A 43,978-nucleotide genomic window follows, 5' to 3' on the forward strand; every position below is an offset into this window, starting at 1 on the left:
CGCCGCAGGGCGCCCATCGAGGCCATCATGCCGCTGCGGCTCGCCAAGTACGGCATACCGCTGTCGGAGACCGCGGACGCGGGCCTCCAGGCCGCTGGCATCGAGGCGCCGGCCACCTTGTGGTCGCGGGCAGCGCCTGTTCCAGCAGGGTTGGAACAGGCGCTGGCCGTGCTGGAACCGGGGGCCGCGGAGTCGGCAGCTGGGGAAGTCCGGCTGGAACGGGCGCCTTCCGATGGCCTGGTCGCGGCGGCCACGGCCGGCCAGGTCGGCGAGCCAGAGGCCACATCGGCACTGTCCGAAAGGGAAGCCCGCGAGTTCGCGCAGTACCAGGCGTTCGTCCGGCAGTACGGTGGCTTCCCCGCCGCCGAGGAGTTGCAGGCGTTCACGAGTTCCACGCCTGCCGACCCGCTGACTGACGCGTTCCACCGGGAAGAGGGCCCTGAGCTGCCATTGGAACGCCAGGCCGGGTGGAACGAGCTGCAGGACGACACTGCAGCGCTGGAATTCCAGCCGCCGTTCCAAGCCGAGGACGGCCCCGTCGCCGGGGCTGCCCCGTACGCCGGCGTCCCGGTCGCCCGACAGGGTGCTCCTGCTGGAACACGAGTCGTCCACGCCCGGGTGACACAACAACCACAGCAGCGGGCTCTCCTGGAGCCGTTCCAGGAGGAAGCCACGGAGGAGAGCGGGGACCAGTTGGAATCGCTGCCGGCCGGCAAGGCCGGTCTCCGGATGCTGTTCCAACGCCTCACCCCGGCCGAGCGGGACCAGCCCGACAACCGGCTCGCCCCCGCGTTGGCAGAGCAGGTCGGGCTGTCCGTGGGAACCGCTCGCAAGTACCTGGGCGCGATCCGGCGAGAGGAATCCGCGTAGGCCCGCCGCGGCGCACAGCCCCGTTCCAACCTCTGCACCAAACAGGCTTGGAATGGCTTGGAACGGGGCGACTCGGGCGCTTCGGCGTGGTCTGAGACCGGGCACGCCACTCAGCACTCTCCGAGTTCAGCCCTCGCTGCCCGGGCCCCTCCCGTAGCCGGGTTGCGCCGTCCGACCGCCATGGCAGGCGGTTGCTCAGATGCTTGCACCGCCCGGTTGCACCGCAGGCCAGAGCGGAGAAGGCGCATCCACGAACCACAGCCGGACACGCTTGGGGACGCGGTGGTGCAACCGGCTCGGTGACCGGTTGCACCACGACCACGGTCACTCCTGAGGCACCATCGGCCCATGGACGACACGCGCTGGACGGACGTCACGCTCCACGGCGGCCCGCTGGACGGCATGACCACGGTGGTAGATGCCGACGATCCAGAGCCCGGTGTTGGAATCCTGGCCGACGGGTGTTCCCACCCCGGCGGCCGTAGCTGGTACGAGCCCGACGCCGATGGGGTGTGGCGGTGGACCCACGACATCCCCTGGGACGCGATGTAGCCCCGCATAGGAACTGTTGGAATCGAGGTGCGCTCCTGGATTCCGCCCTCGTGGCGCCATGTCTCCAGGCTGCACAGACAGCCCCAGCCGACCCGTCCCGCCGTGGTGAGAATCAGGAGCGCGGCGCGCTGGCCGGCAGCAGGCTCCGCAGGACGTCCACGGTCGCGTCTTCCATGTCCGAGCCCAGCTCGTCACACAGCAGCCCCAGCTGCTGTGCGGCGCGCTCCAGGCCGTCATGGTCCCCGAGTGCGTGCCGCGCCTGGAAGACCAGCCGGTACAGCCGCTCGGACTCCGGTGACGCGTCCAAGCCGCGGGTTGCCGCCCACAGCGCGCCTCGAGGATCGCCGACGTCCAGTCGCCGTTGCGCCAACTGCGCCGCGGTGTCGGTGATCGCCGAGATCATGTCCTGCGCGAGGTTCTCCGCCCACACGTAGCGGCGGGCTGGCGCCCCGGCGAAGGGCCGGCCGCGGACCAGTTCCAAGGCCAGGCGCAGGAGCCGGTCGCCGGTCTCGCCCGGTGTGGCGAGCCCCGTCGCGGTCATGTCCTGGAACTGGTCCCAGTCGCTGGTGACCGTGTTGGCCATGCGGTACAGAGCGTCTTCGGTGGAAGCCACCAGCGGCAGGAACTTGTCGCCGGCGTTGTCTGCGCCCAGCCAGCTCCGCAGCCTGGTGATCCAGGGGTTGCGGGTCTTGCGGGACACGTTCCGCCCGGGCCAGATCGCCTCGTCTAGGGCGTGGTGGTCTTGGCCCGGGTGGAGGATCATCCACGCGGCGATCTCGGTGACGGTGCGGCGGTTCTTGCTGTCCACGGTGCCGCGTGCGCCGATCACGTCGACCGGCCCGAGAACGCGGATCACCGGCGCCTCCAGCACCGGCGCTTCCGGGCTGGTCGCCACCACGGCGACGTCCTCGTGGAGGGGAGCCGCGGGTCCGGCGTCAGGCGCGTCCTCCAGATCCGGACCATCGGTGGGGGAGGGGAGGTCGCGCTCCAGGGACTCATCCGTGGCCGTCGCCTGTTCGGTGTCGTCCAGGTCGAAAGACGCGAACTTGGCCATCAACCCGCCGGGGCCCGACGGTCGCCCACTGCCCTGCGAGGCCGTGTCCGACGGCGGCGGGAACGGCGCTGCAGTCAGCGGCGCGTCGGTCGGGCCGGGTGACAGCACAGGGGCCGGCAGCTCCGCGGCCGCAGACGCGATCCGTTCCTCGAGTACTTCCGCGTCCGTCGCGACTGGAGCCGGAACGTTGGCCGGCTGCGGGGGAGCGTCGGGGGTGGTGTCGTCGCTGAGCGCCACCAGGTCGACCAGGTCGGCATAGTCGGCGTCCGGGAGCAGCTGCAGATCGGCGGTTACGGCAGCGCCCGGCACGCTCACCTGCCCGGCGGCCGTGTCCAACCAGAAGGCATCGTCGGGGAGGTCTCCGGGGCCGTCTGCGGTGGTGATGACGACCGTTGCGGTGCGCGGCGCCAGCGCGGCCAGGTCGACGAGCGGCTCCTGGCCGTCGTCGCCGGCGTCGCTGAGGTCGGCGAGGACGATGTGCGGTGTCCATGCGGCGCCCTGGTCCTCGCCGATGAGCCGCGCCTGCCGAACTGTGGGCTTCCCGACGGCGGCAAGGGCCCGCGTCTGGTCGCTGTGATGGGCTGTCGCCGCACGTGCCGCGGCACGCACCGAGGGTGCGGCGGTGAAGCGTTCCGGCAGCAACTCCGGCAGCCGAGGGCAGGCCTGATCCCCGAACACGGTCACGTCCAGGTGATCGGCGTAGCGGCTGGTCGCCAGTTCGATCGCGATCGCGCGCAGGACCTGGAGCCGGTCCGGGCCGGTGATGTGGAGCAGCGGGTACTGCTCCAAGTCGACTAGCACCGTCCAGCCGTTGCCGTCACCGCCGAGAGTGATGAGCGCCGGGTAGGGGGCGTCGACCGTGTCAGTGGCGTCCGGACCGAGGAGTTCGCTGCTGCCGGTCGGGCAGTGCCACCGGGCCAGATCGCCGTTGACGGCAGCGAACGGCGGCACGGCGGCCGCGGGCGCCTGCAGGTGGAGGTCGAGCCCGCTGGGGGTGAGGACCGCGGCCGCGATCGCCGGCAGTTCCTGGCCGGCGGCAGCCAGGTGCACCGCTGCGGTGCGCAGCGCTGCGTCGACCATCACCGCCGCGTCCGGGTGCTCGGTCGCACGCAGCGCCCGCTCGGTCGCCGCGGCACTGCCGGCCGGCATAGCGATGCGGCGACCGGGCTGTCGCCGGCGCTGCTGGAAGACGCGGCGTGCGGCGAGCATCGTCAGTACGGCGGCCGCCAGGAGGCCGCCGCCGAGGGCGTACAGCGGCATGCGGCTGCCGGTTGCGGTGGCGTGCGCGGCGGTCGACGACGGGGCCGCGGCGTCCGGGGCCGACGGCGCCGCGGTGGGGGAGTCGCTGGTGTGCGGATCCGCTGTGGTGCCAGGCGTGCTGGCCCCCACAGAGGGCGTAGTGCTCGGCTGGTCCTGCGGAGTTGTCGCCGGGGGCGTGGCCGGTGCGGGTGCAACCAGCGCGGGTCCCGTCGCGGCAGGCGGCGCCGACGGCTGGGCGTGGTGGTGCTGTTCCGTGGCGGGCGGGGCGCTGTGAGCGGTGGAGTTCTGCTCGGGGAGCAGCAGGATCTCGCGTGGGTAGATCAGGTCAGGATCGGTCAGGCGGTGGCCCTCGGGTTGCGGCTGACCCTGGTTGAGGTGGTAGATCTCCGGCCACTCATCGGGGGCGCCGAGCTCGCTTTGTGCGATGCCGGACAGAGATTCCCCAGCCCGAACTGTGTGGGTGCGCGAAGGCCCTGTGCCGTCGCTCGCGGCTGCGTGGTGCGGGGCGTGGGACGGCAGGTGCAGGATCCACCCGGGCTGGATGGGCCCGTCGGCGCGGAAGTGGGTGCCGTCGACCATGGTCCGGCCGGTGTTCAGGTCGGCGATCTCCTGCCACCGGTTGCCGTCGCCGAGTTGCTGCTTGGCGATCGACCACAAGCTCTCCGCGGGGCGTACTTGCTGGACCGTGTACGTGACGATCCCGTCCCGATGACCGGCCCGGTGCTCCTGACCCATGGCAGGGGGCCTGGCGGTGCTCCCGGGCGTGGTGGTGCCCGCCTGGACCGGCGCGCTGGCCACCGGCGTGGCGGCCTGCGCCGGTGTCGAGGTGGAGGCCAGCGCGGTGCCGGCCGGCAGCACGAGGAAGATCGCGCCGACCAGGGTGGCCGCGGTGCGTTGCCCCAGCAGGCCCTTGAGTTGCGGGGCGGTGCGGCCGGCGAGTTGGGCAGGGATCTCCATCAGCACGGAGGCGGCGAACATGCCCCAGCCGATCCAGCCGACGACGGCGAGCGCGAGCAGGAAGACCTGCCCGCTGTCCTGGGTTGACAGCAGATGCCCCATCGCCCGGACCCCGTCGGGCCCGACGACGGCTGTGGCCCACCACAGCAGCGCCGGGATGCCGACCAGCAGCACCAGCAGCAGCCCGAGGCTGACCAGGGCCCGTAGGACGGCGCCGGCTGCCGAGCCGGGCCGCCGCCGTGTGCCGGAGGTGGGGGAGGGCTGAGGCATCGCAACGATCCTTGTCAGTCGGGGTTCTGTACGCCGTGCAGCAGCTTCGCGCTGCCGTGTCCGGTCACGGGGAGGGAGCCTATGCCGACCACCGGCAGGAACTTGGTGGCGTAGGAGCCGGTGACCGTCACCGTGATGCTGGTGCGATCGGGCGAGATGTTGACGTGACCACGCGCGCCTGCCTGGTGCAGGAACGCGTAGGCGGCGGCCCGTGCGGCTTGCGGGTCGACGCGGTAGGCGGTTCCGGTGATCGCGGCGGCGGGGTCGAGAGCTTGGCCGCCGGCGCGGGCGGCCTCCATCGCCACGGTGTCTGCGCGCTCGGTTTCGCGTAGTTTTCCGCCGCCGTCGACGACCAGGCCGATGATGCCCAGCAGCATCACGGTCACGATCGCGGTGTACACCGCGATCCCGCCACGGTCGTCGGCGGCCCGCGGCTTGAGGGCCTTCCACTGGCGGATCATCCGTCGGCCTGCCGGGACCGGTAGGCGTCCACTGTGGATGTGGCGCTGCTGGTGAGGGTCTTGTGGCCGGGAGCTCCGGGCAGCAGCAGGTCCGACAGGTCGACGGTGCACCTCACGGTCACGTGGACGTATCCGACTTGGCCGACGGGCACAGCGAGCCCGCCGACGTCGACCTGTACGTCTGTGCTGGTGCAGTGGATCCCCTGGTCGTCCAGGGACTTGGCAGCCGCGGTGTCGGCGGCGGCTTGCGCCGCGGCGGGGGTGCGTTGGATGGACGCGGCCCGGGCGGCGTCCTCTGCCGCTGTGTCAATCTTCCCGCCGGAGATGACCAGGCGGCCGGCGGCGATGGCCATGCACACGAAGGCGATCAGCAGTGGAGTGACGATCGCGGCCTGGATCGCCTCGCTGCCGCGATCCTCACGCAGCCGTCCGCGCAAGCAGGCCAGGTGGCGGTTCACGGCGCCGTCCACTGCTCGCGGGTCGCGGACGCGGATTGCGAGACGTGCAGGTCCGGGATGCCCGGCAGCATGCTGATCGCGGATCCGGACACGGTGATCGTCACCGTGTCGTTGGTGCTTCCGTCGGTCGACACCGCGCTGTCGCGCAGGCTGTCACCGCCGATCCGATCCAGCGTGGCCCGGGCGCGCGCTGCCCCGTCGCCGGGGGTGGACTGGTAGCCACGGCCAGCGTTGACGCCTTCGCGGGCAGCCGTCAGCGCGATGTCCCGGGCGTGAAACCACATGGCTGTCTGCACGACTGCGATGGTCAGCGCGATGACGAACGGGAACACGATCGCCATCTGAATGCTGGCGTCACCGTCGTCGCGCCGCATGCGCGTCCGCACCGAGGTCGCCCACGCGCCCACCATCGTCCCTCCCCACATCGTCGATGCCCGTCAGATCCCGGACAGCTTGCCGTTGTACTTGGAGATGACCACGGCGATGGTGCCGGCGATGACCAGGGCGCCGGCGACCGCGGCGACCCAGATGATGACGGTGGTGATCGAGATGTCGCCGCGGTCGCTTCCACGGGCCCGACCGGCTTCGAGCCGGTCCTGGACCCACTGGGAGACCCCGGCGAGACGGACAGCCAACGTGCGCATGATGCGTACTCCTTCAGGTACTTAGGTGGTCAGGATGCGGATGACGGCAGGAAAAGCGATCAACAGCATGACCAAGACGGCGAGGAACGCGCCGGGCGCGGTCATCTTCTCGGAGTCGGCGTTGGCCTCAGTGGCCTGGTCCGACAACAGCTCGGTGCGCAAGTTCCTGGCGCGGGACCGGAGCGTGGCGTAGACGGAAGCGCCGTCGTCGGACGACTGCCGCATGATCGCGGCCAGGTCGTCCAGGACCGGCAGATCCAGCTCGGCAGTCAGCCGTCCCAGCGACTCCCAGTGCGGGACCTTGTCCACTCGCGAGCGGGCCAGCGCCTGCTGGATCCGGACGAACGCCCAACCGCTGCCGACCTCCGCGGCCTGCTCCATGGCCTGCTCCGCCGACACATTCCCGGCGCGCTTGAGGGCGACCAGGTCCAGGTAGGCGGCCATGGCGTGCGCGAACTCCTCACGAGCCCGCTTGGCCTGGTCGCGCAGGGACAGGTCCGGGGCGATCCACAACACCGCGCCGGCTAGCAGCCCGACGACCGCGGGCAGGTAGATCGGCATGCCCAACAGCAGAAACGGGACCGTGGCCAGCGGCGGCAGCAGCAGGCCCGCGCCGGCCAGCGCCACCTTGGTCAGCATGAACTTCCCCGCGGACTGGCCGACCAGGGCGAGGTTCTGGTGCGGGATACTCACCCCGGGCAGGTGCCCGAGGTGGTCCACCAGCCAGGCACCCCACCGCTCGTCACGGTCGTCCCCGACGGTCTCCGGCCGGATCGCAGCGGGCTGGTTCAGGCGCTGCAGCGCCGGTCCCAGCGCGGGCGCCGGCAACGCCAACTCCTTGATGAGCAGGGCCACCCCGGCACCGACCGTGCAGCCAGCAATGACCGCTCCGACGGGAATCACGACACCTCCTGGAACGTCGCATCCGAAGCCGCCGGCGCTGCGGTGGCGACGCGGGATCGCGGGTCGGCGATCAGGAACCGCGGGATCGGCTTGTGGTCGGCGAGCTGCCGCATCCACGCCAGCACCCCGATGAACCCCGCAACCAGCAGCGACAGCACCAACTGTCCGAGCAGCGTGCTGTAAGGGCGGGTGTAGCCCGGCACCAGGAACCCGACAACAGCCACCGTCAAAGTGATGATCGTCATCCACCGCACCGTGGTGCGGGGCTTGGCGCGGTCGCTTTCGATCGCCCGGCGCTTGGCGACCTCCTCGTGGACCGACTCCGCCAGGTCCTCCAGCGCCTGGGCCAGGCCCGGGCCGCGGTCGGACGCGGACAGGATCAGCGCGGCCACGATCTTGTCAGCGGTCACGTCGTCCAGCGCGTCACCGAACAGCCGCAGCGCATCGGAGGCCCGCCAGCCGACCTGCAGCCGGTCGACCAGGTCACCGACCTCCGTCGCGATCGCGTCGGGCACACCCTTGCGGGAAATCTGCAGCGCCTCGTCCAAGCCGCGACCCAACCGCAAGACGTTGCTCAGCCGCAGCGTCCAGTCACCCAACGCCTCCAACTTCGCGATCCGCACGGCAGCGCCCCGGGTCGGGGCCAGCAGCCACGGCACGCCCGCGACCGCGAGCATCACCAGCACCCCAGCGACGAACACACCGGTGACCAGCCACACGATGGCGCCTGCCACGGCGCCGATGACCAGCCGGGTACGGCGCCGCATCCGCGCGTCCAGGTCGGCCTGCCCGGTGCGGGCCCTCAGCCGCAACAACAGCGACGGCCCTTGGGGGGCGTCAGTGCCGACGATCCCGGCGACCAGCCCCACCAAGCCGGCGGACAAGACAAGGCCGGCCACCACCCACAACAGCAAGCCCGTCATCAGGACGCCTCCTGGATCTTCAAGGGCAGCTCGCCCGGCCAGGTCCCGCGGGGATGGTTGAGCAGGTCGGAGTCGAAGCCGGCCCGGCGCAGGTCGTTGATGCACCGCGGGTGCATCAACGGGACCGCCCGCTGCTCGCCCCACTCCGGGCGCGGCCCGAAGATCTGATTGGTCTCGGGTCGGCCGCCCTCGCCGATGCCCGTCACCTCCAGGACATGGGAGATGAACCGGTGCCGATGCCCACCGATCTTCGTCTCATCCACGGAGTTGACGAACACGATGAAGTGAAGGCCGTTCGCGGCCTGCCGGTACGCCAACTGCTCGGACATGTTGGCCTGTGCCAGCAGGTACAGCTCCGCGATCCGGTCGAACACGACGCTGGGATGGATGGCGTGCAGCGTGCAAAGGTTCCCTCCCTGCCCGTTCGTCATCGCCTGCAGCATCGCGACGATCTCCGGACCACGGACCTCACCGACCACGATCCGCGCCAACGACATGCGCAGCGCCCGGTACATCAGGTCCATCAGCGAGATCTCGCCCGCCCGCGCGCCGTCGACCCGCTCGCCGTTGGACTCCCGCGCCTCCATCGGCACGACCTGGGTGTGCCAGTCGTTCTCGTGCGCGAACAGCTCGAACTCCGTCTCCAAAGTCGCGAAGCGTTCGTCGCGCGGGATCTCCTTGAGCAGCGCACGCAGCAGCGTGGTTTTCCCGGCCGCCTGCCCGCCGACGATCATGATGTTCTTCTCCGCGGCGATCGCCGCCCGCAGGAAGTAGCCCAGGGTGCTGTCGAGCATCCCGAGCTTCACCAGGTGCGACAGGTCCGCGTGACGCATGCTGTGTCGGCGGATCGTCACGTAGGTGCCCGGCGTGACGTCGATGACCGCCTGCAACCGACTGCCGTCGGCCAGCCGGAGCGCCAGGAACGGGTCCGCCGTCGACAGCGACCTCTCGTTCTGGCCGGTGGTGCGCCGCGCGAGGTCGCGCAGCAGCTCCCGCAGCTCCTCATCGCTGTCGGCGACTGGCGGCACCTGCACCCGCTGCCCGTCGGTGAAGTCCAGCCACACATCGCGGTAGCCGTTGATGAAGATGTTCTCCACCGCCGGATTGTCCAGATGCTGCTGTAGCCGGCCGGCGCGGAACTGCAGATCGAAAACGGCCTGGGCGATCGCAGCATCCTCAGCCGCGGTCGTCGACTCCTCGCGTTTGACCGCCTCAGCATCCGCCCAGATCGCCACCTGCTCGTTGATCAGAGCACGGCCCTGCTGCTCCTGCGCCGCCAAGCTCATCCCCGGCTGCGCACGCAGCAGGTCCGTCAGCCGTTCCCCGACTTCCCGCTTGATCAGGCGGACCGCTCCGTAGTCGACGACGACCTGGGGAACAGCCGAGTCGCCGACCATGCCCGGGGTGTGCGCCCGCCCTGCGGCCTGCGCGCCGATGGTCGTGCCCTGCCAGCCTGCAGGCAGCTGCGTGACGCCGGGGTTGGCGTGGAGCGGGTTAGCGCGCACCAGAAGCCTCCCTGCCACCGGCCGCCGGCTGACCCAGCCGGGAGCGACGGGTGGCGATCATCTGTCGCAGCCGGGTCGTCGACGTGCGCGCCGCCCGCATCAACTCGCCCTGCTCGAAACGGCGGGGCTGCTCCGCGCCGTCGGACAGCACAGCCGCCTGCTCCGGCTGCCACGGCAGCACCGCCACCACCTCGGCCTGCAAAGTCCGCTGGATCTCATCGCGCCCGAAGGGGCCGCCTTCCACCAGGACCAGGCCGATCTGCGCGGCCCCGCCCAGCTGGTCACGAAGTGCAGCCAGCCGCACCTGAGCGCTCTGCAGGCCGCGCAAGCTGTTGCGGGTGACCATCAGCACCACGTCGGCGCGCTGCGCCAAGACCGACGAAGGCCCGACCGCGCCACGGCGGCCGAGGTCGACGATCACATCGTGCTGGTACTGCTCGATTCCCGTGAACAGGTTGGCCAGCTGCTCCCACACCGGCCCCAGCGAGGACGCGTGCGCCGGGTCGTACAAGCCGGGCAGGACCAAGCGGTCCCTGCTGCCGGCGTCGGTGACATCGACCAGCTGCCGCCAGAACGCCTCACCGAGCTGCCCCTGGCGGCCCGCCAGTGCGAGGTTGCGCAGGCCGTGGGAGTTGGCCATGGTGCCCTGCAGAGCGCCTGGCAGGATCGCGCCGCCGTCCGGGTCGCACTCGGCCAGCACGATCTTGTGACCTGCCTCGAGCGGCCACGTCAGCAGCAGCGCCATCGCGGTGGTCGTCACACCCGGTGCGCCCAGGCCGCCGGCCAAAGCGACGACGGCCATCAGTTGCCGTCCCGGGACGCGACGATCAGCGCCACGTTGCCGGTCGCGACCCGAGCGGCCAACGCGGGGCCGTCGCCGGCCGGCACGGCCACGTCGACGGTCACCGTGCCGGTGCCGGTCTGCGGGTCTCCGACCTTAACCACGGTCGCCGACAGCGTTGCAGGCGGCACGTCAGCGCCGCTGCTCGACTTGCTGCCCGCCGCCGCGTTCGGGTCCGGCGTCGACACGATCAGCACCTTCTGGCCCGCCGACAACGGCGACGCCGGCAGCTGCGAGGGCTTCAAGCTCACCCCGACCAGCGTCTCGGTCGGCCCCACCAGCGTCTGGCGCGTCACCTCCGACGGCGAAAGCAAGCTGCCGGCCTTCAGATCCACCGCGGCGCGCTGGCCGATCAGCGTCTTCTCGCCAGACGCCTTCACCGCCTTGACCGCCGGATCCAGCGCGATGGAGGCCTCGGTCAGGTCAGTCTGGGTAATCTGCGCGCCGATCGGCACGTCGCGGGCGACCACCACTACGGACGTGCGATGCCCAGAGGAGGTGTACAGGACGGCACCGGACAGGCCGCCGACGGCAATCAGCGCGACCGACAGGGCGATCAGGCCCGGGCGGCGTCGTCGCTGGCGCACCATGCGCGGCGCCGCGACGGGCGGGGCTGACGGCGGCCCGGCAGGTCCGGGGAAGTGCTGCCCGGCGGCGGGCCCGGGCACGGGGCTGGTGGTCTGGCTCACGATCTGTTGCCTCCTGGACGTCACCGGCCTACTGGCCGACGACCTGCACTTCGCCGATGCGGATCTGGACCTGGGAGGTCCTGGTGGTGGTCAAGTCGCCCTGCTGGCCGCCGCCGACCCAATGCACAGCCCAGGTCGACGTCGCGGTCACCGTGTAGGTGCCGGTCCGGGCGTAGCCGGCGAATCCGCACTGCCCACTGTCGGCGGCCGGCACCGAAGTGCCGTAGGCCGCCGCGTACGGGACGCCGGGGAAGGCACAGGCGACGCTGGTGCCGTTCCCGAAGTTCCACGCCACCGACTGCACGTGTGCGGTCGCGGTGACGGTGACCCCGAGCGCGGTTGCCGACGCGGACGTCGGACCGGTCGTACGCGCGCCCTTCCCGTTCCAGACCCAGACCGGCAGACCCACGCTGCCGCCCTTGCTGTCGGGCTTCGGCGCGATCCCGACGTTCGCGCCCTCCAGGCGCATCTTCGTCACGGCCTGCTGCGCGAGTGCTGCGACGTCGGGGCCGCCGCCGAACCCGGGCGGGGGACTGGCCCGCCAGAAGTCACCGCCTAACAGGACGCGATTCTGGCCGGGAATGTCAGGGCATGTGACCCTGTAGAACTTCCCCTTGCTGGTGTCGCTGCCGTCGGTCGGGTAGCCGTTGGCCAGCTTGTTCATCGGATCGTCCGCGGACGGCTGGGGCTCCATGAGGCGCCAATAGCACTCGTTGAGGGAGCTGAACCACCCCAAGTCGTCTCGATAGCACGGAACTTCGGAGCCCCCCATCAGGCATTTAGCCTGGGTTCCGGTCTGAGTCGGCTTGCCGCCGCCTGTGTCGCCCGGGGATCGGCTGGGCGGTTCGGTGCCACCGGTATGCACGTTGCAGTCAGGTTGTAGTGGCGGGCAGTCCACGCCGCTCCCCGGCGGCGTGGTCGGCGTCGCCCACGCGACGGTCGGGCAGGCCGCTAACACGACAGTGAAGCTCAGCGCGGCAGCGGCGATGGACCTCAGCACGTCCGGTCCCGCTGAATGGTGAGTTCGCTGATCAACCAGTTCTTGCCGTTGAATCGAGCAACCGCAGTCGTCACGTGCCGATACGGTCCCTCGCCACGGGGCACCGCCTTGCCGGTCTTCCTCTCGACCTCCACGTAGTGGGTGGAATCGAGGCAGTCGGTGATCTTTGCCGTGTAGGGCGTGGCCGAGAAGTCGACCGATGTTACGACAGGCATGGAGGACGGCTGGCCGTTCATGACGAATCCGTGGTCCTGGTAGTACAGACCAGTCTGCGAAATGGCGGCGAGGGCCTTGTCGGTCGCGTACAGCTCCAGTTGTGGACTGGTCACCTTGCCCGCATGGTAGGCCGCGGCCGCGGCGCTCCACATGTGGACGTACGCTGCTGCGGCCCCGATCTTGGCCAGCGCGGTGCGATCTGGGCTCGGGGCGGTGCTGGTGCTCACCGTGCTCGTCGGCGGAGCCTTCTCGGCCTTGTCACTGGACTTGCTGCAGCCGGCCGCGGCGGCCATGGCGACAACCACGGCACAGGCCAAGAGCATGTGCCTGGAGACAAGGCGAGTGCGTGTGGGTGTCACGGAACCTCCCCCGCGGGACGCCGGCGCTGTTGTGGGGATCGCGCCAGCCCCGCACCATGTGTGTGATCGCGTGATTGCAGGGTGTTGCTTCCGGCACCCTACGGTGTAATCCCGCCAGGGGGATACGTGATTCCTGGTGCTCATGTGGTGAATTGGGCGTTGCTGGGTTGTAAGTCGCTGGCGGAAATTGACCGAGTGGGGTAATAACCGTGCCACTTCGGGCGTCGCCGGCTTGCGTCGGCGGATCACTTCCCACCCCCTGACGGAGCTGTCGTTGATCGCGGTTCATCCCATGAGGCGCTGTGCAGGGGGCGTTCGGTTCCGGCTGGCTCGCACAGCAGGTCGTCGAGCGTGCCGCCGGGGTGTTGTTGCTGCCATCCGTTCAGCAGCATCTGCAACACGTCGGCGGTGAACTCCCGGTATGCGACCGGCTGCTGCTCACGGGAAGCGAGCCATCCCAGTCGGGCGGCGTGGTCGATTAGCGACTGCAGCTCGGTCAGCAGCGGTGAGGCCGCGATTTGCTGGGGGGACACGCACCGGCTAGCGGCCGGACCGCGCAGGCGCTGACGGAACAGGGTCGCTATGGCCTTGGTGAGTCCGGTCATCAGGCTGCGGCCTTCCCGTCGGTGGTCATCAGGGCATTGGTGGTGGGATCGCCGAAGATGGGGGTCACGATCGGTTCCCACGGCCCGTGGTCCTGCAGCAGTTGCAGGGTGGTGGCGCCGGCGATGAGCCGGGCGGACGAGCGCCGCAGCCGCGGGTCGGCGGCAGCCAGGGACCGCAGGTCGTCGATGCGCCGGCGAAGGCCGACGTCGGTTGCTCCGGTGAGGACGAACAGCAGCCGCGGGAAGACCGGGTAGCGCTCCCGCCACGCCTCTGTGCCAGGGGAGGACGGTGCGGTGCCTCGGCTGCGGCCCGCCGCGGGCGCCGGCACGTACGTGAGGTAGCGGGCGTAGGCGCGGACCTTGTCGGCGAGGCGAGCCGGCCCCATGGTCGCCCTGTCCACCTCGAGGAAGTAGGTGAGCAGCATTCGCCGGTCGGCTTCGTCGTGGACGTACCGCAGGACGGCGTCCGGGACGAACCAGGCGTCGTCGCCGACGCGGGAGTCACCGTCGCGCAGCCGGTGGGCCAGTTCCGGCTCCCAGTCCAGGGGCCCGCACTGGTGTCCGCTGGCCCGCGCGGCGTCCATGAACGCGATGCCGGTGTCGTTGACAGCGAAGGTGTGCTCCTGGAGTTGGCCGGCCGCCGCCGCCTCGCTCATCCGGTACGTCCGTCGCGTCACCTCGCCTGCCGCTTCGACGACGTCGGCGCCCAGCGCAGTGCAGTACCAGGCCATCTCGGTGCCCGAGCCGTGCCGGCGCAGCGTCGCGGCGACCATCTGGCGTTCCCGGAGCCGGTGCAGCTGCTTGCGCACGTAGTCCGCGTTCGCCGCGTGCGGGGTGAGCATCTGCTTGAGCTGCGTGCTGGTCACAAGCCGGTGCTGGTACAGCACGGGTAGCAGGGCCTGCTCGCTCGGGCGCGGGCCGCGGGTGCGCCGCGGGGCCAGGACCTCGGGCATCCTCACGCCACCTCCTTCTTGGTCAGGTGGATCGTGGGTGCGGTGGAAGGAAGGTCGAGGACCAGGTCGCCGCCATCGGCTGGCGGCCGGGCTGTCGGTCCTGCCGGAATTCCGGCGGCGCCGCCCTCCCCGCCCTTGCCGTCGACGCCGGCCAGGTGGGCGAGGATGCGGTCATCGAGTCTCTGCAGGTCGGTGACGATCTCGCCGACGGTGCGGCGGGCCATGTTCTGGTCGACAGCGGCCTCAAGGGCGTCCAGGCCGGCCGGGTTGTAGTAGTCGGCGTACAGGTCGTGAACCGGCACGCCGCGGACCTTGAAGGGCGTGGACCGCTGGTGGCCCACCATCACCGACATCACGTACTCGAAGCGGTTCAAGGACTCCACTGTCTGGTGGCTGACGTGCGGAAAGCGTGCGGTGACGAACCGGGCCTCGTCGGTGTCGGCTGCCGTCGCGGACAGCAAGGACTGGTTCTGCATGAGCGCCTGGCGGGTCGTGTCGCTCAACCGCATGGCCATCTGCGTCGCGACCATGAACCGGATCTCGTACTTCCGGAGCTGCTCCAGGATTTTCGCGATGAAGCCGCGCGACGCGCCGTCGACAGCCTTGAGCTCATCCACCCAGGCCCAGAACTGCCGCAGCTTGTCCGGGTCGGTGTCCTGCCGGGACAGGCCGGCCTGGAACAGGTCGAAGATCAGCAGGCTGGTGATGAGTTCGTCGGCCTCGCCAGTCCCGGACGGTGAGATGAGCACGATCCGCCCGTCGTCCATGGCCTGCCGCACGTTGTAGGTGCTGCGCGGACTGCCCAGGAACGCCCTCAGGCTCAGCGACGCGTACATGCGGTCCAGGATGTTCGTGACGACCGGCACCGCATCGGCGGTGAAGCCCGGGAAGATGTTGCGCCAGAACGCCTGCATGTCGGGCGGTAGTTCCGCGACGACCTCCTGGCGCCACGCCTCGTTCGTCAGCAGCGTCCTGAGCTGGAAGATCGTGGGCTGAAGGTCGGGGCGACCGTCGCGGACCATCCGCAGCGACAGCTCCGCCAGCGCCCACACGCTCTGCGTGAGGATCGTGCGGGCCCGAGGTGCCCCGTCGCCCCAGCCCTGCGCCGAGGCGATCGCGCCGACCACGGAGCCGATGACGTCCTGGATGTCCTCGGGGCGTCGGCCCTCCATTGACAGCAGGTTCCACGACGCGATCGTGTCGGTCATCGCCGGCTTGCCCAGGTTGATCTCCCACAGCCGCGGCAGGATCGCCGGATGGGTCAGGTAGGGCTTGGCCCGAGTGACGGCCGCGCCGTGGGGATCGAGGAACCACACCCCACGGCCGGCGTAGGCGCGGGCGATCGCCTGCACCAGCGACAGCTCCGTCTTACCGAAACCGGACTTGCCGAAGAACGCGCCGAACAGGATGCCGCCCTCGGGCACACCGGCCAAGGCGGTCCGGCCGTCGGACCGCAGGACCATGCCGAGCGGCACCACGCCCTGCTGCCCGCTGTAGACGGGCAGGGTGTCCGGGGCGGCCGGCACCACACCGCCGCACCGCGCCACGTTCGTCGCTGCGCAGGCCTGCGTCGGCGGCTTCAACAGCCCCGCCAGCTCCGCCACGGTCAGCCACTGCCTCTTGGCCGGCGCGAACGCTCCCGAGGCCAGGCGCCGGTCGAATCCCGGCCGTCGCCACCACACGTTGCTGTACGGGCGCCACGCGGTGCGGTGCGGTCCTGCCGGCACCCAGCGGTTTTCACCCGTCCACGCTTCCATAGCGGCCAACAGCTGGTTCAACCGTGCGCGCGCCCGACCCGGATGAGTCGCGGTCACCTGCAGCAGCAGCTGTACCGCGAAGACCGGCTCACCAGGGCGGAACTTGCCCACGCCGTCCGTCAGGTCTGCCTGCCGCGGCACCGGTGCCGGCCTGGTCGGCCGCCCCGACGGTGTGCCGACCACGTCCACGATCGCCGACCACAGCCCACCCAGGGCACCACCCGCACCGGGAACGCTCTCGCCGAACGCGGTGCGGCCGCGCTGCTTGGCGCGCGCCAGCAACTGCCGGCGCCGTCGCGACACCTGCCCGTCCGGGACCGGTACCAGGTCGACCACGACCTCGGCCCCCTCGCTGTTGCCGAGCCCGGCCATCGCCGCGGCGACGCGCTGCAGCGGGTCGGGGCGCGCCCCGGGGGTGGCCAGCGGCCGGTGGTCCTGGCGTGCCAGTACCAGCTCAGCCCGGGCCGCATACACCTTGCGGTCGGACTCGGGAACCGACCGCGCAGCGGGCTCCTTGCGCATCACCACCGCCGCATTCCCAGCGGTCGTCGGAGCCGCTCCCTCGAAGCGAACTCGCGGGATCCGCCAGTCTCCGCTCTGGACGACGTCGACGTCGGAGTACCCCGGCATCCGTAGCACGCTCGCCGCCCGCTCCGGGCCCTCCAGCAGGTACCGCATCGTCCCGCCGCGACTGGTCAGCCGCACCCGTGCACCGGCAGCGCGCCGGGGGATCGACCCTGCGGCCGTCCGGACCGACGCCAGCTGCCCGGCAAACCATGCCATCTCGGCCGGCTCGGGATCGAATGTCCCTGCCGGCAGGAGCTCCACCACCACGCGGCGCGACAGCGCAGCTGCCGCCTGACGGCGCCACCACCACGCCGCGCACCCAGCCGCGGCCAGCGCCACGAGCCCGACGGCCCCAATCCACCAGCCGTAGCCGCTCACGAACCTGGCCACCGCGCTCACCGTCAACCAGCGAGGCCACCAACCGAACAACGGACCTGACATGCCGCCCTCCCGCACATGCTGGGGCGACCTGGCGCCGCCCTCCATCGATGTGCTTCAAGCAGCCGAAACGGGCCCGTTGTGACAGCAGCCGCAAAAAACTTTTGAAAAGTTCGCATCCATCGCGGCGGCTGGCCACGGAGTAGTGCACACGCCCGGCCGTCCCTCCCTCCTGTGACCGGGCAGCCTGATACCCACCGACCTCTGACCGGCGCGCACGGCTCCGCCCGCGTGCGTGGCATTCCATCAATCAGGGCTGCACCTTCAGCAGCAGGAGGTCGAAGGTCGGACCGTCGGGGCCGTTCCGATAGGGGCCGGCGTACCGATATCCAAGGCGGTGGTAGAGGTCCTGTCCGCGGCTGTTGGACGGCAGAGCCAGGAGCGATGACCAGTTCGGCGCGATGGCCTTGATCAGTTGAGCGTGTAGGCGTGAGCCGATGCCTTGTGACTGCCAAGGGGGCCGGACGGCCAACTCGCACAGGCCCATTAGCGGCTGGGTGCGGGCGTCTTCGGGGACCTGGTCGACGAGGTCGGGCCCGAACCAGTACTCGGCGGAGCAGGGGAAGCCGTAGGTGAAGCCGACCGCGGTCCCGCCGGCGTAGGCGACTGCCATCGTCAGGCCCTGATGCCGGGTCACGTGTCCACTGATCTGGCGGTGCAGCGCGGCCACGGACAGACCGGCGCTGGCTGCACCGGGGTTGTCGACGATCTCCGGGTGGGCGTCTGCCCAGATGTCTGCGGCCGCATCAACCAGAGCGGGTACTTGGCCCGGCCCGTAGATGCGGATCACCACGTCGGCGCGGGTGCTCGGAGCGCTCATCGTTGTCTCCTCAGCTGCCGATGGCGTGGCGGTATGCCTCCCTCCAGTCGGCGACCGCCGGGATGGCGGCGTGCCGCTGGAGCGCGGTGTCGACGTTGTGTAGCTGCTGCAGCAGCCGGTCGGAGCGCACGGCGGGGAGGTAGGTCAGTACCTGGCCTGCGGCGGCCGCAGCCGCCTCCGGTTCCGGCCGGTCCCTGAGCGCATGCTGGATGGCGACGTCGGCCTGGTACAAGGCCCTGTTGCGGGTGAAGTGTTCGCCGTGCAGCAGCACCGCTTGTTCGGCGCCGGCGGCCGCCCGGTCGTGCTGGGCGAGGTCCGCCCGCGCGAGAGCCTCCAGCCCGGCCAGTTCGGCTGGGGTGAAGAAGTCGAGCCACTCCGGGTCTGCGCCTTTCGGGCCCTGGGCGTACAGACGGTGGCTGCGCACGATGGCCTGGTCGGTTGCGCTGCGATCGCCCAAGAGCGCCCAGCCGCCTGCCTCCCGCAACGCCATCAGCGATAACAGGCGGGGGGAGCCGTAGGTGCGTGCCACGCTCTGGGCGCCCTGGGCGGCCGAGATGGCTTCGCGAGGTCTGCCACTGGCCCGCGCGAGCAGGGACATGCACCCGAAGGTGTGTGCCTCGAGCTGCACGTGGCCGGCGATGCGGGCAGCGGCCTGCGCCTCGCTGTACAGACTCCGGGCATCTGCCGGCCGCCCGGAGTCGTAGGACAGCCAACCGACGGCGATCGACAAGAACCCGGTCGCTGCCCGCAGCTGGCGACCGGTGCGATCGGAGTACGTGCCGTCCTGGAGCCACCGGTAGGCGGTGTGCAGAGCCTCGGTGGCTGCCCGCCGCAGCGGGGCCGAGCCGTGATCGTGGTCGTGGGCGTAGATCATCGCGACGGCCTTGGTCACCGCGCGGACGTCGCTGGCGCCGACACGGCCAGGGGCTTGCTGCCGGGCGGCAACCGGAAGGGCAAGGGCCACGCCGGCCCCGTCCAGCAGGAACGCCCGCCGCGGGCTGCTCACCAGGCTAGGACGCGACTGCACGCCAGGCACCGGGGGTTGGAATCCCAGTTCGACCATCGAGCGCCCGGTCATCTGAGTGAGGACCCTTCGGTACGCCGTTCGCGGGCACGCGACGTCACCGTCCTCCCAGGCCGCGATCAGTCGAGCCGTGCAGCCGAGGTTCTCGCCGAGCTGCCGGGCCGCCGAGCAGACCGCGGCCGCGAACTCGACGCGGCTCATCTGGAACTCCAGATCACGCATCGCACGGAAGGTTCGGTTCGGGGCGCCCACAGCGGCTCCCAGCACGTCAGGCTCGATCACAGGGTGACGCGACAGTACCGCGCCCTGTCACCGTCATGCCCTGGAGAGTGCCGCAAAGCACCCTGGCGCGGACCAACTTGCATCGTTCTTACATCACGACAGCGTCGCTCCGACCGAGGTGTGGGTGCTTGCGTGGTGGTGGCATCACCACAGCTCAGGGAGACCCCGTGTCGAATCCCACCGCCACACCCAACACCGCTCCGGGCAGAATCGCACGAGCCCGGCAGCCTGGCGCAGCCTCCACGGGCACCCTGATCCCGCGATGCGATTCCGCTCCCCGCCAGGCTCGCCAGTTCACCACCGGCCAGCTGGCCGACTGGCTGTTGTCGGGCGCGGCCGTTGAGGCGGCCGTCTTGGTGGTGTCGGAGCTGGTGACCAACGCCGTTGTGCACGGCACTCGCGGTCCCATCCGGCTTCGCCTGGACATGAGGCTGGGCGAGCTGCGTGTCACCGTTGCCGACGACACCCCTTATCGACCCCTGCCGGACGCTGCACTCGCGGACGTAGGCGAGTTCAGCGGCCGCGGCCTCGCCCTGGTTGCCGCGTACTCCACTCAGTGGGGGCACCGCCACGTCGCAGATCGACCGGAATGCGGAACCGCGGTGTGGGCGCAAATTCCAGCAGGCACGCCGTGATCGCCCTCCAGCACGACGTGGTGCCTGCCGGCAACCGCCACATCGCGCCGGCCACCCAACACGCCACGACCCCGACCGCTGTGCGGGTGGCCGCACGTCCACCCGCACACGCTCCCGCCCGACTGCCCTCAGCACGAATGATGTCCGGCCCACCACGCCAAGTACCGCCACCGCGGCAGGGACTCGACGTCGACGGCAGCGGGCGCTCTGCATCACAGTCCACGGAGGTTGAGATGAGTGACCACGTCCTGATCACGGGAGGTGCCGGGTTCATCGGCACCCACTTAAGCGCGGCGCTACTGGAGCGAGGCGCCCATGTCACCGCGGTCGACAACCTGTCAGCCGGTCGACTTCCCACGCTCCCGGCGCTCCTGCAGTACGAGCGTTTCCGACTGGTCGAGCACGACATCACCGTCCCGCTGGACTGGAGCGAGCCAGTCACCGCGGTCATGCACCTGGCCAGTCCGATCGGCCCTGCGCACGTGCGCGAGCACCCGGTGAGCACGCTGATGGCGGGCTCGGCCGGGACGGTCAACGCATTGGAGATCGCCCGCCGGCACCAGGCCCGGATCGTGCTGGTCTCCTCGGCCGAGGTCTACGGGGATCCGAACGTCCAGCCCCAGCCGGAGAGCTACCGGGGATCGGTGGACCCCGTGGGACCGATGTCGGGCTACCAGGAGGCCAAGCGGTTCCTGGAGGCGATGGCGGCGGCCTACCGCCGCGAGCACGGCGTGAAGACCGGCATCGTCCGCCCGTTCAACGTCTACGGCCCCGGCATGCTCAACACGGACACCCGTGTCGTGGCCGCGTTCGTGACACGAGCCCTGGCCGGGCAGGAACTGATCGTCAACGGACCGGACGCGGTCCGCAGCCTGTGCTACATCGACGACTTCGTAGCCGGGCTGCTCGCCATGATGGACTGCAACATCCCGGGACCGGTCAACCTCGGCGCGGCCGAGGGCACCGCGATCGGCGACCTGGCCGCGTTGGTGGTCTCCACCGTCGGCTCCGGGACCGTCACCACCGGCCCGAGCAAGGCTGCCGACGGCACCGCGCGCTGCCCCGACATCACCCTCGCCCGCCAGCTCCTGGACTGGGAGCCCACCACCCTCCTGCGGGACGGCATCGCCGCGACCGTGGAGGCGATGCGCGCAGCCGCAGCGCCGCCGGCGACCGTGCGGTTCGACGTGCCCAGCGCGTGGTTGTCCCTGATCCCTGAGAGCACACCGCGGCCCCTGCGGTGCCGGGCGGGCTGCGTGCGTGATGCGCTGCGCTGGCTGACCTCGACCTACCCGGTGCTGGCCGCGCGACTGCTCTCCCCGAGCGGGGAGTTGGTCCCCTGGACCAACCTGTTCCTCGACCAGGACAACGTCCGTGACCTTGAGGGGATGGACACCGTCCTCAGCGGCGATGTCGTGCTGGTCGCACTGCCCGCGATGGCGGGCGGCTGATATGCCCCACCCCACAGCGCCCGACGTGCACGGCATGGTCGACATCCCGGCCGGAACGGTAGTCATCGGCTCGCCCGAGGACCACTTGGACGACGTGACCAACGGGCAGCAGTACGGCCGGTCATGGTTCGAGGACGAGTCCCCGCAGCACCCGGTCGACGTCGGCGGGTTCTGGCTGGACCGGCACCCGGTCACCAACGCCGCCTACGCACGCTTCACCGAGGCCACCGGCTATCGCACGGCCGCCGAGGAGCGCGGCGCCGGTGCGGTCTACGCCGACAGCTACTGGCAGATGCTCCCCGGCGCCAGCTGGCGCCACCCCGGCGGCCCGCACGACAGCGTCACCGAACGGACGGACCATCCGGTCGTGCACGTCGACCACGCCGACGCCACCGCCTACGCGCGGTGGGCGGGCAAACGACTGCCCACCGAAGCCGAGTGGGAGTACGCCGCCCACGGCCCGCAGTGGCGGCCCTGGCCCTGGGGCAGCACCTGGGATCCCGCACGCGCCGTCTGCGCCGGGTACCAGGGCAGCCCCATCGACGACCTCGCGGGTTGGGGGGACTGGTGGAAGGGCCATTTCGCCGAGCACGGCACCGTGCCCGGCACCGCGCCGATCGGCGCGCGCTCTCCCGCCGGTGACTCGCCCTTCGGGGTGGGCGAGATGGCGGGCAACGTCTCTGAATGGACGGCCGCCCCCTACCGGCTCTACGACCCCGCACGCAGCTACGACCCGATGTATCACGCCGCGGTCGGCCGCTACATCACGGTGCGCGGCGGCGGCTGGATGCACCTGCGCCACCAGTGCCGCACCACGGAGCGGTTCGCCGCAGCCCCCGGCTACTCCAACCACACGCTCGGCTTCCGCTGCGCCCTCGACACCCCCTAGGAGATCCGTGTGTCCCCGCCGCCCAGCACCCGCGAGCACACCCCGCAACCCGAGAACGGGCGCCCCGTCCCCAACTACGCTCGGCGCATGAAGGTACTCATCACCGGCGGCGCCGGATACATCGGCAGCACCATCGCAAGCGCCTGCCTGGACTCCGGGATCACGCCGGTGATCCTCGACAACCTCTCCACCGGGCGCGCCGAGTTCACCACCGGACGCGCCTTCTACCAGGGCGACATCGCCGACGGACATCTCATCGACCGCGTCTTCGACGAGCACCCCGACATCGCCGCGGTCGTCCACTGCGCGGCGCACATCGTCGTCCCGGACTCGGTTGCTGACCCCATCGGCTACTACCGCAACAACGTCACAGCCAGCCTCGACCTGGTTGCGCACCTGCTCCGCAACGGCTGCGACCGCCTGATTTTCAGTTCCTCGGCGTCGATCTACCAGGCCGGCGACGACTTCACCGTCGACGAGGGCTCCCCGCACGCTCCGCAGAGCCCCTACGCGCGAACCAAGGCGGTGTGCGAAGCGATGTTCAGTGACATCGCCGCCACCGGCCGGATCCGCGTCCTGTCGCTGCGGTACTTCAACCCGATCGGCGCGGACCCGCAGATGCGGACCGGACTGCAGCTACGCAAGCCCAGCCACGCCCTGGGCGTGCTGATCACCGCCCACGAACAAGGCATCCCGTTCACCGTCACCGGAACCGACTGGCCCACCCGCGACGGATCCGGCATCCGCGACTACGTCCACGTCTGGGACCTGGCAGCCGCCCACGTTGCCGCACTCACTCGCTTCGACGGCCTGTTCACCGCCGGCGAGACCTCCACCGCCATCAACCTCGGTACCGGCACCGGCACGACCGTCAGGGAACTGGTGGAGGCGTTCAACACGGTCGTGGACAACCCCGTCAAGACCACGGACGTGGCGGCGCGACCCGGCGATGTCGCGGGGGCCTACACCCGCAGCTCCCGAGCCGCCCGCCTTCTGGAGTGGCAGCCTCAGCACTCAGTCGCGGACGGCATCCGCCACTCCCTGCAATGGGCCGCCGTACGCGACGATCGCCTGCCCGACTGACACAGACACCGGCAGGCAGCAGCTCCAGAGGGCGACCGGCGCCCTGCGCCGCACCTGGGTCTCGCGGCACGTGCGCTCGCGGTGGCCGAGTCTTTCGCCATCGCACTCGTTATCCCAGATAGCAGTGCTCGCAGGTCACTCACCCCCCTGTCCTGTGCGCCTGCGATCCTGGGATGGCGCTGGCTGGCGTGGGGATGCAGCAGCAGCGTACGAACCCCAACCGCGGCGGACGCCGGGCCTTTGCCGGCGTCCGTCCGCACCACGCTGCCACTCGATCTGACGCTCGCCGGTCAGTCAGGCCACCCGTCGGATGTCCCAGGGGAACTTGGCCCAGTATCCGGCGAGTTCCTCGACGTCGATGGGGCGGCCGGGCTTGGGCGCGTTGACCATGCGGCCGCTGCCGGCGTAGATGCCGACGTGTCCCCAGTTCCCGTCGTTGTTGATGACGATCAGATCGCCGGGCTGCATCTGGGCGCGGGGAATGGGCACGCCGGCGGTGCGTTGCTGCTGGGAGGTGCGCGGCAAGGTGATCCGGCCGTGGGTGGCGGCGTAGACGGCGTACTGGGTCAGTCCGGAGCAGTCGAAGCCACCGGCGGTGGGGCCGTGAACTCCGCCGCCGCCCCATACGTAGGGCAGACCTTGTTCGGCCAGGGCCGCGTTCACGATCGCCGCGCCGATGCCCGTGGCGGGGATCTGGTCGGGGCTGAGGGTCATCTGCTGAGCCCAGGTGAGGATCTTGGCGACGTAGGCGCGGGTCTCGGGGATGGCCGGGATGCCGTGGGCGGCCTGGACGCGGCCCCAGCCGGCGTTGTAGCCGGCCAGCGCGAGCGCGCGGACATCCCCGAGGATCCCGGAGGCCTTCGCCTTGCCGATCAAGGCGCACATGTAGCGGCCCTGGGACATCACTGCGTCTCCGACGTCGTAGGGGTCGGCGCGGCCGTTGTGGTCGTCGTCGCGGCCCCATGTCGCCCACGCGGACGGCATGAACTGCGCCGACCCCATGGCGCCGGCCGGACTGACCAGGGTCCGGCTGGTGTTGAAGTTCGACTCCGCCCGCACCTGCGCGGCCAGCAACACCGGTGTGAGCTCGGGGTTGCGGCAGGCCGCGGCCGCGGCGGTCAGCCACGGAGCGAACGTTGCGGGGACTTGCCCGTCGGCGATCTGCCCGGTGTAGGCGCCGGGCGCGGTCGCAGTCTGCCCTTGGTCGTGGCCGCCGGCTCCGGCGGCCACTGCGGCGATGAACAGGATCAGGAACGCGAGCGGCACCAGCACCGGCGCCAGGGCGACCCCGGCCAGGAGCCCGACGGTGCGGGCCCGCGGCCCGGCACCGGCGCCTGCGACGGCGGGGGCGGTCACCGCAGCCTGCGGCGGGGCGAGGGAGCACGGCGGGGGGCGGGCCGGGCCGGGCGAGGCCGCGGCGCGGGCGGTGTGGGTGCGGGCGGGGGTTGTTGTGCCGGCGGCACCGGAGGCGCTGGGGCCGGAGCGGGGGCAGGGCGGCTGCGAATGCGGTGCAGCCGCAGCCGCAGTTCGTCCTGGCGAGCTGAGACCGGCGGGACCGGCAGCCGTGGCGGAACCGGGCGGCGACGCCTCGGCATCTGCGGCGGCAAGGGCGAAGGCGACGGGAACACCGCGCCGGGGGCAGGCGCAGTAGCTGGGCGACGGCGAGCTCGCGGTGTGCGTACGGGAACGGGCGGCAGGCCTCGTTGCGAGCGGACCTGGTTGATCAGCCAGCGGCCGCCGATGCCGCGCCAGTACTCATCGAGGAAGTCCCCGGCCGGCGCGGCCACGTGTCGCTGCAGACGGGTCCGCAGCGCGTCGGCGGCGCTCACGGCCTGGCCGGGCATGGCGCGGATGGCTGCATCGGCGGCCTGGTAGGCGCGTGGCCCGTATACCGGCAGGCCGACTGTCGCCTTCAGCCCGAACTTGCCAGCGCCCAGGCCTGCTTTGACCGTGCCGGTGGCGGCACTGGCCAGGCCGCGGCCGCTGGCGGCCAGTCGGCCGGTGAGGGCCCGCGCGGCACCTGCCCTGCCGATCCCGCTGGTCATGGCAGCTGAGGTGCCGCCGGTCGCGGCGAGCGCGCCGACCATCAGCGAGGTCCTCAGAAGACGGCCGCCCAGGCTGCCCCGTGTCCCCTGCTCGATCCGAGCTGGGGAGCCGCCGAGCTTGCTGGACGACAGGCGGGCCCGCACGCGGGACGTGGCTGACTTCGACGCGCGCAGCAGCCGGCGCCGGTAGACGAACGCGGCGATGCACAGCAGGTCGATCACGACGAACCGGATCGTCAACCCGCCAGGGATCGAGGCCGCGTCGGCGTCCATGATGGCGGTGATGGTGACGAGGAAGACCGCCAGGCCCGCGACGGTCAGCACCATCAGAGCCAGGGACCGGATGATCGCGGTCGCCCGGTCCCACAGGTAGGAACGGCCGGAGCCCGGCAGGATCCCGATGACCAGAGCGCACCGGGCGATGATCGCCTCCAGTGCCACCCACACCTGCGCCATCAGGAACGTGAAGTCGATGGTGACGACCAGCATCACCACCATGAGCGCGGCGATCATCATGAAGAACGCCCCGCCGACCTTGTCGAAACTGGCCTTCCGCAGTTGCCCGGCGTCGCCTTGCACGCAGCTGGCTTCGAAGCTCTCAGTGGGCGTCTTGGGCCCGAACTGGTTCAGCGCCCACTTGGTCGCCTGGTCCTTGATCGCGTCGTCGATGGTGTCCCCGACGACCGGGATCAGGTCGAGGCTGGACGGCATGTCATGGATGATCTTCGTCTGGCGGGCGACGGCCGCGTCGAAGCTGGCCTGCCGGACCTGGAGCAGACTGAACTGCGTGGCGCAGTCACCGGTGAACGTCTGCCCGTAGGTGAGCAGCATGTCGGGCTGCACGATGAACGCGTCGACCATGCGGTCGGTGATCGGCTGCGCCAGAGAACTGGCGTCGGCTGCGGCGTTGTCGGCTGATGTCTGGTCCTGCCCCAGGACCAGGACGGCGGTGGCAACCGCCAGCTGCCTGGCCTTGCCGACCGCACCGTTGTCAGGGCCGAGAAGCAACTGCGGGGGAGCGGCCAGAACGGTCACGGCGAGCGCGGAGATGACGATCGACGCGCCGGCCTCGCCCCAGCCGCGAGACCGGTCGCCGAACATCAGATGCCAGCAGGCGGTGACCGCGGAGAACGTCAGGAACAGGCCGGGCAGCCCCATCTGCACCATGACGTTCGTGTACAGGGAGTCCGAGACCCGGATCACCGGGCCGAGCAGGATGTTCGCCAGGGAGAAGCTCAGGGACCAGGCGACAAGCCAGCACGCGAACGCGATCATGACTTTGGTGACGGTGAACATCAGGTCGACCAGGAACGCTTCGACCTTCAGGTCCCAGCTCTTCCAGTCCCCGGTGTCTGCCGCGACGTCGTAGCCGGCCAGCGGGATGCCCTGGCTGTCGCTGACGTTGAACGCGGACATGATGCCGCTGTGCGCGAGCTGCTTGCGGTAGGCGAACACCTCCCCGTTGAAGACCTTGACCTGCCGCGGTGAGGCCACCGTCGACGGCGGGGACGGCACCGGTTCGGCGGCCGCCCCGGCGCCGGGTGCCGCCGTTGGGCCGGCGGCACTGCTCTGAGGCGTGGGGGTGGTGGTCGGCGCCGGTGTGGAGGTGGCCGGCCGCGGCGTCGGGGCGGTGGGGTCCGCGTGCGCGGGGCCGGCCAGTAGCAGCGCGCCGAGGGTGGAGGCGGCCAGGAGCACCAGTCCCCACAGCAGCGCCCGCCGCGGCCGACGGGCTCCCGCTGGACTGAACGTGACGCTTGTGGCGCGGCGGCTGTTCATGCTGCGGTCGTGGTCGGGTCGGAGTGGATGGCGGCCGCGGCCTGGTCGTCGTTGGGGATGAGGACCTGCATGCCGCCGACGCGTCCGAGTAGGTCGCGGTGTAGGCATTCGCCGGCCCGCAGGGCTTGGGCGGCTTCGGAGTCCATCAGCGGGGACAGGCCGGTGGTCACCAGGGTGTGGAGGTCGGCGTCGTTCGGGTCCAGGTCCAGGAAGGCCAATCCGCGGCGGGCGAGCTCGCCGTCGGACTGCCGGAAGAGGAACCGGCGGCGGAACAACCCGCGCACCACGGCGCCGAGCTCGGTGTCGGCCGGCCCGATGTCGTTTGCGTCGTGGGAGCCGACCAGGACGGCCGCGTTGTGCTTGCGGCCGTCGCGGACCAACTCCAGGAGCAGCTTCAAGCCCTCCGTGGAGGCGGTCAGCCACCAGCACTCATCCCACACGACCGCGCAGAACTCGCCCGGGTGATCGGGGTCGAAGGCGACCTGCCGGCAGATCGCCGCGATCAGGTACATCGCGGCGCGGCCGAAGATCTTCTCGTACTCGATCGCGCCGTGCTCGAGCCAGGCCGACTCGCCCGCGCTGGGCAATGACAGGTTCGGCACCGAGAACACCACGGCGTCGGCACGCGCGACGTCGACGACCGGCAGCGAGGGGTCGAAGACCGCGCGCGCTAGGTCCTTGCGCTGATGCGAGGTCAGTTTCCGCAGCACCGCGAGGCTGTCGGGGTCGGCGGCGCCGCGGTGCTGCAGCTCGCTCATCAGGGCGGCCATCGACGGGGCCGGCCTTGCCAGGACGGCTTCGATTGCCTCTGACAGTGCCATGCCCATCTCGGACATCGGGCCGATGCCGAGCAGCAGCGTCAGGAAGCTCTCGGTGAATCGCTGCGCCTCGGCGCGGTGGCGGGCGAAGATCCGCAGCGGGTCCAGCGAGACTTCGGCACGCTGGTCCACGGTGATGACCTGGGTGGTCCCCGGGCACGCGTTCGCGAAGCGCACCCATTCCTGCTGCGGGGTGCGGTCCACGATCACCGCCCGGCCGCGCGAACCGCGGTGGCTGCGGCGGCGGCCGGCGGCCAGGACCGCGTAGACCGCGGCTTTCATCGCGGTGCTCTTGCCCGACCCCAGCTCGCCGATGAACGCGGCCGACGCGGACGCTTTCGCCCGCGGCCCACGGGTCCAGTCGGTGAGGACCGGTCGGATGCCACCGCCGGACAACTGCAGCCCGTACAGCTGGCCGGTGTCGTCTCCGAGCGCGCTGCCCCCGAAGGGGCCGCCCATCGCGAAGTCGCGCGCGAGCAGGACCTGCGCGTACTTGAGCATGACCCGCGGCGTGCGGGCGCCGGGCAGCATCCCGTACCACAGGGCCTCCTGCGCCCCGAGCGGCTGAGCGAAGGTGTAGTCGTTGCCGCCGAAGAACTGGATCAGCGCGTCGGCCCGGGCCTGCGCCTCGGCGGGGGTGGCACCCCACACGCTCAGCACCGGCATGGCCTGGACCTCGACCTCGGTCTGCGAGGCCGTCAGCCGCTCGCGGTACTCATCCAGCCGGCTTGCGCTCTTGTCCACCGAGGCCGGCACCCCCGCCGGATCGTTGCCGTACTCCTCGGGTTGCCCGGCCAACTCGCGTGCCTGGCGGCGAGATTGGGCCTCTGCCTTGTTGCCGGGGGTCACCTTCAACCGGACGACCCAGTCGACGGGGAAATGAAAGGAGTCCAAGGCGGCCAGGTACTCCGAGCCGGGGAAGACGAACTCCTCCGGCATCTGCGACAGCGCCAGCATGACCTGGTAGCTGGTGCCGAACGGCGTGTGGACCTGCAGCCACCGCCGCTTGAACGGGTTGCCGGTGCCCTGTGCTCGCTCGCGGTGCCCGGCCTGGTCGACGTCGTCGAGGCCGCCCTCGGTCAAGACCGCTTGGCCCCAGGCAGCAACCGATCGGCCCACGGCCGGTCGCGCACCGTCGCTCTCGGGCAGTAGCGGTTCCAGGGTGCCGCGCCGGGCGGCGTGCCCGTAGATCCACATGATCTCGGCCTCACTAGCCGGCCGCACCTTCAGTGCTGCCGGCCAGGAGGCCGCGATTGCGGCCGCCTGTTCCAGCAGCGCGATCTCCTCGCGGGCCCGGACCGGTGCCGGCAGCAGGCCGAGCTGGGAGGCGAACTCCGATCGGCCGGCGGCGATCGCGTCCCGCACGGCCTGCATCCGCGTGGGCGGCGGCAGCGGCACTGCCAACCAGTCGGTGCGCCCGGTCAGATCCAGCGTCTCCAGCTGAGTCAGCACCCGCTGCGCCAGGGCCACGTAGCGGTCGGAGGCATCGGCGTCCAGGTCGACGTCGGCGGTCATCTTGCGCACCACGGACGCCGGGTCGATCGACGGGCACAAGCTCAACAGCATCGACTCGCCGGTCAACGATTTGATCAGGGACTCGATGACGGCCAGGCGGCGGTGCTTGTCGCTGTTCGAGGCGTGGGCGCTGGAGCCTGACTGCACTCGCCACAGCGCCCACGCAGTGCCGTGCACGGTCCAGATGACGTTCCCAGCCAGGTGCCGGAGGGGAAGCCGCACGGTACTCAGGCCTCCCCGTCCGCGGAGGCCCGTCGGGCCCGCTGGGCGAGCAGCGCGGCCACACCTGACGCCGGCAGCATCCCGTTGGGTGGCGTAGCCGGCGCCGGCCCGGCCGCGTGAACCGCCAGGCCCGCAACGGGCTTCGGCGTGGCCGCGGACAGGGTGCATACGCCGGTCACGGCGCGGGGCCGGCAGCGCGGCACCGACCGCCCCTCCAGCCGGCCGCCGCGCGGCGCGGCGGCAAGCCCGGCAGCACTGGCGATGACCGCCAGCGGGTTGCGCCCGTCGACCTGGACCTTGCGCACCGCGAACCCTGCCGCGTACGGCACGCCGAGCGCCAGCACGATGTCGAATAGGCCGAAGACGCCCCACACCGTGCGGGTGAGCATCATGGCCCCGAATGTTGCCGCCATGACCGCGAACTGCGGCACCGTATAGGGCCCGCCCCACAGCCGCCCGCCGCCGGGAAACGTGCCGATCACCAGCGGGAATCTGCGAGCGCGGGTGTAGCAGACCCCGACCAACGTCTGGTCCTGACCGGCCCCGGTAGGCGCGCTCATCGGCGTGCCCCGGCGATCGGGTCGACCTGGACGACCGCACCCATGGCGCCGCTCGGGTTCTGGATGTCCTGACCGGCCTTGTCCCTGAAGACCGTCACGTTCATCACGCCCCACCACAAGGCACCCGCGGCGATCACCGCGATGAACGCCTTCAGGATGGAGCGGCTCCGCGCCCATTCCATGATCACGAATGCGGAGCACATGATGCTCATCACCGTGGTGATCAGCAGGCTGTTGATCTGGTCCCCGAGCGACTTGGTGTCCCCGAGGATCCCCGCCATCGTCACGGCGGCACTGGTGTCGATCATCATCCTTGTCCTTCACCTGTCGAAGTTGCGGCCGGCGACGTCGCCGCGGCCGTGGGTGTCGCGCCGGTTGCCAGGTCGGGGGCAGCGTCGATCGCGGCGACCTCCCAGCGGCCGGCCCGGGCTTTGAGGACCACCGCGTAGGTCAGCGGCCGCTGCTGCCCACTGCCAGTCGTGGCTGCGGTGTCGACGAGCAGCCGGCGCACCGCCCCATCGGCCGGCGCCTGCGCCGTGTTCGGCGCCGTTGCACCGGCGTGCTCGGCGACCTGAGCGACCGTCACCGCGGTGTACGGCGCCGGCGTGACCGGTGCCAACTGCGTGCCGGGCGACAGGTAGCGGTCCAGCTCCCCGGCCCCGGTCAGGTAGGCACCCAAGAACGCCTGCAGGGTCTGCACCGCCAGATCGGCAGCCTGCGCAGGGACCGAGGGACCGTAGTCCAGCGACGGCGCACCGCCGTGTCCCGGCTCGGAGACCTCTGCTGGCAGCGCGACTGCGACGTAGCCGCCCTGTCCGGCGGCGCCGGTGGCTCGCACGGCGACCTGGAAATACCGCAGCCCACTGGACCCCGCCCCTGTGGGGTTGGGCGGCTCGACCGCTGGGTCGGCCGCCACGGTCGGGCCGGTCACCCGAGCGGCAACAATGACCGACCAGTAGCCCGGGGCGACCGTGGTGAACCGCACAGCGGCCGTCTGCTCCGCCCGCTGCTCACCTGCCTTCCCCGACAAGGACACCTGCGCCGCGGCCGGATAGAACGCAGCCAGCGCCTTCTGCGAGCCCTCGCCCGCCTCGATGTATGCCGCGACGTACAGCTGCGCGAACCCGGCCGGCCCCAGCGACGTCCCGCTGTCCGACACGTTGGCCGCGGCCACCCGCACCGGTGAAACCGCCTGTGTGGGGCGGCTGAGGTACGCGCTGCCACCCAGCAGCACCCCGCCGATCAGCAACGCCCACGCCACCCACCGCACCAGCACCGCGGTGTTTGCCACCACGCCCGTCGACGCCGCAGCGGGCGGCCACTCATCAGCCCCCACTACATCCGCCGGTGCGGCCTGGCTTCGGCGCCGCCTCACGACGTCACCCGGCCATTGAGATCAGGGCACGTCCCTTTCCGGCTCAGCCTCGCCAGGTGCTCCAACCGCGCCCGCAGCACTTCCGGGGCCAATGCGCGCAGCGCCTCGTACGCGGCCTGAGCGGGCCCGGCGTCGTGCTCCAGGAACCGCCGCAGCTCCGCCACGGTGCTCGGGTCGAAGGGGTTGCGGACCAGAGCGACGGCGAGGCTGTCCGCCTGCCTGCGGGTCCTGACCAGCATCTGCTCGGTCTCGCTAAGACCGCCTTGCTCGGGTGATTGCATCTCGTGCTCCTTCCGGTGGGTGCCATCGGGTGCTTCAAGCAGCCGAATCCGGCCTGTTGTGACGCGGGGCTGAAGGAATTTCCGGAGATTCACGCGGCCGCGATGTATCGGGGCGCGGCATCTCGCAGGCGGCGCTTGGCGCGAGCACGGCATTGCCGAACCGCCGCAGTGCTCACCCCCGCCTGTGCGGCGAGAGCGGTGTCCGGGGCGGGTCCCTCGCGATAGTGGGCGGCCAGAACCCGGGCCGCGTCGGGTTCCAGGACCTGCTCACACAGCGCCCACACCAGCAGGTCCGCCATCTCGGCCCGCGCGCCCGTCAGCTCCTCACCCGCGGCCACCAGACCAGCGGCAGCAGCTCCGGCCGCGATCTGGGTGAACTCCGCGACCTCGACCGGATCGGCCACACGCCCCCACAAGGGCCAGCGCTCGACGGTCTCCAGCGACACGTCCTGGTCCCGCTTGCTGTCCCGCGCCAACTCGAGCGAGGCGCGCTGAAGCGTGTCCATCGCCAGGTTCGCCGCGATCCGCCGCGGACGGCGCTGCAGGGGATAGGCGGCTACCACCTCGCACAGCGCGGCGGTCACGGCGTGAGCGGCGTCACCGAAGCTGCGGCCACGGCGGCGCATCCGCCGCGAGATGGCCATCGCCGCCGGCAGCATCGCTTGAATCACCACCCGGCAGGCCAACTCCGCCTGCTCGTTCTGGCCGACCGCCCGCCCCAGCAACGCGGTGAGCCACACGTCGCTGTGCGCGCGCCCGTGGCGCCGGTCCCTGAACGCCAGACAGCCCAGGAGAGCCGCCAGGTCGCCCGGGGCCTCGCCGGCCTCGAAAACGCCGGCCTTGATCAGCCACCCGGCCACGACAGCGCCGTTGACGGAGTTTGCGCACTGCACACGCCACTCGGCGTTCAGCCGGTCGAAGGCGTTCTCGTTGACGGTGGAGCGGTTCACGGCGCGGGTCCTTTCGACTTCGTGCCAAGAACCCTCCTCACGCCCCCTTGCGCTGGTGCTTGCTCAAAACCCGAGTAGGTGCAGGTCAGCCGATTGCACTTTGCCGCCCGTCGTTCGTGGTGGGCGGCGCAAGCATCAGCGCAACCGCTGCACGCCCGCGGCGCTCGCCTCGAAGGAGTCCAGTCACGGCACGCGTCGGTGCTCCCGGGCCGAAGCAACCTGGGAGCACCGACGTGGGGATGGATCAGACGATCGTGCCGAGAGCCGCCTGACTCAGCCGGCTCTCAGCCACACGTCTGTAAGCGGGGCTCAACTCCACCCCTTGGAAGGAGCGCCCCTCAGCGAGTGCGGCGACCCCGGTCGACCCCGATCCTGCGAAAGGGTCCAGCACAGTGCCCTCCGGCACGCAGACCTTCACCAGCTCCCGCATCAACTCCAGCGGCTTCTGCGTGATGTGCACCCGGTGCGAGCCACGCGGCTGACTCGCCGTGTACAGCCCTGGCAGCGACACCGGGTTCCGTGCGGCGTCCACGGGCCCGTTGGTGGCCCACAGCGCGTACTCGCATGACCGGCGGAAGCCGCCGAGCTGGGGCCGGGCGATCGGTTTGTGCCAAGGGACGACTCCCCGCCACACCCATCCCGCTGCCTGCAGGGCATCGGAGGTCACGGGCAGCTGTCGGAAGTCACAGAACACGAGGAGCGGCCCGCCCGTGCGGGTCACGCGCAGGCATTGCCCCAAGATCAGGGTCATCCACGCCAGGTAGCCGCGCTGATCACGCTGGTCTCCGGTGAAGTCCGGCAGGTCGTGCTGGGCATCTGAGGAGACGTACTTCTTGCGGGCGGTCTGGTTCGTGCGGGAGGTCGAGCTCGCGCCTCCTGAGTTGTAGGGCGGATCGGTGATCACGGCATCGACGGAGTCGTTAGGCAGTTGGCGCAGCACATCGAGCGCGTCGCCGTCGAACATGGTCCAGGTTGCAGAGGACAAGACTTCTCCTTTCCCCTCTGCTTCGACTCTCCGTGGTGCCCCTTGCGCACATGCTTGATCAAAAACGAGCCTCCGCCGCAACGGCATCTGCGGTTCTGGTCCGCTCGTATGTCCGCCCTGCGGTCCGCTCGCTGGTCCGCTACTTGGTCCGTTCACCGGTCCGTTCTGCGGTCCACACCACAATGGGGGCTGACCTGCGTTTGCGCAGGTCAGCCCCCATAGCGCAACCGGTCGTGCGGTTCGACACCTCTTCCTGGAACAGGAAGAGGTGGTTGTTTCCATTGAGTCCCCAATGCGGGGGTCGGGGCCGTGCGGTTACGCCGCGGTGCGCAGCGGCCGGTCCGGCCGACATACCTGGCACGCCGCGGCGTCGGTGCGCGCCAGGATGGCGCGGGCCTGCTCGGTGGTGGCGGGAGGGGCGTGGTCGCGGGTGGCGTGGCAGTGTCCGCGGTGCACGATGCTGGCTGGGCCGACGTCGTCGGTGAAGTAGACCCGTTCCTCGACCTTCCATGCCGGGGCGACGCCGACGCGCTCGGTGGGCACCTGGTCGTACGCCTCGCCCTCGATGGGCTCGCAACGGCCAGCCGGTGCGCGGAAGTCCACGGCCGCGGGCTCGTCCCGCAGTGTGCCCCACGTGGTGTTGGGTACCGGGAGGTGGATCTGCAGGTCGAACCACCACGACCCGTCGGGCTCGCGCCGGCGGCCCTTGACCACCGCGTAGAGCCGTTGGCCGTCGTGGAGCGTCACCCGCACCAGCGGCCCGTCGGCCTTCGGCAGGTCCTCCAGCCGGCCCGCGTCCTTGCTCACGGCTCCAGGCTAGTTCGATTCTCCGTTCGATTCCATGATGCACCAGGGCTGAGGCCCTCCTATCCCGAAGGCACCCCTGACAGGTGGTCTCAGCTGTTCCCGCTGTTGTGCCAGTCAGATGCGGGCCGGACAAGATCACCTCGTCCGGCCCGCAGCTCGTTCCCCCTCACTCACCGACTCATGGCGGCCGCGACGATGCCCGTCATGACCACCGCATGCTGAGCGCAGCGAGTTCCGCGCGCCGCTCCGCGCTCACGTGTCGCCCGCTCTGGGCGCTGGCCGCCCTACTCCTCCTGGTGCGCTTCGACGACCAGGGCGAGAGAGGTCGTGCTCCGCCGTCGCGCAGTGATGTTCTTCTTGTCCTCGTAACGAGCCATGACGTCCAGGCCCTCCGGAGTCTCGCGAGGCCGGTCGACTTCGCGGAGCGCACGAACGTGTCAGCGGTCATGCAATTCCCCAGGATTTCCATGATCAGCGTCACGCAATTCCCCACCTGGGCTGAGGCCGTGACGGGCCGCCCGACGGATCAGTGTGCGGCTGGTCCGGTCGGTAAAGGGCGCCTGTGGCGGCGCTACGCGCTGGCCTCGCGGCCACCCTGGACAGCCCTGACCAGCCTGAACGACGGGCTGGTTATCGGGCGGCAAGGGAACCTCTGGCGCCCTGGGGATCCCGACGCACGGTCATCGTCCCCATGGACACGGCGGTCGCGACGTCACCGTCCCCCTGGCCCATTACGTGACGTTCCGGGTGGGGAATTGGCTGGCTGTCGACAAAGGGATCATCCGAGGGGACAAGCCATATGGGGGAAGGGGGGACTGCCCAGCGTGTCCAGTGATTCGTTCCTCACCTCGCGTCGTCATTCTGCTGTCCGTAGCAGGGTTTGGCAGCAGGTTTCGACGGAGGTTGTGGAGTGAAGCTCACCACGCGGTTTGCCGCGGTCATTAGCGCGGTGACGGGAGTAATGATGTTCGGTGCTGGCGTTGCCCAGGCTCAAGGCGACGGAGGACTCCTCTCGCTTCTGGGCAATGCGTCAGTGCTTCAGGTGTGCTACCCGATGGGCCAGGTCGGGCAGGGCAATTCCTTCAGCGGCACTCAGAACATCAGCTGCAGCCAGAGCGGCCAGGCGACGGCCCCCGCGGGCAGCAGTGGTGGCGGCCTGTCAGGCGCTGGCACAGTGTCCGGCACCGAAGTCACGGTTCCAGCGGGCGCACCTGGCAACGCCATCGTGACGTGCCCTGATGGGCAAATCGCCACAGGCGGCGGCTACATTGCCGACCCCAACCTGCGGGTGGTCAGGTCGTATCCGTACACTGAGGTGGGAACTGGCAAGCCGGTGGGATGGGTTGTTGACGTCGTAAACGATGGATCGGCTTCTGGAGGCATGATTCCCACGGTGGTCTGTGCCGACGCAGCAGCATGACGTCCAAAGTGAGGGCGAGCGGCGGTCGAACGCTCCCCGACCACATCGATCGCGCAGTCACAGCCCGACGGCGCATGGTTCGTCGGGAAAGGCGTCACTCTTTCACCGGGCGGTTTGGCCGGCGGGAGCCGACGCCACTTGGTTGGGCTGATCGCAGCCGCGTACCGCGTCCCTGTCGACGACCGCCATGACGTCGCCGCCGTCATGGCGTGAGCGGAAGCCACAATCCGCGGCGACGTCGCGGCCGCGCTCGAGCAACTGCGGGACCAGGGCGCCGTCGACGGCACGCTCGCACTGACGGAGCGGCTCCAAGCCGAGCAGGACCGCGACCGATTTCCGCGCGGCCGCGCTGGCGCACTTCGCGCGCAGCCCGGGGGAATGATAGTCGATTTCGGTGACTTGATCGTCGACGAGGCGATCGTGCACTCGATTCCGCGGAAGTTGAAGACCGACCTCACTCCCGCGAAGGTCAAGTTCAGTGAGGCCACCTGCAGCCTCGATGGAACGGTCCGCGGCGAGCTCGAGCTGAAGTTCAAAGATGTGCTGGTCAAGCTGGGACGCGAAGTTGTCGTGGACGCGGAGTTTAAGTCGCAGCTGCCGGACCAGGTCAGAGCGTTCCTGGAGGGCAAACGAGGCCTGGTGAACGCCTCGAAGGAGATCGCCGAACTGCTGCTGGCCAGTCAGCCCACCAACAGCTCCGAGGGGCTGCTCCTGGTCTCCTCGGTGAGGTTGCACGGGCTGTCGGCCTGCGTGCAAGACGCCAGAGGCTGCTCCGAGACGTTCGCCGGGCACAGATGGAGCGTGTTCTCCAGCATCGAGGCCTGTGAGGGCAGCATCTGAGCTCGCCCGACGCGCTGCGTGGCGACCTCGCGCGTTCAGGTCCTTGCTCTCGGACCGTGACCGGATCGGAGGCGGTGGGCAGGGGCGGGTGGGCCTCGGGCAGGTTCCGCTACGGATGGCTTCAGCGGTGCCAGGCCGCTGGCTTACCAGTCGGCACTCCTGCCGGCCGTGTCCATCGCCGTCTATGCCGCCCTTCCGCTTTTCGCAGCCCTGATGATCTGCAGTTGCGCCTCGTGGTGCCGCTCTGACGAACCGTCATGATCTTGATCGTAAAGATATTCCCAAGGCATATTCCATGAGTTGGCTGTGAGCCTCTACGGTCTGCGCACTGGTCATCGCGACGGAACGTGATGGCCCTGCCACCTCCTCGGCAGGGGGCGCGCTTCGGCGCGGTTGCTGAGGAGTGCTGGCGGTTTTCTTGGGAGGGGAATCCACGTATGCGCACCTCGTTGCGCCATGCGCTGGCGGCTGTCACGACGGCCGGCAGTGCGGCGCTTTTGATCTGTACCCTCAGCACGGGCGGCTCCGCGTATGCGGTGGGCGGTCCGGGTTGTTTGCAGGACACCTGCCCGACGACGTCCACGCCAACGCCGACGGCTACCGATCCCAGCGTCAAGCCGAGCAGCACCGCCGCTCAGCCTTCCAGTGGGCCGACGGTGACGGCGGCGCCGGACCCGACGACTCCTGCGGTCTCCGGGCCGCCGACGATCCGGGGAACGTTCACCCTCGGGTCTGGAGCGCCGTGGGCCGGCGCGGCGGTGCAGCTGACGGCTGTGGACTCCGTGCCGGAGGACGGCACCGCCGTGGCTCCGACTGTGGTGGGTACTGCCACGACGGCAGCTGATGGCTCGTGGTCGTACACCCTGCCGGCGACGCTCCCCAGCGGTCTGCAGGCTCTGGCCGATGCCAACGGCGGTGTGCTCGCCGTGCAGGCCGAGGTCACCGGCACCGCGCCCGACGGGACCGTGATGAGCGGCTCGGACTACGTCGACGCCGGGGTTGCCACCGGCGCGGCCACCACCGACGGGTCGGCGGCCGCGCGCCAGGAAACTCCGGACACCATCCAGGTCCATCCCGCCACCAGTACCAACGCCATCACCCCGGCCGTCACCCCGGACGGCGACCCCGCTGCCCAGGACAGCAGCCCCGTGCCGGCCGACGACGCGGTGCTGCCGCAGTGGCAGGCCACCGACGGCTCGTCCACCACCGGCTACAACCCGGACGTCGTGGGCGGCGTCAACTACGCAGGCGTCACCCCCCAGGTGGCTACCTGCGGGGTCAACGACCGCGTGCTGGCCACGTCCGTCCAGTACACGACCGTCGGCGAGGGGCACGCCTACTACGACGCCACCGCGGCGTTCGAGTACAGCACCACGCTGTCCAGCACCTGGGGCATCGCCACCAGCATCGACGGCAAGTACTGGTCGATCAAGGGCAAGATCTCCCGCAAGACCAGCATGGGCCGGGCCACCGGCTTCACCGGCAAGGGACCGTACTGGGCCCAGCAGTTCCGGGTGCCGATCCAGTACCAGGAACGCGACCACGAACTGCTGTGCCCGAACAACCGCATCGTCCACAACTACTCGATCGTCCCGATCAAGTACCTGGTGCCCGCCGGCAAGCCCGTCAGCGCTTTTGGATCCGACGTATCGAGCCACGACGGATACAACGCCTACTCGCGCTCCAACTCCTCCTACCGGGCAGTGCTGTCCCGTGGCATGTACTACACCGTCAACGCCGGCACCTCGGTCACTTACAGTTTCGCGGTGAAGGTCTTCAACGTCGAGCTCAGCCTCGACACCGACTTCAACAGCAACCACTTCCAGAAGATCACCGCAGGAAACGGTGCCCAGGAGCACGACATCTGGGGCGCCAAAGGACCGGTCTGGAGCAACCCCGGTGTCCTCTACTCCTACTAAAGCCCTGGCTGCTGCGGCGGCGGTGCTGCTGGCCGCGGCCTGCGGCACCAGCACCGGCGGGCCACGCACCGGCTCGGCACTCCAGGGAGGTGGTCCCGCCATGTTCGGGACCTCCGGGTATCCGCACGCCAAGATCGGCGTGGTCTACCGGTTCTCCTTCCCGCTGCTGAAGAACGTCAGCAAGGCCCCGGTCGCGCTCACCGGCTTCAAAGTCCTCTCGGTGCCCGGACAAGTACAAGTCCGGGGATACACCGTGTCCTCCGTGAACGACACCCCCGGGTACCTGCTCGGGGGCCTTGACACCGACTTCACCAAATACCCGGACTACGCGAAGAAGACACTCATCATCAAGCCCGGAGCCACCAGTCCTTACTACGCAGGTGTGCGCGTCCAGGCCAGCGGAAAACTCGCCCATCACATCAAGGGCTGCGACATCACCTATCAGCAGAACGACCACACCTACCACCAAGTGCTGCCCTGCGAGTATGCGCTCGACGTGACGTAGCAGCGGCCTCACGGCACCGAGGGCAGGCAGCACCGGCCGCGCAACGCCGGACCCGCCCGCTGCACTCAGCCCACGGTCCCCTACCACCTGACCCGGTCCAACCACGAGACGGACCGGTGCGGGTGTCGATGTCCCCGGGGGCGAGCGGCCCCCGGGGGCATCGGAGGCTTGGGCCGCAGCCCGGCCGTCTGACAGCGACTGCCTGGGCGTGCGTGAAGGCACGTCGACGCCTCGCCTCAACTACCAGCGCATTCCCAACGCGTCGAGTCCAGCGCGTCGTTCGGGGGTGAGCTTGTCGGCTCGTCTGCGGGCGTTGTCCAGGAACATGCCGAGCTTGTTGGGCACGCCGTCGATGTCTTCGATGTGCTTGCGGGGCACCTGGAGGTGTCCTTCGCGGGCGTGGAACTGTCGGGCGGCCGCGAGGTTGGCCGCCCACTTGTCGGCCTGCGTACGGGGCACTGGCGGCCGCTCAGACGCCTCGGCCGGAGCCAAGTGCAACATGTGCTCGAGCATCCACTGCTGCGCGGGCAGGAGATCGTCCCAGCTAAGGCGTTGGGTCTGGATCCAGGCGCCTAGGTCTTCGCCCTGGAGCGTGGTCTGCCCTGCGGCAGTCGGGCGCGGAGCGCCAATGGTGATGAGTGTCCGGCACAGCATGTAGCAGCGCTGCCAGGCCACGGGCCAGGCCGGACACCAGCTCGGGTCGATCGCCTCGAGCGCGTCGCGGCGCTCTTCGGTCAGCGCCCCGATGGTGGAGCCGATCGGCAGGCCGGCCTCGCGCCGCGCCTCGATCTCCGCCAGCTTCCGGCCTGCCGTCCTCAGATTTTTGGCCCACACCCCCACCGGGTGGCCGTTCCACACGGCCGTGGTGGGCGGGAGGAAGTGGCCGTGCGCCGCCGCCCACTCTTCGGCTGCTGACAGTCCTTCCTGGAATGCGACGTCCCAGTGCGACCAGATCATGCCGAGTTCTTCGAGTTCCTTGGCGCGAGCGGGCTTCATCTCACCGGCGTTGAAGAACCTTCGCTGGTCGGCAATCCATGTTCCAAGGGGAAAGTCAGCGGGTTGCCAGTCCTCCGGTGTGGTGAAGCTGTAGGGGACTTTCAGATCCCCGTTCTCTTTCAGGTACCGTGTCGCGGCCTGGATTCCCTGACGCCAGTACGTGTTTTCCGGGCGGAGAATCCGGAGCTTCATGAACTGCGCCAAAATGGCGGGATCGCGGGGCGTGGAGAACACCAGGAGGTTCTGCGCGGGGGCGGAGGTGCCACGCTCCTCACCCCGCCCGGCAGCATCGCGCTCCGCCGCTGAGGGCTTCCGGTACCGGCTGGTGGTCTGCTGTTCCGCCAACTGCTCGATGGTCTCAGTGTCGTGACTACGCAGCGCAGCCAAAACCTTGGCCAGAGCGTTGTAGCCCTTGGAGGTGAGCATGGCGTCGGGGTCTTCGTCCTTGCCGAGGAAAACCGGGACTACCAACGACGCGACCTTGCCTTCTCCGGGTTTCATCCGCAGGGCCCGGCCGACGATCTGGAGGATGTCGACCGCGGATCCGCGCACGTCCCCGAAGAACACAGAGTCACATCCTGGCGTGTCCACGCCTTCCCCGAGCACGCGAACTGAGCTGAGCAGCCGCAGCCGCATCGGGACCAGTTCCCCGTCGTGCCGCTCGCCGACGGGGTCGGCGAAGGTGGCCAGCGTGGCCCGCCGGCGCTTGGGCTTGTGCTCCCCGCACAGCCAGTCCGCCCACACCCTCTCCGGCTCCGGGTAGGTTGTCGCATCGTCCTCCCACAGGCGCCGGGCAACAGCCGGCACCCCGGCCGCCATGGCCTCGGCCTCGCTGGTGCGGTAGTGGAAGGTCAACATGCGCCGAAGTCCCCGCTCGGCAGCCGTCTTCACCGCCGCGGTCTGCAACGCGGCGAGCCGGGACCCGCGCACGTTGTCCGACCGGTTGCTGACACCGAGCAACGCGGCCGCCTGGAGCTCCGGGTCGGTCACGTCGACGCACACCACCTGGTAGGCCGCAACCAGCCCCAGACTCCGGGCAGTCGAGAGCGTCAGACGATAAGCGACCTCACCGAACAGGCCATCCGGGCTGTCTTCCATGCTGGCCACCAGCACCGGAGCACCGCCGCCCTCTTCGGCCTCCGGCGCCTCCCACACCCGCGGGGTCGCCGTCATGTAGAGCCTGCGGTCAGCCGGCACCTTGGCGTTGTCATGGATCGCCGCCCACGGCTTGCTGCCCCTGCCACTGGTCCGGTGCGCCTCGTCAACCACCACCAGCGACCAGGGCGCAAGGCCCGCCGCGTGCGCCCGCTGAAGCGTGCCCAACCCCACGCTGGCGTACGTGGCGAACACCGTCACCTGCTCCAAGTCGCGCGTCCACGCCACCAGCTCGTCCACGTCCGTCGTGCAGGCGAACCCCGCGTCATCCGCCTGCAGAGAGCAGATTCCGTAGAACGCTCCGGTGCGGCCACCGGCCCGCCAGGCGGCCGCCATCTGCGCGAGAAGGTCGAGCGTGGGCACCAAAATGAGCACCCTCCGTGCCCGCAGTTTCCGGGCAGTCAAAACGCCCATGAAAGTCTTACCCGAACCAGTCGCCGCAATGATCTGCGTCCGAAGACCCTGCGCGGGCATGGCCCGACCGGGCCCCAATTCGAGTTTCCGCACCGCCGCATCGGACGCCTCGATCTGATGCGGCAGCGGATCCATTTCCACGACCGTGTTTCCTGCTTCGCCTTTGATGACCACTGCCACCATGGTTTTGACGCTCCCCATCCCAGGACGCTCGCGTTCCCGGTCTGGTGTGCTCCGGGGGTTGTGTCTGAGTCCAAAGGTTAGCGCATGCTCGTCTTTGACGCACACCCTTGCCTTGTTCGTGTCCCGCTTCCTGGTGGTTGACTTCACCTTCCTGGTGACCTGCTCGTGATGGCAAGGAGGGGCAGCAGTGGAACCTGTGCCGTCCAAATACGAGACGGACCTCCTTCGAGTGGTGGAGCAAGCCATGAGGTGTCGGGCGGTGTGGGAGGAGGTTTCCATCACTCACTGGTCCCGCCCCTTTGAGGAGGTGAAGGACGCACTGCAGGCATCTGCTCAACGGTGGGGAGTGGTCATCGATGACGGCACTGCCACCAAGGCCGCCTGGCAGATTACTGGGGGCAGCTGGGAGTGACTCCACCCCCTTACCCGCACGAGCCGGCCCCCCTGCCTGCCCGTAGTCGGCCACCCCCCCCATGACGCCCCCCGCCCGCCTGTTGTTGCTCGCCGCTACGTGGTGGGTTCACAGGTCGGGCGGCGCCGGCTGGGTCTCTGGTCGAAAGTCGCGGGGGCGTACTGTCTGGCCATGGCGCATAGGGGTCAGCCTCGGGAGCCGTTCGTAGAGTTGCGGAAGAGTCCCAGGGAGCGGTACGCGGCTTGGAGGGGCGACCTGCCGCTCCCGGAGCATCTCGCGTCGAAGCACCGGCCGCTGGATCCGGTGCGGGGCGCCATAGCGATGGCAGTGTTTCCGTTCTCGTTCCTGGCGGCGGCTGTCACTCCTGATGACGGTTGGCTTTGGTGGCAGCGGGTTCTCGCGTTCTTGGCCGCACTTGCTCTCAGCGTCTATCCGACTTTGCTGCTCATCGGATACTGGCGCTTGTGGCGGCGTCGGGCTTCCGAAGACCCGAGTTGAGCCTGTCTGTCCGTGTGATCCGCCAGAGAGGCATGGTGGGGAGCTTTGGGGTGGGGGTGGATGATGAAGCGGCGTTCGTGGGTGGCGGTGCTGTGCATCGGCGTTGTGTTCTGGGGCTGCGGCGTGCTGGGCAACACTTCTGGTCGGATGAGGCTTGGGGGCATGCGGCTATGGCCGGGGTGCCGTACGGGATGTACGCAGTGGGGGCTGGGGTTACGGCCCGTAGCCAGTCCCTTCGTGAACGGCGCCGGCTGGCTGGCCCGTTGGGTCCGCCTCCGCCGCTTCCGCCGGGTGTCCCGGGGTCCATCCAGTCCAACAAGGGTGAGCGCGGCGGGGCGAACTCGGATGGCTAACGGCGGGCGGCGATTGCTGCTTCCTGGAGTACGGCGAGGCCTGTTCACCCCGAGTTAGCTGCCTGGGATCTTTTACACCGACCTCTCAGAGCTGCGAGTCTTTCATGATCAGCCTGGCATCATGCGAGCAGGCGGGTGCGGCATCGGGAACGCGGACCTCCGCGTGTGCGCCGCACCCGCCTTTCCGATGCCGCCCCCTCCTAGCCAGCTTGCTTGTTGCCCGCCCCGATCCGGGCGACACGAAGCGCCGTTCGGACACCGACCGCGGGGCGCGGAGCGCACCGCCTGGCCCGCGCGGAGCGCGGGCCCCATGGCCCGTCAGAGGGGCCGCGAAGCGGGCCCGGTGACGGGCCATCAACCCTGAAGCGAAGCGGAGGGGTTGGCCCGGCGCAGCCGGGCAGACCGCGCGCAGCGCGGTCACGCAGAGCGAAGCGAGGCGTTTCGCTTGCACATCGCGCAGCGATGTGGTACCCGCTCCGCGGG

The 43,978-nt window shown here is 70.1% G+C and carries 38 protein-coding genes and 1 pseudogene; 10 read left to right on the forward strand and 29 right to left on the reverse strand.

Annotated features, from left to right (window positions below; translation table 11 throughout):
* Together BMW99_RS34125 and BMW99_RS34130 are read left to right on the forward strand one after the other, a co-directional pair.
* Positions 1–870, forward strand: a pseudogene (locus tag BMW99_RS34125) (hypothetical protein); the annotation flags it as partial.
* A gap of 348 nt (positions 871–1,218) precedes the next feature.
* Positions 1,219–1,422, forward strand: a complete 204-nt coding sequence (locus BMW99_RS34130) for a hypothetical protein (protein ID WP_069462651.1) — start codon at positions 1,219–1,221, stop codon at positions 1,420–1,422.
* Positions 1,423–1,534: 112 nt separating this feature from the next.
* Here the strand turns inward: BMW99_RS34130 and BMW99_RS34135 are convergent, their stop codons facing one another.
* The 17 genes from BMW99_RS34135 to BMW99_RS34215 all read right to left on the reverse strand — a co-directional run bounded on the left by BMW99_RS34135 (position 1,535) and on the right by BMW99_RS34215 (position 19,348).
* Positions 1,535–4,963 (reverse strand): LysM peptidoglycan-binding domain-containing protein, encoded by a 3,429-nt coding sequence (locus tag BMW99_RS34135; RefSeq protein WP_069462650.1) that lies wholly within the window; start codon positions 4,961–4,963, stop codon positions 1,535–1,537.
* Positions 4,964–4,977: 14 nt separating this feature from the next.
* Positions 4,978–5,424, reverse strand: a complete 447-nt coding sequence (locus BMW99_RS34140; protein ID WP_069462649.1) for a TadE/TadG family type IV pilus assembly protein — start codon at positions 5,422–5,424, stop codon at positions 4,978–4,980.
* Positions 5,421–5,882, reverse strand: a complete 462-nt coding sequence (locus BMW99_RS34145; protein WP_107451495.1) for a TadE/TadG family type IV pilus assembly protein — start codon at positions 5,880–5,882, stop codon at positions 5,421–5,423. Before BMW99_RS34145 ends, BMW99_RS34140 begins: the two co-directional genes overlap by 4 nt.
* Positions 5,879–6,292: a TadE/TadG family type IV pilus assembly protein gene (locus tag BMW99_RS34150; protein ID WP_245791742.1), complete on the reverse strand. Its 414-nt coding sequence runs from the start codon at positions 6,290–6,292 to the stop codon at positions 5,879–5,881. The genes BMW99_RS34145 and BMW99_RS34150 overlap by 4 nt, the downstream gene beginning before the upstream one ends.
* A 27-nt stretch (positions 6,293–6,319) precedes the next feature.
* Positions 6,320–6,526: a hypothetical protein gene (locus tag BMW99_RS34155; RefSeq protein WP_069462648.1), complete on the reverse strand. Its 207-nt coding sequence runs from the start codon at positions 6,524–6,526 to the stop codon at positions 6,320–6,322.
* A gap of 21 nt (positions 6,527–6,547) precedes the next feature.
* Positions 6,548–7,429, reverse strand: coding sequence for a type II secretion system F family protein (locus tag BMW99_RS34160; RefSeq protein WP_069462647.1), 882 nt, complete (start codon positions 7,427–7,429; stop codon positions 6,548–6,550).
* On the reverse strand, positions 7,426–8,352 hold the full coding sequence (locus BMW99_RS34165) for a type II secretion system F family protein (protein ID WP_069462646.1): 927 nt from the start codon (positions 8,350–8,352) through the stop codon (positions 7,426–7,428). The genes BMW99_RS34160 and BMW99_RS34165 overlap by 4 nt, the downstream gene beginning before the upstream one ends.
* Positions 8,352–9,749 carry a CpaF family protein gene (locus tag BMW99_RS34170; protein WP_069462667.1) on the reverse strand — a complete coding sequence of 466 codons (1,398 nt, stop codon included), beginning with the start codon at positions 9,747–9,749 and terminating at the stop codon, positions 8,352–8,354. Before BMW99_RS34170 ends, BMW99_RS34165 begins: the two co-directional genes overlap by 1 nt.
* Positions 9,750–9,846: 97 nt before the next feature.
* Positions 9,847–10,659, reverse strand: a complete 813-nt coding sequence (locus BMW99_RS34175) for a hypothetical protein (RefSeq protein ID WP_069462645.1) — start codon at positions 10,657–10,659, stop codon at positions 9,847–9,849.
* On the reverse strand, positions 10,659–11,387 hold the full coding sequence (locus BMW99_RS34180) for an SAF domain-containing protein (RefSeq protein WP_245791743.1): 729 nt from the start codon (positions 11,385–11,387) through the stop codon (positions 10,659–10,661). Before BMW99_RS34180 ends, BMW99_RS34175 begins: the two co-directional genes overlap by 1 nt.
* Before the next feature lie 28 nt (positions 11,388–11,415).
* Positions 11,416–12,123: an ATP/GTP-binding protein gene (locus tag BMW99_RS34185; protein ID WP_143080595.1), complete on the reverse strand. Its 708-nt coding sequence runs from the start codon at positions 12,121–12,123 to the stop codon at positions 11,416–11,418.
* A 257-nt stretch (positions 12,124–12,380) separates the two neighbouring features.
* Positions 12,381–12,908 carry a hypothetical protein gene (locus BMW99_RS34190; RefSeq protein WP_143080596.1) on the reverse strand — a complete coding sequence of 176 codons (528 nt, stop codon included), beginning with the start codon at positions 12,906–12,908 and terminating at the stop codon, positions 12,381–12,383.
* A 299-nt stretch (positions 12,909–13,207) separates the two neighbouring features.
* Positions 13,208–13,567, reverse strand: a complete 360-nt coding sequence (locus BMW99_RS40960; RefSeq protein ID WP_141726046.1) for a hypothetical protein — start codon at positions 13,565–13,567, stop codon at positions 13,208–13,210.
* The gene (locus BMW99_RS34200; RefSeq protein WP_069462641.1) at positions 13,567–14,520 is read right to left on the reverse strand and encodes a replication-relaxation family protein; all 954 of its coding nucleotides are present in this window, start codon (positions 14,518–14,520) and stop codon (positions 13,567–13,569) included. Before BMW99_RS34200 ends, BMW99_RS40960 begins: the two co-directional genes overlap by 1 nt.
* A 2-nt stretch (positions 14,521–14,522) precedes the next feature.
* Positions 14,523–16,982: a type IV secretory system conjugative DNA transfer family protein gene (locus BMW99_RS34205; protein ID WP_141726045.1), complete on the reverse strand. Its 2,460-nt coding sequence runs from the start codon at positions 16,980–16,982 to the stop codon at positions 14,523–14,525.
* Positions 16,983–17,532: 550 nt separating this feature from the next.
* A complete protein-coding gene (locus tag BMW99_RS34210) occupies positions 17,533–18,102 on the reverse strand; it encodes a GNAT family N-acetyltransferase (RefSeq protein ID WP_069462639.1) in 570 nt (189 codons plus the stop codon).
* 10 nt (positions 18,103–18,112) lie between these two features.
* A complete protein-coding gene (locus BMW99_RS34215) occupies positions 18,113–19,348 on the reverse strand; it encodes a hypothetical protein (RefSeq protein WP_069462665.1) in 1,236 nt (411 codons plus the stop codon).
* A gap of 227 nt (positions 19,349–19,575) precedes the next feature.
* On the opposite strand from BMW99_RS34215, the gene BMW99_RS34220 reads away from it, so the two are divergent.
* The 4 genes from BMW99_RS34220 (at position 19,576) to galE (ending at position 23,466) form a co-directional block, all read left to right on the forward strand.
* Positions 19,576–20,043, forward strand: coding sequence for an ATP-binding protein (locus tag BMW99_RS34220; RefSeq protein WP_069462638.1), 468 nt, complete (start codon positions 19,576–19,578; stop codon positions 20,041–20,043).
* Between the two features lie 233 nt (positions 20,044–20,276).
* Positions 20,277–21,494: an NAD-dependent epimerase/dehydratase family protein gene (locus BMW99_RS34225; RefSeq protein WP_069462637.1), complete on the forward strand. Its 1,218-nt coding sequence runs from the start codon at positions 20,277–20,279 to the stop codon at positions 21,492–21,494.
* Between the two features lies 1 nt (position 21,495).
* Positions 21,496–22,383 (forward strand): formylglycine-generating enzyme family protein, encoded by an 888-nt coding sequence (locus BMW99_RS34230; RefSeq protein WP_069462636.1) that lies wholly within the window; start codon positions 21,496–21,498, stop codon positions 22,381–22,383.
* Positions 22,384–22,470: 87 nt separating this feature from the next.
* Positions 22,471–23,466 (forward strand): UDP-glucose 4-epimerase GalE, encoded by a 996-nt coding sequence (gene galE, locus BMW99_RS34235; protein WP_069462664.1) that lies wholly within the window; start codon positions 22,471–22,473, stop codon positions 23,464–23,466.
* Positions 23,467–23,760: 294 nt separating this feature from the next.
* On the opposite strand, the gene BMW99_RS34240 is transcribed toward galE, so the two are convergent.
* From BMW99_RS34240 to BMW99_RS34285, 10 genes are all read right to left on the reverse strand, one after another.
* Entirely contained in the window at positions 23,761–24,822 is a 1,062-nt protein-coding gene (locus BMW99_RS34240) for a bifunctional lytic transglycosylase/C40 family peptidase (RefSeq protein ID WP_075018158.1), read from the reverse strand.
* Positions 24,819–27,287, reverse strand: a complete 2,469-nt coding sequence (locus BMW99_RS34245; protein ID WP_143080597.1) for a hypothetical protein — start codon at positions 27,285–27,287, stop codon at positions 24,819–24,821. Before BMW99_RS34245 ends, BMW99_RS34240 begins: the two co-directional genes overlap by 4 nt.
* Entirely contained in the window at positions 27,284–29,842 is a 2,559-nt protein-coding gene (locus BMW99_RS34250; RefSeq protein WP_075018160.1) for an ATP-binding protein, read from the reverse strand. The genes BMW99_RS34245 and BMW99_RS34250 overlap by 4 nt, the downstream gene beginning before the upstream one ends.
* A 5-nt stretch (positions 29,843–29,847) precedes the next feature.
* Positions 29,848–30,402 (reverse strand): hypothetical protein, encoded by a 555-nt coding sequence (locus tag BMW99_RS34255; RefSeq protein ID WP_069465423.1) that lies wholly within the window; start codon positions 30,400–30,402, stop codon positions 29,848–29,850.
* The gene (locus BMW99_RS34260) at positions 30,399–30,713 is read right to left on the reverse strand and encodes a hypothetical protein (protein WP_143080598.1); all 315 of its coding nucleotides are present in this window, start codon (positions 30,711–30,713) and stop codon (positions 30,399–30,401) included. Before BMW99_RS34260 ends, BMW99_RS34255 begins: the two co-directional genes overlap by 4 nt.
* Positions 30,710–31,738 carry a conjugal transfer protein gene (locus BMW99_RS34265; RefSeq protein WP_069465425.1) on the reverse strand — a complete coding sequence of 343 codons (1,029 nt, stop codon included), beginning with the start codon at positions 31,736–31,738 and terminating at the stop codon, positions 30,710–30,712. Before BMW99_RS34265 ends, BMW99_RS34260 begins: the two co-directional genes overlap by 4 nt.
* A 35-nt stretch (positions 31,739–31,773) precedes the next feature.
* Positions 31,774–32,058: a hypothetical protein gene (locus tag BMW99_RS34270; RefSeq protein ID WP_069465426.1), complete on the reverse strand. Its 285-nt coding sequence runs from the start codon at positions 32,056–32,058 to the stop codon at positions 31,774–31,776.
* A gap of 89 nt (positions 32,059–32,147) precedes the next feature.
* The gene (locus BMW99_RS34275) at positions 32,148–33,008 is read right to left on the reverse strand and encodes a hypothetical protein (RefSeq protein ID WP_069465427.1); all 861 of its coding nucleotides are present in this window, start codon (positions 33,006–33,008) and stop codon (positions 32,148–32,150) included.
* 244 nt (positions 33,009–33,252) lie between these two features.
* Positions 33,253–33,972 (reverse strand): DNA-methyltransferase, encoded by a 720-nt coding sequence (locus BMW99_RS34280; RefSeq protein WP_069465428.1) that lies wholly within the window; start codon positions 33,970–33,972, stop codon positions 33,253–33,255.
* A gap of 336 nt (positions 33,973–34,308) precedes the next feature.
* The gene (locus tag BMW99_RS34285; protein ID WP_069465429.1) at positions 34,309–34,800 is read right to left on the reverse strand and encodes a DUF6233 domain-containing protein; all 492 of its coding nucleotides are present in this window, start codon (positions 34,798–34,800) and stop codon (positions 34,309–34,311) included.
* A gap of 910 nt (positions 34,801–35,710) precedes the next feature.
* On the opposite strand from BMW99_RS34285, the gene BMW99_RS40965 reads away from it, so the two are divergent.
* Complete coding sequence (locus tag BMW99_RS40965; RefSeq protein WP_141726287.1) at positions 35,711–36,220, forward strand: hypothetical protein; 510 nt, start codon at positions 35,711–35,713, stop codon at positions 36,218–36,220.
* A gap of 102 nt (positions 36,221–36,322) precedes the next feature.
* On the opposite strand, the gene BMW99_RS34290 is transcribed toward BMW99_RS40965, so the two are convergent.
* Positions 36,323–36,646: a hypothetical protein gene (locus tag BMW99_RS34290; RefSeq protein ID WP_069465430.1), complete on the reverse strand. Its 324-nt coding sequence runs from the start codon at positions 36,644–36,646 to the stop codon at positions 36,323–36,325.
* Between BMW99_RS34290 and BMW99_RS34295 the strand changes: the two genes are divergently transcribed.
* From BMW99_RS34295 to BMW99_RS34305, 3 genes are all read left to right on the forward strand, one after another.
* Positions 36,620–37,060, forward strand: coding sequence for a hypothetical protein (locus tag BMW99_RS34295; RefSeq protein ID WP_141726288.1), 441 nt, complete (start codon positions 36,620–36,622; stop codon positions 37,058–37,060). The genes BMW99_RS34290 and BMW99_RS34295 overlap by 27 nt on opposite strands.
* A gap of 803 nt (positions 37,061–37,863) precedes the next feature.
* The gene (locus tag BMW99_RS34300) at positions 37,864–38,979 is read left to right on the forward strand and encodes a hypothetical protein (RefSeq protein WP_141726289.1); all 1,116 of its coding nucleotides are present in this window, start codon (positions 37,864–37,866) and stop codon (positions 38,977–38,979) included.
* Positions 38,960–39,484, forward strand: coding sequence for a hypothetical protein (locus BMW99_RS34305; protein WP_141726290.1), 525 nt, complete (start codon positions 38,960–38,962; stop codon positions 39,482–39,484). Before BMW99_RS34300 ends, BMW99_RS34305 begins: the two co-directional genes overlap by 20 nt.
* Positions 39,485–39,724: 240 nt before the next feature.
* Here the strand turns inward: BMW99_RS34305 and BMW99_RS34310 are convergent, their stop codons facing one another.
* A complete protein-coding gene (locus tag BMW99_RS34310) occupies positions 39,725–42,232 on the reverse strand; it encodes a DEAD/DEAH box helicase (protein ID WP_245791744.1) in 2,508 nt (835 codons plus the stop codon).
* Positions 42,233–43,978 lie beyond the last annotated feature (1,746 nt).

Source organism: Actinacidiphila rubida, from assembly GCF_900110255.1.
GTDB classification, from domain to species: Bacteria; Actinomycetota; Actinomycetes; order Streptomycetales; family Streptomycetaceae; genus Actinacidiphila; species Actinacidiphila rubida.

Excerpts from the sequence above, each read along its gene's own strand:
- BMW99_RS34155 (WP_069462648.1), bottom strand. The coding sequence starts at position 6,526 with ATGCGCACGTTGGCTGTCCGTCTCGCCGGGGTCTCCCAGTGGGTCCAG.
- BMW99_RS34245 (WP_143080597.1), bottom strand. The coding sequence starts at position 27,287 with ATGAACAGCCGCCGCGCCACAAGCGTCACGTTCAGTCCAGCGGGAGCC.
- BMW99_RS34165 (WP_069462646.1), bottom strand. The coding sequence starts at position 8,352 with ATGACGGGCTTGCTGTTGTGGGTGGTGGCCGGCCTTGTCTTGTCCGCC.
- BMW99_RS34140 (WP_069462649.1), bottom strand. The coding sequence starts at position 5,424 with ATGATCCGCCAGTGGAAGGCCCTCAAGCCGCGGGCCGCCGACGACCGT.
- BMW99_RS34130 (WP_069462651.1), top strand. The coding sequence starts at position 1,219 with ATGGACGACACGCGCTGGACGGACGTCACGCTCCACGGCGGCCCGCTG.
- BMW99_RS34260 (WP_143080598.1), bottom strand. The coding sequence starts at position 30,713 with ATGATGATCGACACCAGTGCCGCCGTGACGATGGCGGGGATCCTCGGG.
- BMW99_RS34150 (WP_245791742.1), bottom strand. The coding sequence starts at position 6,292 with ATGGTGGGCGCGTGGGCGACCTCGGTGCGGACGCGCATGCGGCGCGAC.
- galE (WP_069462664.1), top strand. The coding sequence starts at position 22,471 with ATGAAGGTACTCATCACCGGCGGCGCCGGATACATCGGCAGCACCATC.
- BMW99_RS40960 (WP_141726046.1), bottom strand. The coding sequence starts at position 13,567 with ATGACCGGACTCACCAAGGCCATAGCGACCCTGTTCCGTCAGCGCCTG.
- BMW99_RS34255 (WP_069465423.1), bottom strand. The coding sequence starts at position 30,402 with ATGAGCGCGCCTACCGGGGCCGGTCAGGACCAGACGTTGGTCGGGGTC.
- BMW99_RS34225 (WP_069462637.1), top strand. The coding sequence starts at position 20,277 with ATGAGTGACCACGTCCTGATCACGGGAGGTGCCGGGTTCATCGGCACC.
- BMW99_RS34210 (WP_069462639.1), bottom strand. The coding sequence starts at position 18,102 with ATGAGCGCTCCGAGCACCCGCGCCGACGTGGTGATCCGCATCTACGGG.
- BMW99_RS34280 (WP_069465428.1), bottom strand. The coding sequence starts at position 33,972 with ATGTTCGACGGCGACGCGCTCGATGTGCTGCGCCAACTGCCTAACGAC.
- BMW99_RS34270 (WP_069465426.1), bottom strand. The coding sequence starts at position 32,058 with ATGCAATCACCCGAGCAAGGCGGTCTTAGCGAGACCGAGCAGATGCTG.
- BMW99_RS34230 (WP_069462636.1), top strand. The coding sequence starts at position 21,496 with ATGCCCCACCCCACAGCGCCCGACGTGCACGGCATGGTCGACATCCCG.
- BMW99_RS34135 (WP_069462650.1), bottom strand. The coding sequence starts at position 4,963 with ATGCCTCAGCCCTCCCCCACCTCCGGCACACGGCGGCGGCCCGGCTCG.
- BMW99_RS34170 (WP_069462667.1), bottom strand. The coding sequence starts at position 9,749 with ATGGTCGGCGACTCGGCTGTTCCCCAGGTCGTCGTCGACTACGGAGCG.
- BMW99_RS34310 (WP_245791744.1), bottom strand. The coding sequence starts at position 42,232 with ATGGTGGCAGTGGTCATCAAAGGCGAAGCAGGAAACACGGTCGTGGAA.
- BMW99_RS34175 (WP_069462645.1), bottom strand. The coding sequence starts at position 10,659 with ATGGCCGTCGTCGCTTTGGCCGGCGGCCTGGGCGCACCGGGTGTGACG.
- BMW99_RS34215 (WP_069462665.1), bottom strand. The coding sequence starts at position 19,348 with ATGCGTGATCTGGAGTTCCAGATGAGCCGCGTCGAGTTCGCGGCCGCG.
- BMW99_RS34200 (WP_069462641.1), bottom strand. The coding sequence starts at position 14,520 with ATGCCCGAGGTCCTGGCCCCGCGGCGCACCCGCGGCCCGCGCCCGAGC.